The organism is Mesorhizobium sp. WSM2240 (assembly GCF_040438645.1).
In the GTDB taxonomy this organism is placed as follows: Bacteria; Pseudomonadota; Alphaproteobacteria; order Rhizobiales; family Rhizobiaceae; genus Allomesorhizobium.
Window position 1 is genome coordinate 3724214 of the sequence record NZ_CP159253.1, and the last position, 56720, is coordinate 3780933.

Below are 56720 nucleotides of genomic sequence, written 5' to 3' on the forward strand. Positions count from 1 at the left end.
AGCGCTTCAACGCGGCATGCGACGCCCACCCGGACATGAAGCGCCCGGAGATCATGCTTCTGATGCACACTTTCGTGGCGGAAGATGCGGCCGAAACCGAACAGCTGACAAATGAGCTGTCGCAATTCTACTGCCAGTTCGGAGCGTGGTTCCAGAACAAGAAGCCCGTGCGCCAGGGCATCCTCGAAACGCTTACAGACGACGAGATCGCGGCCATGCCGCAATATGCGCCGGACAAGATCAGACAGAACCTGGTGATCGGCGAGCCTGACGAGGTGATTACCCGGCTAAAGGCTTACGAGACGCTCGGCTACGACCAGTATTCGATCTGGATCGACAGCGGGCTTTCGCACGAGCGTAAGAAGAAGTCGCTGAAGCTCTTCATCGACAAGGTGATGCCGGCCTTTCAGGGGTCGCAAGCGAGACCATGATGAGTATCGCCTTCAAGAATTACATAGATGGTCAGTTCGCCGAGCCGTCATCGACGTTCGACAGTGTCGATCCCTCGACCGGCGCGCCATGGGCGACAATGCCGGCGGCGACTGAAGCGGATGTCGACCGAGCCGTCGAAGCGGCTAACCGAAGCCTGCGGTCAGGTCCGTGGGCAGCGACGACGGCGACGGCGCGCGGCAAGCTGCTCGTGCGTCTCGGCGACCTCATCGTTGCCAATGCCGACCGCCTAGCCGAGTTGGAAACACGCGACACCGGCAAGATCATTCGTGAGACGCGGGCGCAGATCGCCTATGTCGGCGACTACTACCGCTACTATGGCGGACTGGCCGACAAGCACGAAGGGGTGCATGTTCCAATCGACAAGGCGGACATGGACGTCACCATTCGCCGCGAACCGATCGGTGTGGTCGCAGCGGTCGTCCCCTGGAATTCCCAACTCTTTCTGTCGGCCGTAAAGCTGGGCCCGGCGCTCGCGGCCGGCTGCACGGTCGTCCTGAAAGCTTCGGAAGAAGGGCCGGCGCCGCTTTTAGCCTTTGCCGAACTTGTTCACGAAGCGGGATTTCCCGCCGGAACCGTCAACATCCTGACCGGGTTCGGGCACGATTGCGGCCGGCGCCTGACAGGCCATCCGCTCGTCTCGCGCGTGGCCTTCACAGGCGGCCCGGCCACGGCCCGCGCCATTGTGAAGAACACGGCGGAGAACCTTGCCTACACGACCCTGGAACTCGGTGGCAAGAGCCCGGTCGTGGTGTTTGCCGACGCCGATCTGGACAGCGCCGCCAATGCAGTTGTGGCCGGCATATTCGCCGCGACCGGCCAGAGCTGCGTCGCCGGTTCGCGGCTCCTGGTCGAGCACTCGGTGAAAGATGAGTTTCTCCGGCGGCTGAAGCAGAAAGCCGAGGCCATCAAGATCGGCGATCCGCAGGATACAGCCTCTGAAATGGGACCGCTGGCAACATTGAAGCAGCGCGAATGGATCGAAAAGATCGTCGCCGAGAGCCTCGCACGAGGCGGCCGGCTGGTCACCGGTGGAGCGAGACCAGATAGTCTCGCAAGCGGCTACTACTATGCGCCGACGATCATTGAGACCGCTGACGCCGACCTGCCTTGCGTGCGCGAAGAGCTTTTCGGCCCGGTCCTGAGCGTTCTCGCGTTCGACAGAGAGGCGGAAGCGCTGGCGCTCGCCAATGACACGCCGTTCGGCCTCGCGTCCGGCGTCTTCACCACCAATCTCACCAAGGCGCACCGGATGGCGCGCGGCATCCGTGCCGGCGTCGTCTGGGTCAATACCTATCGCGCCGTGTCGCCGCTGGTTCCGTTCGGCGGCTACGGATTGTCGGGACTGGGCCGCGAGGGCGGACTGGACGCGATCCGCGACTACACGCGGTCAAAATCGGTCTGGATACGGACATCGGACGAGCCGATCCCCGATCCGTTCGTGATGCGGTGAACCGGAATACCGCCCGCACGGAGCACGGGCGGAACAAAGCAACAAGAGAACCAAACAAACCCGGAGGAGAATGACATGAAACTGATATTGGCTGGCATCGTGGCCGGGCTCTTGGCCGCCACCGCCGCGCAGGCGGATGAAATGGTGTTTACGAGTTGGGGCGGGACCACACAGGAAGCGCAGACGAAATCCTGGGCGGAGCCGTTCACGACCGAAACTGGAATCCAGGTCCTTCAGGACGGTCCGACCGACTACGGCAAGCTCAAGGCCATGGTCGACAGCGGCAGCGTCAGTTGGGATGTCGTCGATGTCGAGATGGATTTTGCGATCAAGGCGGCAAAGGACGGCCTTCTCGAACCGATCGACTTCAACGTGGTGCCGAAAGCCGATCTCGATCCGCGTTTCACCACAGATCATGCGGTCGGCAGCTTTTATTATTCCTTCGTCCTTGCCTGGAACAAGGGCGCCGTGTCGGGTGAACCGGCCGGCTGGGCCGACATGTTCGATCTGGCCAAATTCCCGGGCAAGCGGACCTTCTACAAGTGGTCGGCCCCTGGCGTCATCGAGATCGCACTGCTGGCCGACGGCGTGCCTGCCGACAAACTCTATCCGCTCGACCTCGACCGCGCCTTCAAGAAGCTCGATACGATCAAATCCGAAATCGTCTGGTGGAGCGGCGGCGCGCAGTCGCAGCAGCTGATCGCTTCCGGCGAAGCCGCATTCGGCCAGCTCTGGAACGGCCGCGTCTTCGCGCTTCAGGAAGAGGGTGCCGATGTCGGCGTGTCGTGGAACCAGAACATGACCGCCGCCGACGTGCTGGTCATCCCCAAGGGCGCCAAGAACAAGGATGCGGCAATGAAGTTCCTTGCCGCCGCCACGAGCCCGAAGGGCCAGGCATCGTTTGCCGAGGCGAGCGGCTATGCCCCCATCAACACTGCGGCCAAGGCCGAAATGCCGGCAGAAGTCGTCAAATCTCTGCCGGACGCCTATGTCGACGGACAGATCAACCTCGACATGAACTACTGGGCCGAAAACCGCGATGCTATCGCCGAGCGCTGGTATGCTTGGCAGGCGCAATAGCGTGGCCAACCTCAACCTCGACCTGCGGGAGGCCGCGCGGCGTCCCGCAGGTCATGCCGGGGCCGCCGCCATGCCGGCCAAAGTGCTGCAAAGAGCTCCGGTGTTGCGGGCACTGGCGGGACTGGGCGGCGCCTGGCCGGCCACGATTCTGGTCACGTTGTTTTTCGTCGTCCCGGTCGTCGTATTGCTGCTGCGCAGCGTGACCGAGCCCGAGCCAGGCCTTCAGAACTACGCGGCTCTGTTCGGCGACGGCACCTATGCCCGGGTATTCTTCAATACCTTTCTCGTGGCTTCGATTGTCACCGCAGTCACCATCGTCCTGGCCTTTCCCGTCGCCTGGATGCTGGCGATCATGCCTCCCGCGTTAGCCTCGATCGTATTCGGCGTCATCATCCTATCGATGTGGACAAATCTTCTCACCCGCACCTATGCCTGGATGGTCCTGCTCCAGCGCACCGGCGTCATCAACAGGACCCTCATCGACCTCGGCGTCATCGACGAACCGCTGCCCCTCATCAACAATCTGACCGGTGTCACTATCGGCATGGTCTACATCATGCTGCCCTTCATGATCCTGCCGCTAGTCGGCACCTTGCGCGCGATCGATCCGATGACGCTGCGCGCGGCGGCCCTTTGCGGCGCCGCCCCCTTTGCCGTGTTTCGCCGCATTCTCCTGCCGCTCTCGCTACCAGGCATTGCAGCCGGCGGACTGATGATCTTCGTCATGTCGCTTGGGTATTTCGTCACCCCTGCGCTCCTTGGCGGCACTGCGAACATGATGCTCGCCGAAATGATCGCCCAGATGATCCAATCGCTACTCAACTGGGGCCTCGGCAGTGCTGCAGCCTTCATCCTGCTTGCCGTCACCATGGCGCTCTATGCGCTGCAGCTGCGCCTTGTCGGCGCCAAACGCCTGGCGGGAGGTGTATGAGGTGCTGCTCGATTACGATCGCATGGGCTGGCTGCGCCTGGTCCTTCTCGGGTGGACCGGGCTGGTTGCCGCCTTCCTGCTGTTGCCGGTGGTCTTCATCGTACTCCTGTCCTTCGGTTCGTCCCGATGGCTTGCGTTTCCGCCGCCCGGCTGGACTCTCAAATGGTACGAGGATCTCCTGGCAGACCCGGCCTGGCTCGATGCAGCGCTGACCAGCATGCGCATCGCCGCCATGGCGGCAGTGCTCGCAGTCGTAATCGGTCTGTTCGCTTCCTTCGCGCTGGTGAGGGGAAGGTTTCGCGGGCGCGACGCGCTGCGCGGCCTGCTTTTGACGCCGATGGTCCTGCCGGTTGTGGTCTTCGCCGTCGCCATCTACGCCTTCTTCCTCAGGCTCGGGCTGGGCGGCACGACGATCGGCTTCGTCATCGCTCACACCGTGTTGGCACTGCCTTTCGCCATCATCCCGATCGCCACGGCGCTCGAAGGCTTCGACAAAACCATCGAAGACGCGGCGATCGTCTGTGGCGCCAGCCCGATCGAGGCGAGGCTGCGCGTCACCCTACCGTCGATCAAGATCGGAATTTTCTCGGCGGCGATCTTTGCCTTTCTCGCCTCCTGGGATGAAGTTGTCGTCGCCATCTTCATGGCGAGCCCGACCCTGCAAACCTTGCCGATCAAGATCTGGGGCAGCCTGAGGCAGGATCTAAGCCCGGTGATCGCCGCCGCTTCCAGTCTTCTCGTCCTTCTGACCTTGCTCCTGATGCTCGCAACGGCGCTTATACGCCGGAGGTTCTCGAAATGACCCAGCCGTTCCTCTCCATCCGCAACATAAGAAAATCGTTTGGCTCCGTCGTCGCCGTTCACGACGTCACCATTGATATTCCGCAAGGGGAGTTCCTGACATTTCTCGGCCCATCCGGGTCCGGTAAGTCGACCACGCTTTACGCCATTGCAGGCTTCCAGGATCCGAGCTCGGGCGATGTCCTTCTGCAGGGGAACTCCCTTCTGTCGGTGCCGCCGCACAAGCGCAATATCGGCATGGTGTTCCAGCGCTACACGCTGTTTCCCCACCTCACGGTGGCTGAGAATATCGCCTTTCCGCTGCGCGTGCGCCGCCGGTCGGAAAGGGAGGTGACGCGAAAAGTCGACGCGATGCTGGCGCTGGTGCGGCTCGAAAGTTTTGCCGACAGGCGTCCCGGCGCATTGTCGGGCGGTCAGCAGCAGCGTGTGGCGCTTGCGAGGGCGCTCGCCTACGACCCGCCGATCCTTTTGATGGACGAGCCGCTTTCGGCCCTCGACAAGAAGCTTCGGGAGGATATCCAAGCCGAGATCCGGCGCATCCACCGCGAAACCGGCGTGACCATCCTTTATGTCACGCACGATCAGGAGGAAGCGCTGCACCTTTCGGACCGCATCGCCCTATTCAAGGACGGGCGCATTGAGCAGATCGGCAGCGGCGAGGACCTTTATCTAAGGCCTGCAACCGATTTCGTCGCAGGGTTCATCGGCAATTCGAATTTCCTGCCGGCCGAATGCCTCGATACCGTCAACGGCTCAGCAACGATCCGCCTGGCGGATGGTTCGGTCGTGTCCGGAGTGAAGGCCAATCACAGTCTGAGCCGGGGTCAAAAGGCAAAGCTGATGGTGCGGCCGGAGGCTTTTCGCCTCACCTCGAGCCGAGGATGTGCTGAACTCGCGGTCGAGTTCGTCGACACCGCCTTCTTCGGCGAGCGGCGGCGGGTCGTCGCGCGAACGTCTGCCGGCCAGGAGATAGACATCAGGCCGACATCTGACATGGCCGATGCGCACGGAGGTAACGCTTCGAGGGGCCGGCAGGTTTTCTTCGACCCCGCTGCCGCGTTTCTGTTTCCGGCCTGATCGAACCAGCAGAAAGTCTTCGCCGATGAATCCTTTGCCGCTGGCCGACATGGCCTTGCTTCGACACCTGTGCCTCGTCGACGGAAAGTTTGTCGGTACGCCGTCCGATGCCGTGAAAAATCCGGCCGACGGGACGCCGATCGCCCATGTGCCTCGGTTCGGGGCGGAAGAGGCAACCGCATCGGTCGAGGCGGCCAGGCGTGCCTTTTCCGCCTGGGCGACGTGCACCGCGAAGGAGCGGAGCCGAATCCTGCGGCGCTGGTTCGACCTGATGACCGAGCATCGCAAGGACTTGGGGTGTATCCTGACCGCCGAGCAGGGCAAGCCGCTTGCCGAAGCCGTTGGCGAAATCGACTATGCTGCGGCCTACGTTGAATTTTACGCCGAGGAGGCCAAACGGATCGCCGGTGAAGTTCTCCCGAGCCACCGCAGTGACGCCAGGATTCTGGTCATGCGGCAGCCGGTCGGTGTCGTTGCAGCAATTACGCCGTGGAATTTTCCCGCGGCGATGATCACCCGTAAAATCGCGCCGGCACTCGCCGCCGGTTGCACGGTGGTGGTGAAACCGGCGCCGGAGACGCCGCTTACCGCGCTGGCTCTGGCGGAACTCGCTCTACGAGCAGGCTTTCCGGCCGGCGTCGTCAATGTCATCACCGGCGACGCGGTGGCGATCGGCTCGGTGCTGACCTCGCATCCTGCAATACGTGTGGTCAGCTTCACCGGCTCGACCGACGTCGGGAAGCTCTTGATGCGGCAATGCGCCGGAACGGTGAAAAAGGTCGCCCTCGAACTCGGCGGCAATGCCCCTTTCATCGTCTTTGCCGATGCTGATCTGGATGCGGCCGTCGAAGGCGCAATGGTTTCGAAGTTCCGTAACACGGGACAGACATGCGTCTGCACCAATCGGTTCTATATCCATGCCGACATCCATGATGCCTTCGTCGAAAAGTTCTCTAGCGCTGTGGCGGCCCTGAACGTCGGGCCGGGAACCGAAGCAGGCATCAATCAGGGGCCCCTGATCAACGAAGCGGCGGTGAAGAAGGTCGAGCGCCATGTTGCCGACGCTGTCGAGAAAGGTGGCCGCATTGTCACGGGCGGGCGCCGACATGCATTGGGCGGCACTTTTTTCGAACCTACAATCGTGGCCGATGCGAACCACCGGATGATTGTGGCACAGGAGGAAACGTTTGGTCCGCTAGCGCCGGTTTTCCGCTTCGACAGCGAGGACGAGGTGATCGACAGGGCCAACGACAGCGCTTTCGGCCTGGCCGCGTATTTCTATACCCGAGACGCCGCGCGAGTGTTTCGCGTCGCCGAACGCCTCGAATATGGCATGGTCGGCATCAATTCTGGCGCGATCTCGACCGAACTGGCGCCGTTTGGCGGCGTCAAGGAAAGCGGCAATTCGCGCGAGGGCTCGCACCATGGGATCGACGAATACGTCGAGAAAAAATACGCGCTGGTCGGCGGTTTGAACTGAGCGCCTCGGAATGGCCGATTGGGGACCGCGCCAGTCGATAGGCGCGTAAAGCAAACCGGATCAACCGTTGGCGCCTCTGTTTGAGCGTCGCCCGATGCAGCAGTGGTAGGTTGAGCTCAATTGCGGCTAAGGTCTGGTTTGAGCACGAAGCGCGGCACTTCGCCGGCGCAACGGCATGGCGCTTCTTTCTCGTTCCGATCGGGAGAAGCTACGGAAGAAAAACCATCCATTGCACCCCAGGGTTGCTCACTACGGCGCAAAGTTGACCCCGTTGAAGTCATCCCTCCGGATCGGCAGAAAAGCAACCGTGGGAGCCTAGACCGCGGCGGAACCTGCGGCCGGCGCTGTCTGCGTCAGACGACTTCCACGACTTCGAGTTCGAACACCAGATCTTGCCCGGCCAGCGGGTGGTTGGCGTCGATCGTCGCGTTGTGGTCGTCGATCTCGACTAGCGTCAGCGGAACCTGCTTGCCGTCCGGCGTGCTTGCTTGGAGCCGGTCACCGATTTTGACGTCATCGGGAAGCGCCGAGCGTGGCACGGTCTGAATGGCGGCTTCGCTGCGGTCGCCATAGGCCTCGGCGGCGGGCACAGTTACGGTGCTCTTCTCGCCAACAGCCATGCCTTCGACTTTGCGATCTAGCCCGGGAATGATCTGGCCCGCCCCGACCTGAAACTGGAGCGGCTCTCGCCCTGCCGACGACTCGAACTCCGTTCCATCGGGCAATTTGAGGGTGTAATGAACGCGTACGGTATCGCCGCTATGGACATGGGTCATCTCTGAATTCCTTAGCTGGAGGACAATTGCCGTCACGCCTCGCCGGGCGCGCGGCCGGTCAGGCCGGCTAAAGCCGACAAGGGTGCAGATAAGACTCCGCTCAGACATGTAAACAGCAATCAGAGATGTGCGACAGGTCGCGGTCTAGTAGCCGATCGCGCAGCCGTCCTTGCGTGGGTCGGAGCCGCCGATCAAGCTACCCTTCTCCCAGTCGATGACGATGCCTTGCCCGCCGCCATGCGGCAGGGCACGGAGGACGACGTTGTGTCCGCGCGACTTCAGTCCCGCGACCGAGGCTTCCGGCACGCCGCGCTCCACCTCGGTGACCTCGTCCGCATAGAATACACGCGGCGCGTCGATCGCCTGTTGAATGTCCATCCCGTAGTCCACCATGTTGGTGACGATGTGCGCGTGGCCCATCGGCTGGAAGTCCGCACCCATCACGCCGAACGACATCGTACAGCGCCCATGGCTCATCGCGAGCGCCGGAATGATGGTGTGCATCGGCCGCTTGCCCGGCGCGATGGTGTTCGGGTGATCCGGCTCGACCACGAATCCCGTTCCGCGATTGTGCAGCATGACGCCGGTCTTTTCGGTGCAGATGCCGGTGCCAAAGCCCGAGTAGAGCGATTGATCAGCGATACTGCCGTGCGGTCGCGGTCCACGACTGTGAGGTAGATCGTATCACTCGACGGCGCGGGCGACTTCGGTAGCGGCACGCGCGTGCCGGGATCAAGCAACTTCGCGAGCTTATTCGCAAAGCCCTTGTCGAGCAGCCCCGCGACCGATTCACGCATGTAGGCAGGATCCGCGGTGTGCATGTCGCGTACCCCGAACGCAAGCCGCGCGGCTTCGAGCGCGAGATGCAGCCGCTCCGCGCCCATCGGATCGAAACTCTTCAGATCGAACTGCTCGAGGATGTTCAGCAGCACCAGCGCGGTCAGCCCCTGCCCGTTCGGCGGCAACTCGATGACGTCGAGTCCGCGATAATTTGTCGAGATCGGCTCAACGACGTCGCCCTTGTGGCGCGCGAGATCTTCCGTCGCGAGCAGCCCGCCTGCAGCCTGAACGGTCGCGGCGATGTCGGCTGCAATAGCACCCTCGTAGAATGCCCTCGCGCCGCCCGCCGCGATCGACTTCAGAGTAGAGGCGAGCGCCGGCAGGCGCATCACATGTCCGACCTCGGGCGATTTCCCGTTGACCAGAAAGTGCTTCACCGAGCCGGCATGCGGCGTGAGCTTGTCGGTCATCGTAGCCCAGTCGGCGGCAACGCGCGGTGCGATCGGGAAGCCCTCCTCGGCGTGGCGGATCGCATGCTGAAGCACCTCATCGAGACCGAAACGGCCGTGCGCCCTGAGGATCGCCTCCCACGCATCGATCGCGCCCGGCACCGTAACGGCATGCGGCGATGTTGCCGGAATCTTGTGCGGCAGACCCGCCGCGAGCATCCGCTCCGTCGTGGCGGCATAAGCCGCGCGGCCCGAACCGTTGTAGCCCCAAACCGGCGCATTCGGCTTCGCCACGAGACAGAAGCAGTCGCCGCCGATGCCGGTCATTGCCGGCTCGACTACGCACAGCGTCGCAACAGCCGCAACGGCAGCATCGGCCGCCGTGCCGCCAGCCTTGAGAACGTCGACCGCCGCGATGCTCGCGAGCGGATGGGAGGTCGCGGCCATTCCTTCGCGCGCGTAAACGGGCGAGCGGCCGGGCAGATGGAAGTCGCGTTGAGTCATCTTGGCCTGGGTGTCGTGGGCGGGGGCCGACCCTAACTCGATCAGGCGGGAAAGACTACTCGACCTTTTGCGACGGTATTGGCAGCGCCGAATGGCGGGTTGGAGAAACGCGATGAATCTCGGCAATTGATGCTGTGGACGCCTTCAAGTCCGGCCGGAACCTGGCTGCTCGGGCTCGTTCCGCGGCAGAACTCCAGCGGAGGAAAGGAGCGGCTTGGTGGTATCACTACGCAAGGAGATCGATACCTACGGCAAATTACTTGTAGCCGGCGCTCTTGCCGTAATCCGCTATGCCCAGCGGCATGGAACAAGGCGGCCTTGGTTGGTTCAACCACGAAGGTCGCTGCGGTCGCGCTCGCCAACAAGATGGCGCGGATGATCTGGGCCATCATGACAAGCGGCGAACGCTACTCACATAGACGCCGACATTGACAACGCGGGGCGGCGTTTCGCGCTCGATTTGTGCAAAGGCGGCCTGCGTCATGAACATGCAGACAATGATGCCTGCCGATCCCGCGGCTCGTTTGGACGCCAAAAGCAGTTGGGCTGAACGCCTCAGGATTTCACATGCCGAGTTTTGCAACAACAATATAGCAGTGCAGCATTCCCTCCCTATCGAATTGGTTGCCTGTGGGACCAAAATAGCCGCAGGCTTCCTCTTCTTTTCCGGCCGTCGACCCGCTGATGGCGACGATTCCTTCTTCCGCAAAGCGAGCTTGGCAGCAGCCATTTCCGCATTTTGGGCTTGGTTCTGGGCGGAAAAGCGGTCCACTCGCGGACCTGCCTCAATTATTAGTCGTTGATGCCGATGATCCGGATCGTCGCGTCGTTGCATATACCGCTGATCCATTCATTCGGTAACGATCTCGGCGAAACACTTTGCCAGACCGGATGGTGCTCCGAGCTTCTTTGCCCAGGCCACTAGCTCAGGCTTTTCCGAGGGATCGGCCCAGCCGCCCCACACTTCGCGAAAGCGCTTCTTTCCGTTGACTGTCTGGAAGAACATCACACCGTCATCGCTTACAGGCGTGGAAACGTAGGCGGCGCTCCAGTCGCCGTTCTCCATGATCGCGCTGAACTTCACCTGAGCCGGCTTGATCTTGTTGTCCATCGCCGAGGCGACGAGAGGGGCATATTCCTGCTTGCGCGCCTTCGTCATTTCGACCTTTACGCCGTCGCAGTCGTTCTTTGCAGCGAAGGCAGGCGTCAGAGCAATTCCCAGCCCCGCGAGGCTCATGACGATCTTGGCACGTCGGCGGATCTGACCGTTGAGTTCAGACATGAATGGCTATCCTTTCGTTCTTTGCTGCAGAGTCCATTAATCGGAACTGTCATCGTCCGATGAACTGTCGTCGTCCGGCGCATTGACCTCGCAGCCGATGCCATGACATCCTTGGTAGTTCCCTTGCGTATCGAAATTGGGATTGCCTTCGCGATCGTATTGCGGTCTGTTGTCGACTGTTCGGTCCTCTTCATCCGGATCGTCGACGTCACAACCCACTCCATGGCAACCGATATAGTTCCCGCGCGTATCGAAGTTGGGATTGCCGTTTCTGTCGAACTGCGACCTGTTATCGATGGCCCTCCTCCCTTTATCGGGATTGTCCACCAGGCACCCTGTTCCATGACAGCCGTCGTAGTCGTCGGTCGTACAACCGGCGACTGTCAGCAAAACAGTCATCAGAGTCGCGGATAGTGCGAGTTTCATTATGGCGCCTCCTCCGTAATTTTTGGTGGTTTCTAGCCGAGCCTCAGAACCGAACCGCAAGTCTGGCGTTAAAGCCGTGCTCTTGCGCGTCTGAGGCGATTCGCACGCATGCCTGGTCCTTGATTTCGATGCTGCTTTCCTTCGTTCCCCGCTCAACGGACGACACGAGTACGGCGCAGGGCGCTTGGCGTCGTGAATTTGTGCCGGCGCATGGATGCGGTCATGTGACTGTGACTGGCAAATCCAGTGAGGCTGGCGATCCTCGCCAGGGGCATGTCGGTCGCCATGACAAGCTGCTCGGCCAGTTCGATCCGGGTTCCGAGGAGATACCGATGAGGCGATTGGCCGACCGTCTGCCTGAAGGCGCGCAGGAAATGGCTTGGCGAGAGACTCGCGATCAATGCCAGCCGCTCTACCGACAACTGCTCGCCTATATTGGCCCTGATGTAATCCTGAACGTCACGCCAGGCCTTGGGCGACAATCCACCCCTGCTTAGGGGCACGGGACGATCTTGAAGCGTCGAATAGTTGCGTAAGAGATAGGTGGAAAAAACCGTAAGCAGGGAATCCAGGTAGAGATGGTTTAACGGTTCGCCCCCTTGGAATTCGTCCCGGACCAGGTTGGCCAGCAAAAGCGCCTTCTCGTCAACATGTCCTGGTGCCAGAGGTCGGAACTCAAAATCCTCCGTCTCGAATTCCAGGCCCGCCAGCCTGGAGAGTTGTTCGGGTGCGAGCGCCAGCAACAGGTTTTCTTTCGCCGTCTTCCAGCGCGCAAAAAGCTCGGCATTGGAAGGAATGATCTCGACAGCGCCAACCGGAGCCAGGAACTCGGATCTCCGGTCTGAATTGAGTGAGACCTCCCGACCGGGTTGAGGCGTCAACATCACCAGCACCATATGGGAGGGCGCGTTGAACCTGATCGAATTCGGACCTGTCAGCGTGTGCGTGACCGCTCCGCTGGACGTCTCGAACTTGGGGCCCCATGCATCGGGAACGCTGCTTAAGAGCTTGCTGGGGGATCCGGACAACTTCGGGCCCTCTGTGTCAGGAGCGCTCTCAGCGAGCAGACACCTTCAAAGCGGATTACAACCCCTCGTTGCCCTGGAGCGATAATTTAACAAGCGCTGTCAAAATTCAAGAACCCATATCCTGTTTCTGCCATCATATTGCCCAAAAACTAATATTATCGAGAGGTAAATTAGGAATTGCTTACAACTTGGTGGGCGCATTTAGTGCTATGTTCGGCACTTCACTCCCACAATTGTCAAAAAATGATCATTTATCGAGGAATCACCATTTTTTGGATTTCGGCGGCATTACCGCCCGTGAAACTTATCCGTTTCTGTGCTTTTCCTGAATGCGGCTTGATCTGCTAAGTCCCCGTCGAGAAACGGAGATTTTCGGACATGCGACAAGCCGTGCGGGGCATGCCCAAGCATGAACCGACAAGGAGAAGAATATGATCAAACGAAAATTCATCAGTTTCGCTGCCGCTGGATTGCTGCTGACAGGTTGTCAGGCCAGCTCCAATCCGGACGTGCAGGCGCGCAATCACGAGTTCGGCTGCATCGCCGGCACGGTTGGCGGCGCGATCGTCGGCGGCCTGATCGGCAGCACGATCGGTGGCGGCACCGGTCGCGTCATAGGCGAAGCGATCGGTATCGGCGGCGGCGGATTCCTCGGCAATCGTTTAGCCTGTCGCTAGGAGAAGGAGGATTTCCGATGCACAAGACAATTCTTGCGACCGCAGCTACCCTCCTGGTGGGATCGAGCCAGGCATTTGCGCAACAGGCGCAGCCCATGCATGAAGGTCATCTCAACCAGATCGACACCAACGATGACGGGGGTGTCAGCCGGGCTGAATACCAGACGTTCATGACCACCAGCTTCGCCAGACTCGACGGCAACAGGGATGGTGTTCTGGTGGAAAGTGAAGTCGCAGACGTGCTTACGCCGGAGCAGCTCTCATCCCTCGATTCCAACCGTGACGGTCGCGTGAGCCGCAACGAATTCATGAACCAGGTTATGAGGGATTTTGCTTCGGCCGACCGTCGCCGCGATGGTTATCTGAAGTGAAATACGGGCGGGGCTAGTCCACTTACCACTTAAGAGATTGACTGAACCGGAAAGTACAATCGATGAAAACCGCGATACTGACTGCTGCCATAGTTCTGGCCATGCCGGCTTTCGCCTTTGCCCAGGACAAGTGCGCCAATGCCGAGGATCAGGCCACCATGAACGAATGTGCCCATGCTTCGTTCAAAAAATCCGACAAGAAACTCAACGAGCTTTACAAGCAGATCGAAGCCCGCCTGAAGGACGATGCGGATACCAAGAAGCTTCTTGTTCAAGCACAGCGTGATTGGGACAAATTTCGCGACGCGGAGTGTAGTTTCCAGACTGCAGGAGCGACCGGAGGAAGCGTGATGCCAATGCCCGTCGCGATGTGCATGGACGGCCTGACGCAATCCCGTGTCAAAGACTTCGAAGGTTACCTGAATTGCGAGGAAGGTGATCTGAGCTGCCCCGTTCCGGCCGCGAACTGACACATCTCGCAAAAAAGGTGATCCGCTTGGATTACCGCGCATGACCGTCGGCCGATCCGATATGTTGCTGCATTTTATCAGGACGGGCTTTACGCAAATTCATTGCCAGGAATGTTGTTCAACGGGTCGAACATGAAAAGAAAAAGGTCCAGCCTCTCCGCAATCGCAGCCATCCTTGCTCCGATCCTCATGACGCCCGCTCCGGTGCATGCCAACGACACCAGTGCTGTCTTGGGTGCCGGCGGCCTGGAACTCACGACCTCCGAGGACATCGTGATGGCCAGCGAGGATCTTTACCTGTCGCCAAGCGAAGTGCGGGTGCGCTATGCGTTCGTCAACGAGAGCGATGACGACATAACGACAACGGTCGCTTTTCCGCTCCCGGACATCGACCAGAACTTTTTTGGCGAAATGGTATCGCTGCCGGCGCCGGACGAAGACAATTTCGTCGATTTCCGGGTCACCGTCGACGGGAAGACGGTTCAGCCGAAGCTCGAGCAGAAAGCGTTCACCGATGACGGTGCCGATGTCAGCGCAACGCTCGTGGAGCTCGGCCTCCCACTCAACGCCCAGCGTGAGGGATGGGAGGAGAAGGTGCGTGAATTGCCCGGTGCTGCATGGCAGAAGCTCGTCGCACAGGGACTTCTCGATGTCGAAACGGATGATCGCAATGACCGGTCTGCCGATTTCAGCCCCACCTGGGTGCTGAGAGCCACCTTCCACTGGCAACAGACCTTTCCAGCCGGTGAAACCGTGAACGTCCATCACCGCTACAAACCCATTGTCGGCGGCGTGTCTGTGTTTGAAGACGAACAGCAGCTTAATGACTACCAGGCCTACTGCCTCGATGCGCACGGCAAAGCGGGTCTTCGCCGTCTGATGAAGCAAACGCGGATCTCGCCTCTGGAGGTGAGCTATGTTCCGACGACCGGCTCGAACTGGAAGGGGCCGATCCGGGACTTCCACCTGACGATCGACAAGGAACAGCCGCATGCGATCCTGTCATTGTGTGAAAGAGGTCTCAAAAAGATGGGGCCGACGACTTTCGAGTTGAGCCGGACGAATTTTACGCCCAAGGACGATATACGTTTTGTGGTCTTCAAAGGCGAGTAGATCTTATGTTCCGACGCGCCATGTCCGTATCCGGCAGCAGGAAGATGCGCTTCCGGCGGAGGATTCACAGCCAGATTGCGATTGGACGCGAGCCGAAGCCAAGCACCTCTACCTGGGAGGCGTCGTCGAGATAAACCCCGCGTCCGTCGCGGCGTTACTGCCCGCAGAAAAGTATGAGGTTTTGCCGTCGCCAGCTGGGTTCATGCGTCTGATCGAGGAACGCAAAATCGTCGACACTTCGGACGGACAAGGCGTGCGGTTCAGAATTGTGGCACCGATTGCTCGTTTCCCGCCATTCATCCCGCCCGCGCGACCGATGGTGTTGAACTCGGTAAGGGCGTTCCGGTGCCGGCCGGGGCAGACAGGCGCTTTTGTATTTTTGACGCAGACGGAATCTTGCTTGCCGGCAGAGCGGACGCGTGCCGCCGTCAGCATTAGCTACAGGACCAATTGAAGGACGCCCCACCGCCAGGAGCGCGCTATTACTTTGTGAGAATCCGGGGGGATTTATACATATGGCAAGACCGGATACTCCGTTCGCGCTGATGCTGGAGATGGGTGTTGTGCTCTTCGGCGGCCCAATGCTTATTCTGCTGGCAGCAACGGGACTCGTAGTGTCGATGCGACCATGGCGCTTTCCATCAGGGAGGGAAGCGGCTTTTAAACTGGCGATGGGAGGCATCGTGGTCATGCTGGCGCTTTTGCTGAGCTGGCGCGCATTCCTTCTCGGATTTGGAACGCTTTTGGAGCATCCACGCTATCGTACCCATGTCGTCTGCGACCCCTGTTTTTAGTCTGGAATGGGTGGAGGAGACGGTCATCCGATCAATTCAGGGATTGCCTCTCTGTCCAGTAAGCTGCCGGCAGACGATTAGCGGATCATTATCCGGACTAAGCGCAGGGCACCCTGCTGATCCCATCGCGACGAGCCCGGCTGAAATGACGTATGTGGGGCCGGTTGCGGTCTGTCAGCTTCCAGCCGCAATCTTTGAATTGCCGACATTCGTGTAGGCGTGGCGGTCGGTGCCCCGGTGGCGCGCTTCGAGCGGGCCCGGACCGATCGCCATGCCCGCTCGTATGGAATGGTAGGGTCGGGTTGCAGGGAAACCGCGCATGATCGAGCAGGTGACAAGGGCAACCCGCCATTGGCATCTCGCCGATACTTGACGCGTCGCTCAATAGGCGATCTTGGCGATGGCGCGCAACTCGTCCGGCGTCGCATGGCAGAAGCCGAAGAACTCGAGATACGCCGGGATTTGTTCGAACAGCATGTCGGTTCCAACCTGGAACTGGCAGCCGCGTTCGCCCGCCGCGGCGAGGAACGGGGTGATCTCGGTCTTCATCACCACCTCGCCGACAAAGGTCGACGGGTCGATGCGAGACACATTCATCGGCAGCGGATCGCCCTCTTTCATACCGAGCGGCGTCGCGTTGACCACGAGGTCATATCCGGCCGGATCGTTCGAGCCGGTGTTGACGATAAGGTCGGGATAGGCTTGTCGCAGTCGCACGGCCAGCCCCTGCATCGACGGCTCGTCGCCGTCGAACAGCGACAGTTCTGCGACCCCCGCCTTGGCCAGCGAGGCCGCGATGGCCGATCCGGCGCCGCCCGAACCGACAACCAGCGCCTTCTTGCCCGACAACTCCTGGCCCTTGCGCAGCACGCCTCTGACAAACCCCTCGCCGTCGAACATATCTCCAACCAGCCGTCCCTCCGGATCAAGACGGATGGCATTGCAGGATCCGGCGACCTGTGCCGTTGTCGACGCCTCGTCGAGAAGCGTCATCGTCGTGACCTTGTGCGGCATGGTCACCAGAGCGCCGTGAATGTTCGACAGGCGGAAGACGAGCTTCAGGAACTTGGCGTAATCCTCAGACTTGGAGCCCATCGGGACCACGACCGCATCGATGCCATGCTTTTCGAAATAGGGGTTGTAGATCATGGGCGCTCGAAAAGACTCGGTCGGGTACCCAAGATGGGCGATCAGTTTGGTCTTGCCAGAAATCACGTGTCACCTGCGTCTTTTGCCTCGCCCTAGCCCTCGTAACCCAGCAGGCGTGGAAGGAAGAGAACGATGTCGGGGATCAGTATCATCGCCAGGAGAGCGGCCACGAGAACCACGAGGAACGGCACCACGTCGCGGATGATGTCGCGCAGCGGAATGCCGGTGACCGCGTTGATGACGAACAGAAGGATGCCGTAGGGCGGTGTGATCAGGCCGATCATGCAGTTCACGACGATGACCACGCCGAAATGCACCAGATCGATCCCCAGAAGGTTGCAGGTCGGAATGAACAGGGGAACGATGACCAGGATAATCGTCGTCGCGTCGAGGAGACAGCCCAGAACCAGAACCAGCACGTTCACCGCCAGCAGGAACGTCAGTGGTGCGACGTCGACGTTCACGAGGTAGGCCGCCAGAGCCGCCGGAATGTTCTCCGATGCGACGATGTAGTTCAGGATCAGCGCGCCGCCGATGACGATGCCGACGGCCGCCGACGACCGCGAACTTTCCACCAGGATCGAATACAACGTCTTCAGGCTCAGTGAGCGATAAAAGACCGTCGACAGCAGCAGGGCATAGGCTGCGGCGACGGCAGCGGCCTCGGTCGGTGTCGTGACGCCGCCGTAGATGCCGTAAAGGAGGATCGCAGGCATCAGCAGCGCGGGAAAAGCCTGGCTGGTCACCCTCGGCAGATCGCGGAATGGCACCGGTTCCTCGGTGGCGAAGCCGCGGCGGTGCGAGATCCAGAAATTCATGGCCATCAGCACGGCGCCCATAAGCAATCCGGGAAGGATGCCGCCAAGGAACAGCGCCCCGATGGATGCATTCGAGATGAGCGCGTAGAGCACCATCGGGATCGAGGGCGGAATGATCGGGCCGATCGTGGCAGAGGCGGCGGTGATCGCTGCGGCGTAGCCTGCGGGAAAGCGGCCGTCCTTGCGCATCATGTCGATGATGATTTTTCCGATCCCTGCCGCATCGGCCACGGCCGATCCGGACATTCCGGAGAATATGAGGGAGGCCATGACGTTGACGTGGCCTAAACCGCCCTTGAATCGGCCGACAGTGGCGATGCAGAAGTTCAGCAGCCGATCCGAGACCGACCCCTCGTTCATGATGTTCGCCGCGACGATGAAGAGCGGCACAGCGAGCAGGAGGAAGCTCTGGTAGATGCCGTCCGTCAGGGTCTTACCGACGATCCCGATCGAGGTTCCCGACGCCAGCATGTAGGTCATGGCGGCCACGATGATCGCATAGGCGATCGGGACGCCGATCCCGGCCAGGAGGAAGAGTGAACCCACCATGATCGCGAGTTCGAGACTCATTTCACTATCTCCGCGTGAATCGGCTCTTCATATGGAAGCACGTGGAGTTCACGATCGGCGCCGTGACGGACGCAGTCCCAGGCGCGCAAGAGATAGCGGAGGCCGACGGCCGCGAGGAACACGAAGTAGATCGAGTAGATCGGCAGCATCTTCACCGGCAGGGTCGCCGAGGATTTCAGCCGCAGCAGCTTCATCCTGTCATAGGTTGGCCCGATCGAGGACCAGAGGGCCGCGGCGATGATCAGCGCACCAATGATGGCCAGAGCAGTGCGGGTGTTCCGGCCGACCACGTTGTAGATGATGTCGAAAGTGACGTGGTCATGATCCCGAACGACGAACGCGTTTCCCCAGAAGATCGTCCACAGCCAGAGGACGAGGATGAGCTCGACGGTCCAGCCGAAGTAGGATGCACCGATGGCATTGCCGAAGGTCAAAACGAACCATTGAGAGCCGACAGCGTAGCGCACGGCAATTTGCAGAATGAACGTGCAGAAGATGGCGGCCATCATCAGCGCAGAGACTCCTTCGGCCATGTTTCGGAGTGTGCTGATCACGGTCTTCATAGCGGGGCCCTTCCAAGTCAGACTTTGCACTTCTGGACAGGCTTCACGCGCTGATCGACGCAACGCGCGCGACCCGTTCGAGGCTCGTATCTGTCGGTTCAGCGCAGGAATGCGCTGCACCGGTCTTCAGCTGCTCAGTCTCCGAGCGCGTTCACGGTGTCCAGAACACCTTCCGGCCAGCTGCTGGCAAATTCGCTGCTCAGATAGGCCGACTGCACCGCGCTGCGGAATGCGGCGACATCGGGTTCGTAGATCTCAATCCCCTTGCCTTCGAGGAAGGCTATCAGCTCTTCTTCCTTGGCAAGCTGCGCAGCCCGGCCACTGTCGGCGGCGGCAACGGCGGCCGCGGTGACCGCCGCTTGCTGTTCGGCGGTCATCCCGTTGTAAACCCCTGCCGAGATGGCGATGAAGTTCCAATCCACCAGATGCGACGTCAGAGCGATCTGCTTGGTGACTTCGTAGAACTTGGCGTCCACCACGGTCGGCAGCGGGTTGTCCTGGCCATCGACGGCGCCGGTCTGCAGTGCGGTGTAGACCTCGGTGAAGGCCATGGGAGTCGGGTTCGCACCAAGTGCACGACCAAGGAATTGCCACGCATCCGAGCCCGGCATCCGCAGGTTGACACCAGCCAGATCGGCGGGGGTCTTCACGTCAATCTCCGAACGGGCCTGGCGCAGGTTCACCTGGCGACGCCCTAGATACATCGGCGCCAGCAACCGAACGCCGAGCTCGGCCTCGACCTTCTGCTTGAAGGGGTCCATCAGCGGATCGTTGAAGACCCGGACCTGGTGCTCGGCGCTCTGCAGCACATACCCGGCCGCGAAGACCGACCACTCGGGAACGAAGGTGGCCAGTTCCTGCGCCGACGTGATCGACATTTCGAGGTCGCCGGCGGCGATGGCCTCCAGCTCGGTTCCTTGCCCGAACAGGGTGCCGTTCCAGTGCGGCTCGAAGGTCGCAAACTCGGCCACGGCCGGACCGAAGACATTGATCATCGCGATGGCGCGCTGGTCGGTTTCCGAGTTCACGGCGGAAAGCCGAAGCCGGATTTTGTCCTGGGCGAAGGCACCGGTGGCGCTGAAAACGAGTGCGGCGGTAGCCGCAAGAAGAGCGCGGCGAGAGATGGCAAAAGACATTCTGTCCTCCCTTGGGTTTACGGACCCGCCCTCGTCTCCCACACGGACGAACCCATGAAGGGTCTCATATCACCTCGTATCGATGCGATCAATAAAAATCGATTTTTCTTTTTATTATGGGTTTTTCCACTTTACATCGCTTTGCAGCCGAGGCATTATCGCCCTCGTAAGGACGCACCAATGTTAGCCTTGGATTTTAACGCAAAATCAGCGGGCAAGCCCACCATTGCGGGGCAGATCGAGGCGCAACTGCGCCACGACATCCTGCACGGCATCCTTGCGCCGGGCGGCAAACTCAACCTCGACAAGCTTCGGATTTCGATGGACGTGGGATTGTCTCCCCTCCGCGAGGCCGTCACCAGACTTGTCACCGAAGGGTTGATCGAAGCGGAGGCGCAACGCGGCTACACCGTTGCGCCGATTTCGGTTGCCAATCTCGATGAGGTCTGCGCCTTGCGGCTTGAGCTCGAGCCCTACGCACTGCGGAAATCCATCGAAAATGGTGGTCTCGAATGGGAGGCAGCGGTCATGGGAGCCCTCCATCGTCTGAACAAGACCGACCGGGTCCCTGGTGACCCCGTCAGTCTTGCCAATTGGGAGGCTGCGAACAACGCCTTCCACCTGACCCTGATCGAACGCTGCGACATGCCTCTGCTGATCAAGATGTACAAGTCGCTTGTCAGCATGAACGACCGCTACCGGCACATTTACCTGAGGGCGGTTGCGGTGCAGCGCGACGTGATCGATGAACACACCGCTATTGCGCAGGCGGCGGTCGAACGGCGCGCAGACGACGCCGCCGCCTTGCTGGCCAGGCATATCGAGCGCTCCACGAGCAACCTGCGGCTTCTGATCTCCGATGACCTTCCGGCGGCCCCGCTGTGACGCGCGCACTCGGTCTGGGACATTTCACCTTTCTAGACCTGCCCCCAGCCGAGCTGGTCCGGCTGGCGGGTCGGTCCGGCTTCGATTTCGTCGGCCTGCGATTCCACCCGGTTTCTCCTGGGGCGCTGAACTGGCTGCCCGATGCGGCCGGTCTGCGCGAGCTTGCGCGCGTCATGCAAGGCGAGGGGATCGGGCTATACGACATCGAAACGGTCGTCATCGACGAGGCGCTGGAGCCGGAAACCTTGGTCCCGGCGATGGAGGCCGCTAGCGCGTTGGGGGGCAAGCGGGTCAACGTCTGTGCGGATGTCTTTCCGGCGCTTGCCGAGACCTTCGCCAGGATAAGCGACCTGGCCGCAACGCGCGGCCTCGGTCTTGATCTCGAATGCATGGCGTGGCGCGGGATCAATACGCCGCGCGCCTGTCTCGATCTGATCGCGTCCTCAGGCGCCTCAGGCGCAGCCTACCTGGTTGATGCGCTACACCATTCGCGCTGCGGCGGAACGCCCTCGGACATCGCCGGGATGCCGGCCGGACAGGTCGTTTCCGCGCAGCTCTGCGACGCGCCTGCCACAGCCCCGCCGGACGACGACGCCCTTTTAGCCGAGGCACGCGGCGGGCGCATTCTTCCGGGTGAAGGAAGGCTGGACCTTGCAGGGATCATACGGGCGCTGCCGGCGGAGACGGTCATCTCCGTCGAATTGCCCTCTGCCAGCGATACCCGCCCGCCGTCCGAGCGCGCCCGCGCAATCTTCTCGGCGACCGCCGCTCTATTCGCACCGGAATCAGCGTGAAAACCATCATTGTCCTCAACGGCCCCAACCTGAACCTTCTCGGCAAACGTCAACCCGCGATCTACGGGCACGAAACGCTCGACGGTGTCGAACGTCTGTGCACCGCCGCCTGTGCGGAAGGGTTCGGCGTGCGTCTGCTTCAGTCCAATCACGAGGGCCAGCTCATCGACTGGATTCACGAGGCACGCGAGACGACCTGCGGGATCGTCTTTAACCCGGGTGCCTTCACGCATACCTCGATCGCGATCTTGGATGCGCTCAACACCTACGATCCCCCGGTGATCGAGGTCCACATCAGTCAGGTGCACAAGCGCGAGGCCTTTCGGCACCATTCCTATGTGTCGCTTCGCGCCGATGGCGTAATCGCCGGACTGGGCCTTGAAGGCTACGCCGCCGGTGTGCGCCGCATTTGCCAACTCGCCTCGCGCCAGCCGCAATGACAAGAACCGAAAGCGCCGATCCTGCGGCACGGCGATCAAGAAGGAGGATTTCGGATGACCGTCATCCACAACCAGCAGGAAGTAACGCCCGCCGTCCTGAAGGTCATGGAACAAACCAACGGTCCGCGCCTGCGCGAGATCATGGTGAGCCTGATCAAGCATCTGCACGGCTTCATCCGCGACGTTCGGCTGACCGAAACCGAGTTCCAACAGGCGACCAAGATCCTCAAAACCATGGGTCAGCAGAGCAACGACAAGCACAATGAATTCGTGCTCATGGCCGGATCGCTCGGCGTGTCGTCTCTGGTCTGCCTGCTCAACAACGGGGACAACGGCACGACCGAAACCACGCAGTCCCTCCTGGGACCGTTCTGGCGCATGAACCAGCCGATGACCGAGAATGGCGGATCGATCCTGCGATCCGACACTCCCGGTCCCCGGCTCTATGGCACTTTCACCTTCCTCGATCAGGCCGACCTCCCGATCGAGGGCCTGGAGGTGGACATCTGGCACGCGTCGCCCGTGGGCCTCTATGAGAACCAGGATGAGAGCCAGGCTGACTTCAACCTGCGTGGGAAGTTCATCACCGGGGCGGACGGGATCGTACGGTTCAAGTCGGTCAAGCCCGTCGGCTACCCGATTCCGACGACGACGACGGTTGGCACGCTCTTGGCCGCACAGAACCGCCACCCATACCGTCCGGCGCATGTGCACGTCCTGGCCCACAAACAAGGGTTCAAGACGCTGATCAATCAGACCTATGTCGACGAGACCGACTACCTGACCTCGGACGTCCAGTTCGGGGTGACGGAAGCGCTGATTGGAAAACTCGAGAAGCACACCGGCCCGCATCCCGAGGATGGCGACGTCGGCGAATGGTACACGCTCGAACACACGCTGAAGCTCGAGCCGGGCATTTCAAAACTTCCAATCCCCCCGATCAAGTGAGCAGACGATGTTGACAGAACAGCAGCGCCAGGATGCAACTGACGCGATCCTGAAGGCCGAGCAGACCCGCAGGGTCTGTCCCCAGCCGTCGAAGACATGGCCCGACATGACGCTCGAGGATGCCTACGACGTACAGCGTCGCTGGGCGGATGCTCGCATCGCGGGCGGCGCGAAAATCGTCGGGCGCAAAATCGGTCTGACCAGTCGCGCCATGCAGCAAGCCTCGAGGATGACCGAGCCGGACTACGGCGTGATTCTGGACGACGCGCTGTTTTATGACGGCGCGCGCATTGAGGCCGGCACGTTCATCAAGCCACGGCTCGAGGTCGAACTGGCCTTCGTCATGGGCGAGGACCTGTCCGGCGCCGGATGCCAGGTGCATGACGTGCTGCGGGCGACGGAATTCGTTCAACCTGCTCTGGAGATCATCGATTACCGTACCGAGGTGCCGCGCAAGATCGTGGACACCATCGCCGACAACGCCGCCTTCGGCGCGATCGTTCTCGGTGGGCGAACGATTCGTCCGTTCGACGTCGATCTTCGTTGGGTCGGCGCAACGTTGTCGCAAAATGGCGTGATCGAGGAGACGGGGGTCTCGGCAGCGGTCATGGGACACCCCGCGGCAGGGCTGGCGTGGTTGGTGAACAAGCTGGCGCCGCTCGGCGGAGGATTGAAGAAGGGCGATATCGTGCTGGGAGGATCATTTACCCGCCCGGTCGATATTTCCTCCGGCGACGTGATCTTCGCGGATTTTGGTCCTTTGGGATCGCTGGGCGTCCGGTTCGAGTGAGAGAGGCTGCCTTCGTCCCATTCTCTCAATTCAACCATCTGGGATATGGTCATGAATTTGCCTGCCAACGATTTCAAGGCCGCGCTGCGCTCCGGACAGACTCAGATCGGCATCTGGAGTTCGCTCTCGGATCCGACAGTGGCGGAGCTTCTGGCCGGTTGCGGCTATGACTGGATGATGTTCGACACGGAACATTCGACAGTGGGCCCGAACGAAGTCATCAGCTTTCTGCGCACGGTGGCGCCGTATCCAGTCAGTCCGATCGTGCGTCCCGGTTGGAACAACCCGGTGGAGATCAAGAAGCTTCTCGACGCTGGGGCGCAGACCCTGCTGATCCCCTATGTGCAATCCGCGGAAGAGGCCCGGTCGGCGGTGGCCGCGGTGACCTATCCGCCCAAGGGCGTGCGGGGCGTCTCCGGAATCACCCGCGCCACCCGCTACGGCGTCGTTACCAACTATGCCACCCGCGCCAATGAGGAAATCTGCCTGCTGGTCCAGGTCGAAACCCGCGAGGCACTGTCGCAACTCAGGGAGATCGCGCAGGTGCCGGGCGTGGACGGCGTGTTCTTCGGCCCCGCCGACTTGGCGGCCAGTTTCGGCTATCCGGGGCAGCCGTCGCACGACGAGATTAGGAAGGCGATTCTTGATGGAATCGCCCTGGTTCAGGACCTTGGCGTGCCAGCCGGGATTCTGTCTCTGGATCAGGAGTTTCTGCGCGAGGCCAAGATGGCCGGCGCTTTGTTCATGGCAGTTGACGTTGACAGTGGGCTGTTGCGCCGGTCCGCGGTCGCGCGGCGCGCCGAATGGTCCTGACTGCGATGAAGGAAAGAGCGCATTCCGCCCTGCGCGCTGCTCTGAACATGAACAACACCGCGCTCGTGCAACGGGCCGGCGATGGTTACACAGGGCTGGCGGTCCGCATTGCGGAACGCATCAGCGCCGAGATGGGCGCGCCCCTGACCTTCGTCGAACACCCTAACGCGCAATCCGTCTTGCAGGCCGAGCCGGACGGGTGGGACATCGCCTTTCTCGCAATTGACCCCTCGCGCACCGACCGAATCGCGTTCAGCGATCCCTATCACAGTGTCGAGGCGACATTTCTGGTGCGAGATGTCCTAGCGCATCGGTCATGCGCCGAAATCCTGCAGGGGGATCACATGATCATGAGCGCGAAGGGCGCCGCCTATCAGGCACGCCTGTCCGCACTCACGCCCAAGGGGCTGCTTGTCGTCGCAACTTCCCCGGACGAGGCGCGACAGCGCTTTCTGCGCGGCGAGGGCCATGCGCTCGCCGGTATTCGTGAGACCCTTGAATCAGTCAAGATTCCCGGAGCCCGCATCCTCCCGGATAACTTCGCGCACATCGAACAAGCAGTTGCCGTGCCCGTTCTTGCCAATGCCCAAATCGCGCTGATCAATCGAACGCTCAGAAAAAATGCTTTGAGGCAGAACACATTCTAGCAACTGTATCTGTCAGGGTGCCGAAGGTTGCTCACTTCTGACGGTTCCTGCGCAGGGCATTCGCGACGGTGACGAACTTCTGAGCTACGGCGTGATGATGACGTTGTGCGGTTTTCCGGCTTTGCGCAGACGATCAGCGAAGGGTTTGATGATCGGGTTGTGATGCGCGGCGACCAATGCCGCCTGAAACATCAGGTGTCGCAGGGAACGACGGCCGCCCGCGATGGCCCGTTTCCGCGAAGTGTTCCGCTATCATGCGCCACCGGAGCCAAGCCCGCGAGAGCTCTGCCGCTCGGCGTGGCGGTCGTCGTGACAGAGCCCAACGCGGACCTTCACGAACCAATTTTCAGCAGGGTAACGGACTTTAAAGGTGAACCAGCTCCGCCACCCCTTGCGAACGACGCTATGCTGAAGGGTTTCGGATGCCGTCAGGCGTACGAAAACCTCTCACGCAGGAACCCGCGGGCAGCAGGCGGTGAGCTATGGGGATTTGTGTCTCGGGGTGTGCCAGCGTCTGTCGCGGACGTCCGCATGGGGCGCTGGTGGCTGGTCCAGCATGCGACTTCTGGGCCAGGTCGGAGACCTTCTTGCGGTGATGCCGACGGGCTTCACGTGCCTGACGACCGGCGCGATAGCGATGCGCGCATACCTTCCCATTGACCCGCGCCGGCGTGGCGCGGTCGTGCGAGGAAGCGGGCCACGCCGGGTCATGGAGCGTTCTCCCGGTTTGTTGCTGTTTGGCTAGGCGGTCCGCGCGGTTGCCTGCACCGTTCGAACCCGCGATGACGATCATACGCCCGCCGCAGGATGGGCAAGGCGGGCGGAAGTCGTCCGGTTCTGTCGGAGGATTGTTCGTGACGGGAGGCGCGGCCGCGAGCAGTTGGCGGGCGTGTGCGAGGCGGTCCTTGCGAGGGCCGCCTGCGAGCAGGCCGTAGTGTCGGATGCGATGGAAACCGCGCGGCAGAATGTGGAGCGGGAACCGACGAATGAACTTGTCGGTAGCGAGCATCATGACACGCTGTCGGTCGGCGCCGTTGCGGCGATAGTCCTGGTAGCGGAAGGTGACGCCAGCCTCTTCGAAGGCGATCAGACGGCGGTTCGAGATCGCGACCCAGTGGGTATAGCGCGACAGATAGGCGAGCACCGCCTCAGGACCGGCGAAGGGCGGCTTGGCGTAGACTACCCAGCGCTTCTTCCTGACGGCATCCAGGTGGCGTAGGAAGGCCCGTCGCTCGGCGAGGTGCGCCATCGATCCGAAGAAGGCGAGCCGCCCAGCGTCGTGCAGCGCGAGCAGTCGGGTGACCGCGTAGCCATGCCGCCGGGCTCGGCGAGGGCATTGACGCTGTAGGTCCAGTCGATCCGCTGGTGCTAAGCGCACCCTAGACCGACGAGCTGCTACGCAGGTTCGACGCGAGCGTCTGCTTCGATGAACGAAGATGATCGCGCGCGGCGGCTGTCGCCGCCGCTTCGTCGCGCGCCATGAGCGCATCGATCAGGCGAAGATGCTCGCCGATTGCCCTGAGGTTGCGCTCACACTCGTCGGTTTTGTCCCACTGGAAGTGGTAGTGGAAGATCAATGTGATGACCTTCTGGAACTCGGCTACGAAGCGGTTGTGCACGACGCTGCCGATCGTCGCGTGGAATCGCTCATCGAGAAGCGAGAAATCGTGATAGCGCGCATCGATCTCCTCGGCGAGCCGGCGATGCTCGTCGGCGAGTTCCTCGAGCCTCTGCCATATCGCGTGGTCGCCCGGGAGGGCGACCAGATGCGAAACCGCGTTCAACTCGAGCATGAGGCGGAAATCCGACAGCTCCAGGGCATACTCGCGTGTGAAGCCCACCAGCTCCCAGCCACCCCGTGGGCGCCTGCTGACAAGACCAAACCGGCTGAGCGAAGCGAGGAACTCCTGCAAGCCGTAGGCTGGTACACGGAACTTGCGGGCAAGCTCGGTCACGTTGAGGCTCGTGCCCGGCGGAACGTCGGATCGCAATATCCAGTCCAGGAACTGCCGTTCCAGTTCCTCCTGCGAGATCTGATCGGATTGAACGACGAGGCGATCACCTGCCTTCGGAGCGCGAAGCAGTGATTTGCTTCGGCCTACCCACGCGATGATCCCCTCGCCTTGAAGGCGATCCAACGCCGACCGCACCACGGTTCGGCTGACGTCTAGATGACACGCGAGCGCCAGTTCAGGAGGGAGCTGGTCGCCCCGCTTCAACGTGCCGCAATAGTCCAGCAGTCCGTTGAAGGCCCTCCTGAACCGCTCATCCGTTCGCGCCAAGCTCTCGTTCTCCCGATGGCTGCGCAGCCTATCACGCAAGCTCGATTGACGACAATAATTAAAAACAATTGACTTGATGCTTCCGGCCACGCACCGTGCTTTTAATAATATTGAACCGTGACGGGAGGAACGTCATGTCGGCCGCCGCTAGGAGCGGGCATGCCGTCGGAGGCATGGTGCAATTCAATGCCGAGACACTTCACAAGCTGTCGGCGCTCGCCACGCTCGGCATCCTGATAGGCATTTTCGCCTTCGGGAACGCCGCCTTCCTGTCTGTGAACAACGGGCTGACCATCCTGTTGCAGACCTCGGTCATCGGCCTCCTCGGTATCGGGATGACGATGGTCATCATCACCGGCGGCATCGATCTCAGTGTCGGGTCGGTGCTCGCCTTGTCTGGCACGGCCACCGGCCTCATGGTCAAGGCGGGCGTGCCCGTGCCGCTCGCCATGACAGGCGGGGTCGGCGTCGGCGCGCTCTGCGGACTGGCCAACGGCCTCGTCGTCACCAAGCTGCGTATCACTCCGTTCGTCGCCACGCTCGGCATGATGATGATCGCGCGTGGGGCCGCGCTTCAGCTCACCGGTGCCGCCCCGATTTCGCGGCTGGGCGACGTGTTCGGCAGGCTGGGCAACGGCGCACTGTTCCGCGTTGTCGAGCAGCAGCCGAACGGCCTGTCGAAGGTCGTCTTTCCGGGAATCCCCTATCCTGCGATCCTGTTGCTGGTCGTCGCGCTCATGGCGGCGTTCCTGCTTAAGCGCCGACCGCTCGGACGCCACATCTACGCAACGGGCTCGAATGAGGAGGCGGCGCGGCTTTCGGGCGTCAATGTCGACCGCACAAAAATCGCCGCATACCTGATGTCGGGCGCGCTCGCCGGCCTTGCCGGCAACGTGCTCATGTCGCGCCTCGTCACCGCGCAGCCCAACGAGGGCCTCATGTACGAACTCGACGCGATCGCGTCGGCGGTGATCGGCGGAGCGTCGCTGATGGGCGGCGTAGGCACGATCTCGGGCACCATGATCGGTGCTTTCATAATAGGCGTGCTGCGCAACGGCCTGAATATGGCCGGCGTATCCGCCTTCATCCAGCAGATCATCATCGGCTTCGTCGTCATAGCAGCGGTCTTTGTCGACCAGCTTCGAAGCCGCCGATGAGTGCGACCAACAAGTAACAAGTGGAGGAACACAATGAAGACTTCTCTAAAGACCCTGCTCGCGCTCGGCGTCGTCATGGCCTTGCCGGCGATGGCATCGGCCGGCGAGATCGCCGTGATCGTCAAAACTACAAACTCGAACTTCTGGCAGAACGTCAACAAGGGCGCCAGCGCGGCAATCGCCGGTCAGTCCGAGCACACGATAACTTTCGACGGCCCGGCCGCCGAGTCGGCGATCGCAGACCAGGTCAACCTTGTCGACAACGCGGTCAACCGCGGCGTGGCCGGCATCGTGCTGGCCCCGTCCGATCCTGAATCGCTCATTCCCGCAGTCAAGAGGGCCAACGAGGCCGGCATCCCGGTCACGATCATCGATTCCGCACTCGGCGAAGGAGGCAAGGGCACATTTCAAGCCTTCCTGGCCACCGACAACTGCGCGGCCGGCAAGCTCGCGGCCGACAAGATGATCGAACTCGCCGGCAGCGAGGGCAAGATCGCCGTCATGTCGTATGTCGCGGGTGTTGGCTCGGAGATCGGCCGCGTCGGCTGCTTCGTCGAGCAGATCAAGGCAAATTCCAAGCTCGAGATCGTGGGCCCCTACTATTCGCAGTCGCAGATGGCCACAGCGCTGAACCAGACCACCGACGTTCTTGCCGCCAACCCGGACCTCAAGGGCATCTTCGGCGCCAACGAGCCGACCGCCGTGGGCATGGGCCGCGCCATCCAGCAGGCCGGCAAGGCCGGCCAGATTGCCGCCATCGGTTTCGACGGGAACGAAGACCTGCAAGCCTTCGTCCGCGACGGCACGCTCAACGCGACGTTGGTTCAGGGCTCGTTCCAGATGGGTGAGCTCGGCGTCAAGGCGGTTCTCGACCTGATCGCCGGCAAGTCCGTCGAAGCCCAGATCGATACTGGCGTCGTCCTCGTCACCAAGGACAACATCGACGCCGACGAAGCGAAGAACGTTCTCTATTAGCCAGCCTTGCCGGCGCGGCCGCCTTCGTGCGCCGCGCCGGACTCCTGTATCGACGAAGGGCCCTCCATGTCTCCCCTTGTGGAAATGATCGACATCGAAAAGCATTTTGGTGGCATAAAGGCGGTTAACGAGGTCTCGCTCGACCTTCATGAAGGCGAGGTCGTGGGTGTCCTCGGCCACAACGGCGCGGGCAAGTCCTGCCTCATGCGCATTCTGTCGGGAGCAATGACGGCAAACGCCGGCACCATCCGCGTCGGTGGCGCGGAAGCCATCATCGATTCTCCGCAAGCCGCCCGCCACCTTGGGATCGAGACCATCTACCAGACGCTGGCACTTGCCGACCACCTTGATGCACCCGCCAACCTGTTTCTCGGCCGCGAACTGCGCACGCGTTGGGGCAATCTCGACGACCGGCGGATGCTGGAGGAAGCTCGCAACGTGCTTGCCCGGCTCAATCCCAATTTCCGCAATCTGGGCGATCCGGTGTCGCGGCTGTCTGGCGGGCAGCGCCAGGTCATCGCGATCGCGCGGGCGATCTACTTCGACGTCAAGATAATCATCATGGACGAGCCCACGGCAGCGCTAGGCCCGGCGGAGACAGCCATGGTCGGCGAACTGATAAAGCAACTGAAGCAGGAAGGTATCGGCATCTTTCTGATCAGCCACGATATGCATGACGTTTTCGAGCTTTGCGACCGCGTCATGGTTATGAACCGCGGGCGCAGCGTCGGCTCCCACCGCGTTAGCGAGGTGTCGAAGGACGACGTGCTCAGCCTGATCATCAAGGGCGAACTGCCGGCCGGCTGGGCACCGCGTGACGCGGAGAAATTGCAGTGAATATTACCGGGTTGTTCGAGGCCGATGCCGCGACCATGCTGACTGGTACCTGCGTCGAGCCGGGTCGTTTCGAGCTGCGCGAAGCTGCGGTGCCGATGGAGGCTCCGGAGGGGTGGGCGCTGGTCGACATCAGCGCGGTGGGACTGTGCGGCACGGACTATCACATCTTCGAGGGCAAGCACCCCTATCTGCAATATCCCCGCGTCATCGGCCATGAGCTGAGCGGCCGACTGGTCGCGTCCGCAGGTGGCATGGCGGCCGGCACGCTGGTCGTGGTCAATCCATATCTTTCGTGTGGCTCGTGCCGCGCCTGTCTGCGTGGCAAACCGAATTGCTGCATGCACATCGAGGTTCTCGGTGTGCACCGGGACGGCGGGTTGTGCAGCCGCATCGCGGTTCCCGCCTCCAACCTCTATCCGGCCGACGGGCTCGATGAGTTGCAAGCGGCGATGGTGGAGTTCCTTGCCATCGGCGCACATGCCGTCTCGCGCTCGGGCATCCAGCCGGGCGATCGCGTGCTGGTGACCGGCGCGGGTCCGATCGGCCTCGGGACAGCGCTTTTCGCCACGCTGGAAGGCGCGGATGTCCACCTGCTCGACCTCAGCGCCAAGCGAACGGCGCTGGCGGGCCACAATTTCGGATTCGACCTTCTCTACAATGATCCGGCGCGTATTCTGAAAGGCGATCTGGCGGACGGCTTCGACATCGTCTTCGACGCCACCGGCAACGCCAAGGCCATTGAGGCGGGCTTTCCGCTGCTGGCGCACGGATCGACCTATGTCCTGGTCAGCGTCGTCAAGGACGACATCAGCTTCAGCGACGCGGAGTTCCACAAGCGCGAGGCGCGCGTCGTCGGTAGCCGCAACGCGTTGAGGTCCGACTTCGAGCGGGTGATGGAGGCAATCCGGCAAGGTAGGATCGACACCGGCGCGCTTCTGTCCGCTGAGATCGCGCTCGCCGACCTGCCGTCGCGGTTCGCCGCGCTCGCCGACGACCGCGAGGGATTGATCAAGGCAGTGGTCCGCCCCTGACGGCTTGACATATCAGGCGCCGCGCCTGCTGGATGTCCCCACTACATGGCATAGCAAAGCCTAGTTTGCCTGGGAGCGGATGACACTGCTCTGGGAAACAACGGCAAGCACCGACACTGGATCAGGTGAAACAACATCAGCGGCAGCACGATGAGCGCGATTTGAGCTGCGTCGAACAAGATGCCGGCCATCGGCAACCCCGTCGCAAGGCACTTGGTCGAACCGCAAAAAAGAAGCGCCAGACGATCGCCCCTCGGGATGCTCGCAAATCGGCTCACGATGAAGACGACTGCCATCACGGCACCGAGCAGCAGAACGCAAAGAACGACCAGAAAGGTTATGTCGAACCAGGAAAGACGATGCCAGATCCCAGCGACAACGCCTGCGGAGAAGGCCGAATAGACAATCAGCAGGATCGATCCGCGATCGACAATCACGGTCGCCTGCTTGTTCCGATTCACAAAGGCCACCAACAGCGGCCGCATCAATTGCCCCAACAAGAATGGAAAAAGAATCTGCTGCGCGATCTTCCAGACGGCGCCGAACGGGTCGCCCTCGTTCGTGCTGGGATGGAGCACTATTGCGAGCAGAATCGGGCAAAGCACCACGCCTATCAAATTCGATAGCGAAGCGCGCACAAGGCGCCGGCAACATTGCCGCCGGCAACCGAGATAGATGAGGCGGACGCTCGCTGCGCTGCTCGGCGCGCCGTTCTTTATAGGGCTCATGCGGGCGCCTCGACGTTGACCACGAGCCTTCCAGAAAGAAAGCGAGCCCGCCGATGAGGGCACGGCGATGACAAGATGAGCACGATATGTCCAGATATAGGCGCGAGATCTTTGGCCGGACAGATTTCGAAGCGGAAGGCGTAAGGCCTCCGCCAAGTCGCGCTAGCAATGTCCGCTTTTGGCAAATGAAAAGAGCGGTTGGCATGGCCGACATGAGGGCGCTTTGCCGTCCGTCAGGACCGGGGCCGGAAGCTGTCGGTCCGTTTTCGAAACACAATTGACCGAAGCGGATATTCCGCTGAGGATCCAGCCGTAACGGGGATCACTGCTCCTTCCCGGAACAAAGCGCTTTAACGCGGCGTCGCCCTTCGGAAGCAGGCTTACCTCGACGGTTTCTGGAATGGTTCAATCTCCTGCTGCTCGACCGATGGGTGTTGCGCGGCGGAATCCGGATTCCTAGCGCCGGCATCCCGCCCACCTGCGGATTGAGAGCCAGCCCGAGGATAGTATCTCCGCGCCGGCCAGCAGCGCCGCCAGCGCATAGCCGCCGGCGAACGCCGCGCGCCGATGCGGCGCCGGAAGGCTAAACCAGGGCAAGGTAGCCTCTCATCCACGCGATCGTGGTGAAGTAGCAGGCCGGGCGGCAGGAGCACCAAAGCCGCTTAGATAAGTCGCCCTGTATGCCGCCAAAAGCCTCATGGACAGCAAGATTAGCGGAGCGAGCCCGACGACATATCTGACCATGGACGCCAGGTTTGTCAGTATGGTCTTTCGACTCCAGGCACTGCAACGCTGGAGTTCGGCGTCTTCGCTGCGGGATGTGAAGGCACGGATGCGGCCGCTGTTCACGCAAGAACGGGTGGCGGTTTCGGCGGAACGGTTTGTGGACAGTCTGCTGAGTGATGAGCCGTGCAAGACAGGCTGGATGCGGGCCGACGCCGCCGGAGATCCTGGTCCGTGACATCAGCAGGCCATCCTGGGCCACGGCCGGTGGGATGCCGATGCGCTACGCAACATCGTGCACGACTATGCGCTCGAGACACTGGCCGATCCCGACGCCGGCGATTATGACGATGCGTTCGCCGGCGTGTGGACACGCGGCCTCCTGATCCGTCGCAACATCACTGACGGCGATCTCGCCTGCTTCTCGACATGGTGCCCGAAGGACACCCACATCGAAACGCTGGTGAGGGTGGAACGCCGCTGGGCGATCGAGGACAGCTTCGAGACCGCCAAGAACGAACTTGGTTTCGACCACAACGAGACCCGTTCCTGGCACGGCTGGCACCGTCACGTCTCGCTGGTCATGCTCGTCTTCGCCATGATGGCTGCGATCCGGCATCGCGCCAACGCCGCGCCGCCCCCAAAACAATGCGCCGGACAAGCCCCAGAACCCGCCCCTGATCCGCTGGTCGACCCAGGGAATCCGCCGTGTCGCAACACGCCTCTCCCGACGGCGCATCCACCCCGCACACGTCATTGCATGGTCGCTGTGGCGGCGAGCGCATCAGGCCGAAGCACGACGGGCATACCTCAAATCAAACGCGCAACTGTAATACTAGGAGCACCATTGCACAACAGCGAGGCTCGCCCTGTTGATTTGCGGAGCGACCGCAATCAACAGCCGAAAATCTAGCCGAGACTACGTATTAACTAATGCGGGACGTATTGGCTCGTCAATCGACTTGGCAAATCATCTTTTTTGTAGATCGAGCCGGTGCGGTTAAGCGACCGAAGCATGTCGAGCGCCTTTCGGTCATCCAGCGTATTGCCCCAGGTTCGCTCAATACATAACAACGTGAAGTCTCGCGGCCCGAATTTTGTCCTGGCAATAGCTATCTGACCGCGAATTTCGCTCTTGATGGCGTCGTCGAGCGGAACGATCTCGGCGCCGCGCTTCATTTCTTGAGCTTTCTTGCCTCGCGCTCCAGCATGCCGGGATCGTTGCCGTGGCGCTCGATCAGACGTTTTGCCTGAGCCGGCGAGATATCGAATTTGTCGGCGAGGTCCCGGACTTCATAGTCTTGGTTGGCCGCCACGCGTCTCCGGTCCTGTCCGCCAATTTTGGTCTTGTCGCCTGCCATGGTGCTCTCCTGCGCTACCTCTTCGCCTCGTCGCGATCGGCTTCCGCCCGGGCCAGGAACATTGCAGTTGTCGGGTCCAGGTTTTGGCGCAGCCATTCCGCCATCGCCTCTTCCTCTCGCAAATTTTGCTCGCAGACCCTCACCACCTCGGTTTCCCCGGCGGCATTGGCTGCCGCGATAAGGATGGTGTAGGAGGCGATTTCCATGTGCTCGAAGGTGTAGCTCGCCAGCGATCCCTTCATGACCTCATCGCCCGCGAACACGCCGCTGACTGATTGTGCCGTAGCCATCAGCTTGCCGCTGGCAGCTTTCAACGTCGAGGTGCCTTCGCCGATCCTGTCCAGGCATTCTTTCAGCCTGGAAGCCTGCTCCTTCGTTTCGTCGAGATGGAGCTGGATGCGTTGACGCAGCTCAGGGTAATTCTCAAGCCGGCTTAACTGGCCCGACAACATGGTTTCGGCCTGCTCCTCCATGGCATGAGCATCCCGCAGCCATTGGATCAGCCATTCACGCGCTTCTGACATTCAACTCTCCCATTACATTGGTGGCCAGAAACCTGGCGGCGGGGTGAATGTTCCGAAAAAAATTGGTGGCTTGATATTGATTCCAACTCGCGGTCCTGGAGCCTGCAGCGGGCAGACCTATTCGCAAGGCCGGCTTTCGGGCGGCGGGGCAAAATTGGTACAACGAGAATGGTCTGCGCAGCCTACAGGCACGTCACGTGGGCTGTGGTTCTGACATGTCGCATTGAGCACCTTTGGCGACCGCCGCCTTGATGCTCTCATGGGCGTCGGAGATGACGAGCTTGCGCAGGAATTCCGTCCAGATCGGCTCACCGTGAGCGCCTTCTCGGCCATGCGCCGCGGCTCCAGTAACGAAGAAAAGTAGGAACCCTTCCTCAGCTTCGGGATGCGCAGTTCGACCGTGCCGGCGCGTATCGCCCAGTTCCCTTCTCGATAACTGTTGCGCTGGGGCCGTCCGTAGCAGGTTCTTCTCGCTATAGGCGGCGCCGGTGCGCCAACCACCTCCATCTCCATCGGGGGTTGACGTGTCGGCATTCGTGGTCGAGGCAATCGCGGCAATCAGGAAGATCGCTGCGGGCGCGCATCTTGCTCGGCTTGCAGCACCTCATGGCCACAGCTGGAGGTCCGTGATGAAGAGAGCCGCTTAGTCCTCGATTTCCCGTTCATAACGGCCCTCTGGTGACATTGGCTGATATGCCGGTCGGCTGTTGTTCATTGGCCGAGATCACGATCCGGGGGCTTAAATTTCAGTATGGAAAGAGCGAGCCGAGCCCTAACAGGCAGAGCCGAGTTCATTGGCGAGATCTGGTTCTGAGCCAGCGCGGCCGCTTGAACAATATGCATCCCAAAACATTGATAGGTGGGACTACATATTTGGATCCGCCATGGACCTTCCGCTCAAGAACAACCGCAACTTCCTGACGATCAACGCCACGGATGGACTGGAGGTTCTGAAGGGGCTTTCGTCCCCTGTACGCATAAATATTCTCAAGCTTCTCCATTCGCGCGGACCGCTCAACGTCAACGAGATCAGCGACGCGCTGTCACTACCGCAGTCGACGGTCGCGACGAACGTCCAGGTGCTGGAAAGCTGCGACCTCATCCGCACGGAAACGGTGAAGGCGACCAAGGGCCAGCAAAAGATCTGCGCGGCGCGCTTCGACGAGATCGTGCTGCGCTTCGACGACTACGACCTCAAGACCCGGTCGAATGTGATCGAGCTCTCGATGCCGCTCGGCCTCTACACCAATTGCAGCGTGTCGCCGCCCTGCGGCCTGTGCTCGAGCGAGGCCGTTATCGGTCTCCTCGACGTGCCCGACTTCTTTCTCGACCCGGACCGGATGAAGGCGGGGCTGATCTGGTTCGAACGCGGCCATGTCGAATACAAGTTTCCGAACAACGCAAAAATCCTGCAGGCCGAGATCGAGGCGCTCGAGTTCAGCATGGAACTGTCGTCGGACGTGCCCGGCACGAACGCCAACTGGCCTTCCAACGTCAGCGTCTGGGTGAACGACGTTCTGGTCGGCACCTGGACCTCGCCTGGCGATTTCGGCGACAAGCGCGGCATCTACACGCCGCGCTGGTGGAAGCTCGAAGGCTCGCAATATGGTCACCTGAAGACCTGGAAGATCACGGCCGATGGGAGCTATCTCGACGGCGAGACAACCTCGGATGTGACGCTCGACCAGCTTCACCTCGCCGAGCACCACTCGATACGCTTGCGGGTCGGCATCGACGAGCACGCCGAGCATCCGGGGGGCGTGAACATCTTCGGCAAGGGTTTCGGCAATCACGATCAGGATATCATCCTGCGCCTGCATATTCGGCGGGACTCCGAACGCGCCAACGCCCCCGCGAGTTGACCGAACGGCACACAGACCTGTCCGCTGGCCATCCACCGCCACCTCAAAATCGGCACGATGATGGGGATATTGCGACCCTGTGACAATCAGTCTCCTGCCAAGCTACGAATTCTGACGGCTGCATGCCGACTGTCGCACGTCCGGGATCGATTCGCATCGTAGCGAGTTTCAGCCGATCCAGCGGGAGTATTGGGTTATGGCTGAGAACAAACCAACGGCGAAAGACGACTTGAGGTTAGCGTCGTCCAGTGAAGAGTCATATGAAGTCACGGCGTTCGCCAAGAAATACGGTTTGCTGGAAAGTGAGGCGGCACTGATAATTAAGAGAAAGGGCTCATCCAAAAAGAAGCTCGATGCGTACATGGCATCTCGAAAGACATAGCTGAGCCCGCGCATCAGTTGTGCGATGCAAACCCAAGTTTCCCGGTACCAAGTCGCCCACCAAACGCAGTGATGCGAACTACATCACTGCCGAAACCAGCGGCAGCCGCTGTCCGCCGCAACAAATCAATACAGCACCAGCGAAAGCACGCGGCCATGGCCTTTCGCAGAGTTTCCGCGAAGCTGGCGAAAAGCGGCGGCGCCGCGCGGATCAAGCCCGGGCCGATAAATCGCGTTGGAACTTGTCGGCGCACAGGCCGCCATCCGGCAAAGCCGAAATCGGCAATCGTGCCCATCGACAAACCCAAAAACTCGCCCGTGGGCGCCGGTAATTCACCGCGGGACAATTATCCAGCCGGCGCAGGTCTGCTCTACAATGAGGACGTGGCAGCGGTTTAGCATACAGCCTCTCTAGAACAAAATATTTTACTGGAACAAAGCTAACCCCAGCAAGTTTTTCAGCCCTTAACGTCTCCGGACCCCATTGGACTAGAGCCACGGATACGGCCTGGAATGACTTGAGTTCGTACCACCTACATGCCTCCTCGGCATCCAAAACATGGACATCCACATGCACGACCGTCTTGCTTCAAAAATATTCACAAGTTCAGGGCCTGACGCAGTTCTAATATGTTTTTCGCACCTTAGATGGGATTTTGTGTTCCAGAGACCTCAACACCTTCTTACAAGAGCTTCCGATACCCACAATGTACTCTATTTCGAGGAACCTATATTCGATGAAGTTGGACTTCCCGCCATGTATATTAGTGCGCCGACCCCGCGCATTCGTGTTGTGACGCCCGTACTGCCGAATGGGACGGCAAGTGCGGCAGCGGTTTCGATGCAGAAGAGCTTGGTCGATGAACTGCTTGCGGCCTTTCCGTCCTATAAGCGTCTGGTTGCCTGGTACTATACACCGATAGCGCTGCCCTTCAGCGCGCACCTTCAGGCTGACATCCGCGTCTATGATTGCATGGATGAGTTATCGAGCTTCAAGGATGCACCGGCGGAGCTTGCGAGGCGGGAGACGGCGCTGTTTGCGACAGCCGACCTGGTGTTTGCCGGCGGACAGAGCCTCTATGCGGCAAAGCGCGGTCTTCACCCTCGCGTCTATGCATTTCCCAGCAGCATCGATGCTTCCCACTTCAACAAAGCGCGCGACAGCTTTGACGAACCAGCGGATCAGGCCGGAATAGGCTATCCGCGCATCGGCTTTTTCGGCGTCATCGATGAACGCATGGATCTCGACCTGGTTGCGGCAACCGCGAGCCAGATGCCTGAGTACCAATTCGTCATGCTGGGGCCGGTGGTCAAGATCGACCCCGCATCGCTACCACAAGCCCCGAATCTTCATTGGTTGGGCAGCAAATCCTACGACGAACTCCCCGCATATCTCGCCCATTGGACCGCTGGCTGGATGCCTTTCGCTCTGAACGAATCGACGCGCTACATCAGTCCGACCAAGACGCCGGAATTCCTGGCCGCCGGATTGCCCGTCGTGTCGACGGCGATCGCCGACGTGGTTCGGCCTTATGGTGCGATGGGTCTCGTCCAGATCGCCGGGCTCCGGGACATGGCGGCGAAACTGGCCGCTGCCACCAAGTCAGCCGGAGATCATGAATGGCTGAAAAACGTGGACGCCTACATTGCGGGGATATCGTGGGACCGGACTTGGGAAGCCATGGCCGCGCATCTCGATCGCATCCATTCCCTGAACGGCGCCGCTCTCATGCGCAAGGGGGCCTGACCGTGTTCGACTGGCTGATTGTTGGAGCCGGCTTCGCGGGCAGCGTGCTGGCGGAGCGCATTGCGTCCCAGCGGGGCGAAACCGTGCTGATCATCGACCGGCGCAGCCATATCGGCGGTAACGCTTATGACTGCTATGACGACGCCGGCATCCTGGTCCATCGCTACGGCCCGCACATCTTTCACACCAATGCGCAGTCGATCGTCGATTACCTGTCGCGTTTCACCGAGTGGCGGCCCTACGAGCACCGCGTGCTTGCAGCCGTCGATGGCAAGTTGCTGCCAATCCCGATCAATCTCGATACCGTGAACCGGCTCTACAATCTCGAACTCACCTCGGAGCAGTTGGAGGACTTCTTCGCTTCGCGGCGCGAGATCGTCGAAGAAGTCCGGACCTCCGAGGATGTGGTGGTGAGCACCATTGGCAGGGAGCTCTATGAAAAGTTCTTTCGCGGCTACACCAGGAAGCAGTGGGGCGTCGATCCCTCGGAACTCAGCAAATCGGTGACCGCACGGGTACCCACGCGCACCAATCGCGACGACCGCTATTTCGGCGACAGCTTCCAGTGCATGCCGGCGCATGGCTATACCCGCATGTTCGAGCGCATGCTGGATCACCCGAAGATAACGATCATGCTGCAGACGGATTATCGCGAAATCCGCGACCAAATCCCGTTTAAGCGCCTTATCTTCACCGGTCCTGTCGACGAGTTCTTCGACTGGAAACTTGGAAGGCTGCCCTATCGCTCGCTGCGTTTCGAGCACGTAACCGTGGATCAGGAGCAGTTTCAGCCGGTCGCGGTGGTCAACTATCCGCAGGCGGAGAATTACACCCGCATCACCGAGTACAAGCACCTGACGGGGCAGCAGCACCCCCGGACCAGCCTGACCTATGAGCACCCGACTGCGATCGGCGATCCGTATTATCCGGTGCCCCGGGCCGAGAACGAGGCGCTTTACAAGCAGTATAGGATGTTGGCGCAGCAGAGGCCGGACGTTTGGTTTGTCGGCCGGCTGGCGACCTATCGCTACTACAACATGGACCAGGTTGTGGGGCAGGCCCTGGCGACGTTCGCCAGGATCCAGAAGGAGGACTCGGAGCCGGCCACGCCGGCGGCCGGTTACATGGCCGCGGCCGTGCAATGAGCCTTGCGCATGGTCTGGAACTCTGGGGCGGGCTGGAGTGCAGCGTCGTACGCATCGGCGGCGACGTGCGCAATCAGCTCGTCGAAACTGACCATCATGAGCGAGCCGGCGATCTCGGTCTGGTCGCTGAGTTGGGCATCCGGACGCTACGCTATCCCGTCCTCTGGGAAACGGTTTCGCGGTCGCCGGATGATGATGACTGGCGCTGGCACGATGCCCAGCTGAAACAACTCCGCACACTCGGCATGTCCCCGATCGCCGGACTGATGCATCACGGCTCCGGCCCCTTTTGGTGCGATGTCCTTCATCCGGATTTTCCCGCGGCCCTGGCGCGACACGCCGCTAATGTCGCCCGCCGCTATCCCTGGATAACGATGTTCACGCCGGTCAACGAGCCTATGACGACGGCGCGGCTTTGCGGGCTCTACGGCCACTGGTATCCGCATGGGCGCGACGAGGTGACCTGTTTCGCTGTCGTCGTCGCCGAGTGCCTGGCGACCGCCGCGGCGATGCGAGAGATCAGGCGGATCACCCCTTCGGCGAAGCTCGTCCAGACGGAAGATATCGGGCGGGTCTTCGCCACCCCCCTGCTTCAATACCAAGCCGATCATGAAAACGAGCGGCGGTGGCTGGCGCTGGACCTGCTCGCCGGGCGTGTCGACCGCCATCACCCGTTCCATCGGCGGCTTCTGGACCACGGCATCGACGAGCGGCATCTCGACTGGCTCGCTCAAAACCCCTGTCCGCCGGACCTAATCGGCATAGACCAGTACCTGACCAGCGATCGCTTTCTCGACGAAAAGACCGAAAACCATCTGGGCGAGGCGCCGGGCGGCAATCAGTGGCATTCCTACGTGGACGTCGCCGCGGTGAACGCCGGCGTGCCCGCCGCGGAAAGCGGTTTCCTGCCCCGGATTGAGGAAGCCTGGAACCGTTACGGCATTCCGCTGGCGCTGACCGAAGTGCACAATGGCTGCACGCGCGAGGAACAACTGCGATGGCTTAAGGAAGCATGGGGCGCGGCCAACGCCGCGCGGGCCGGCGGCATCAATCTTCGCGCCGTATCCGTTTGGTCACTGTTCGGAGCCGCCGACTGGAATTCACTCCTGACCCGGCGCAAGGGCTTCTATGAATCGGGAGCGTTCGACGTCCGCTTTTCGCCGCCGAGACCGACCGGAATCGCGACGTTCGCTCGTGAGGTGATCCGCGCGGGTTCGTTCGATCATCCCGTGCTGGACCGGCCGGGGTGGTGGAGGGCCGACGAGCATCGAACCGCTTCGCCTCTCCGTCCGATCCTGTTGGCGCAGTCGGACGGGTTGGCGCGGACCGTCATCAGCTGCTGCGACACGAGGCGGCTCGACACCACGACTCCGGAGAGCCAGGCTTCTGACGCAGGCAAGCCCTGGGCGGCTGTAGAGGCAGAAAGTGGATTCGGCGGCGGCCGCGCCCGAAAATTTGGCTCGTCGCTTCGCCTTACATGCCGCTACGCGCCATTTGAGGATAGCGCTCCGTCGTTGGTGGTCGAGGCGGCCCACACATTCGATCCGGTCCACGTCGTCAACGCCTTCCTTGATCTAATGGTCGACGGCGCGACCGGGCGATTGCGCATGACGCGAGCCGAAGCTTGGGGTCAGTATACGTTCGAGGCCGCCAACCGGAGCATTCCGGCGAATGCCACGGCCGTGCGACGGGCGGTCTGAATGCGGCTTGAGGCCGCATGCCGCTGATCGCCTTGCCACCTTCGCTCATTTGTTGAGCAATCCCTACTCCTGCAAATAGTTGAGGATATTGCCCGGATCGCACCGATTGGATGTGCTCGCGATGGTATTCTGCTTGGGTGAGCGATTCGACAGGCTTGCGCGAGGCACTTCAAGTAAGTGCCGATAGGTGGGGTTGTAACGCTCGGTACGTTACCGTACATGCCGGCCGACCGCGCGTGGAGAACGGGGCATTCTTGGCGCGTCTATAGCAGTCCCTCGATAAATGTGAGCGCCCTGGGCAAGGCAATCGCGATGAGAATAAGCTTCGAAAGCAACGTATTTCTTCTGTTCAATCCCGCATCGCTGGACGATCTGAAAGATCCATGTCCGGTTTTCGATAGCAAGCTCTGGCATGTATTCGGCTCGGGCGGCACGGTGACGACAGAGACCTGGGGCATTTTCCACGCCACATCGCCCAACCTCTACGGTCCTTGGACCGAACACGACATCATCTCGCTGGTAATCAGCGGATCTGGCGTCGCGGCGCCCGGTGTCACGTTCGACGACGGCGTCTTCCACATGTTCATTCAGACGGAGTTCATGAAATCCGGCGGCCGGTGCGAGCACGCGGTATCCAATGACGGCTTTAACTGGGTGGTGCTTAAACCCGCGATCATTTCGTTGCCAGATACGGACGAAGACGGCATCTACGATCCGCACCCCGCCTTTATCGGGGGCGTCAGGTACATCGTCTACTCCGGTATGCCGAAATTTACGAAAGTGCCGCAGCCCGACATCTATCTCGCCCGTAGTACGTCCAACACCTGGTTCGGTCCATGGTATCGAATTGGGAAGATACTCGACCACAACGACCTCCCCCATCACAATCCCCGCGAGCATCCGGATTACGAATGGGGGATTGAGGGCGCGCAACTGGTCGAGCTGCCGGACGGCCGCGTGCTGCTCAACGCAACCTGCTTCCTGCCGAGCGGGGCGCGCGGAAGCCGCCAGCGCGTCTTCTTTGCTACTTCCGACAATGTTGAGGGGCCATACCGGACGCTGGGACCGGTGCTCGATTTAAAAGAGCCTGGAGAAAACGGCCATTCGACGGTGATGATCAACGACAACGAACTGACGCTCTTCTATCAGAGCCGGGTTCGGGCCACCAACAACCGTTGGCGCTTCGGCATCGCCAAATGCAGTCTGGGCGAGCCAGCCGTTGCACAGGTGGCCTAGCTTCGGCGCACTAACGAGGCGGTCCGAGGCTCAGCGAGACAAAATCATGCTCTGGGAGTAGTCCACGCTCGTTGCGGACCTGCCCTGGGCTGATGATGAAGGCGAAGCCGGCGGACGCATCAACGAGCATGAACAGGTTGGCCGGCCAGTCGAGGCGCCGAGTTCGGCGACTTGATCCTGACTGTAGAAGGCTTGAGGTCCGGCCGATCGCCAGAGCGAGATCGGCGGAGAAGGCGGCGCCGCAACTCGAGCCGGCCATCGGCACAGGATGCGGCATATGATTTTCAGATCAGGGTTTACCGGCTCCAGCGCATTCGGCGCTTGCCCGGCGGCAACCGTTCGTCTCTGAGCGGCTGGCGGGACACAGGAGCCTCGGGCTTAAGCAGCCGGACAATGTCATCGACAGGACCCGGTGCAACTGGGGTTTCCCGCACCAGACCGAGGTTTCTCAATGCATTCCATATGTGAGACAGTGCGGGCATTGGCGTTTCTCCGTATGTCCGCCCAACAGCTTTTCCAACTTCCTTGTTCCGGAAATTTAGCTGTGGAATGCCGCAGTTAGTTTCGGAACAAGCCTGCGAATGGCAGGTTGGGGCGCCTCAACGGAGGTCACGTCATGTACTACACCGACAAAAAGCTGCAGTTCCCGGTTCGCGTTGACAAACCCAATCCGATCTTTGCCCGCGCCCTTCAGCAGGCCATCGGGGGCGTCGAAGGCGAAATTCGCGTAGCGTTGCAATATTTCTTTCAAGCTTGGGGCGCCCGTGGCCCGACGAAGTATCGCGATATGCTTCTGAACACGGCCACGGAAGAGCTCGCTCACATCGAGATGCTCTCGACCGCTGTTGCGCTGAATCTGGAAAATGCGCCGCTGTCCCTTCAGGAAGAGGTTTCGGCGGATGCGGTGGGTGGATCGGTGCTGAATGGAATGAACTTTCGGCACATATTGTCGACCGGACTTGCTGCGCTTCCCGAGAATTCGAACGGGGTACCGTTCAACGCATCACATGTTTATGCCAGCGGAAATCTCGCGGCGGACATGATGGCCAATGTCACCGCCGAGAGCAGTGGCCGGATCCTTGCAGTTCGCCTTTACAATATGACAGACGACCCGGGCATGAAGGACATGCTTTCGTTTCTGATCGCCAGGGATACGATGCACCAGCAGCAATGGTTGGCGGCCATTGAGGATATGGGTGGGCTGGAAGCTTCGCTGCCGATCCCCAACTCATTCCCGCAGGAACAGGAGCAGCAAGATGTAAGCTACGCCTTCGTCAATTGCTTCGTCGAGGGTATCGATCCACCCGAAGGCCGGTGGTCGAGCGGCCCCTCGCTGGACGGCAAGGGCGAGTTCTCGATAGTCGCTGGCGAACCGATGGGCGGGGAGCCCATGCTGTCGCCACCACGCCCCGACAGCGGCTCGCAGAACGAACAGTTAAAAAAGTAGAACTGCTTCGGACAGGACGTCTAATATACAAAAGCTGAAGTGTTCAGGGAAGCGTTGCTTCCAGAGCCTACCGGGCGTCTCGAGCCGCGCTGGCGCGCTCATACCACAAGCAGCGGAGGATGCGGCCCGTTTCGCAGCAGCCTAAAATTACGTTGTCCTATACCGGCAACCACCCACAGCGAGAGTGTCCATGTTCGCAACATGGGCACTCTCGGCTTGGACACCGGTGCTGGATACACCGGCAGCGTTCGTATCCGCATAAGACGCGGAATGTTCATGGAATAGATAGATTTCGGAGCGCAGAGGCAAGCAGATGGCAGCGGCGGATCGGGCATTTCCCACGTCAGCCGGGATCTTCTTCGGACTCGGACTAGGCGGATTTTTCGACGGTATCGTGATGCACCAGATCCTTCAATGGCATCACATGGCGACAAGCGCCGGGTATCCTGCCGACAATGTCGAGAATCTAAAACTAAACACGCTGCTCGACGGGCTCTTTCACGCCGTCACGTATATCTTCGTCGTGGTAGGCCTCCTGCTTCTTTGGCGGAAGGCACATCGCACCCACCTGTGGTGGTCGGGCAAGATGCTCACCGGTACGATTCTGATGGGATTCGGCCTGTTCAACCTGGTCGAAGGTATCCTGAACCACCACGTCCTGGTGTTCCATCACGTTAACGAAACAGTACCCCGTTCACAATGGATGTGGTGGGACCTGGGGTTCCTCGCTTGGGGCGTGATCATGCTGGTGCTTGGATGGGCGCTCTATCGGGCGGGAAAGCGAAGCACTCTCTCGGCCGATCATACTGGCTAAGCTGGCTGCAACAGCCGCTCGGGACGTCGCCATCTCATCCGCTTTGAGAGGCGACCGCAGCCCGCAGGCAGTGGCGGCGAAGCCGCGCTCCATTGTCGGTGGCCAAGCGGTTGATCTTGTTGTGCGGCCGGCGCCCCAGCCAACTTTGTTCAGCAAAGTCGTGTGAGCGTCATCACCGGCCGTCGTGTAAGCCAAGTTTTGTCGCGGCGGAGTTGGGAAATGCGTCGCTCATCACTTTGTTCTTAATTATTGCGGCGAGTTACCGGGGGACCAGCGCTTCAATGAACCTGCATCGAAAGGATCACTCCTAAACGCGCGCCCCGTCGAATTGGAGGGCGGCGGCGGAAATGGCCGAGGTAGTTACGGCATCGTCCGAACACGTTTCGCCAAGCGTTTCGAGGAGCCGGTAGCGCGCGCGGCTCAGGCGGCTCTTGATTGTTCCGATGGCGCAGCCGCATATGCTTGCCGCATCGTCGTAGCTGGTCCCGAGAACGCCTATCAAAACAATAACTTCGCGCTGGTCGTGGGGCAGAGCTTCGATGGCCCGCGCCATCTCTTGGCTGCGTAGCGACCATTCCTGGCCCGCCGCGATCGCGGGCCGGCTTGAAGCGCAATCGAGCAGACCGGGTGCCTCGCGATTCGCCATTTTGATGCGCGTATAGAAAGTGTTGCGCATTATGGTGAAAAGCCAGGATTTCATATTGGTCCCGGGCTGGAAGCGGTTGATGTTTGCGATACCTTTCATCAGCGTCTCCTGGACTAGGTCATCGGCATCGCTGGCATCCTTGGCGAGCGTTCGGGCGAAGGCCCGCAAGGCAGGGATGAGGGTCACAAACTCGCTCCGCTCTGTTAGCATGTCTATCTCCGAGATCGATAAGCCTGGTCAGTTTGATAGGCCCACGCTAACCTGTCGAAAGGAGGTCGGTTCCACATTGGCGTCGCAGTTTTGGAATTACTTACCTGCAGACTAACAAATGCTAATTTCCGGCATCTTGCGGCTCGGGACGACAGTTTGGAAATCTTATTGCGGTCCGTCCTCGCGACCGAAGCGGCACACCCTCATCAAGCATTTGAGCTGTCCGTTGAGGGTCGCGTCCGTTCCACATTCGGACCTGATGCGCGCGGCGAAAGGGAGTCCTTCACGCACAAAGGGATTGGCCAGCAAACCGCAATCGCTTAGAAAAGGCTCAGTCTGATCATCGGTGTTTCCTCGCCCCGGTGGGCGATCATAAGCACCAGAAGGAGAAGGCTGTGGCACAACGCAACGAACCACCTTACTGGGGCGTCGGTGCCCCCGGCATATCGTGACGGGCACTTTCACAGCGCTGATCCTGGCTCTTGAGCGCCGAGACCACGTCAGCGAGGAAGAGAAGAGGTTATTGGAGCAGCTGCCGTTCCGAATCCGGACGTTTGCTGCTGGTGAGAGACTTGTGGCGGAGAGCTCCCGTCCAACCGAAAGCTGTCTTGTCCTGAGCGGCTTTGCAGCCCGCCAGCAATACGTCGCCGACGGCAAGCGCCAACTTACTGCAATTCATATAGCGGGCGACTTCGTTGACCTGCACTCGATGCTGTTAAAGGTCATGGACCATAGCGTCGTGTCGCTTGGGGGCTGCCTCGCCGCGTTCGTGCCCCATACCAGTCTCCAGGCCATGATCGCTGCGTCGCCCCATCTCGGTCGTCTGCTGTGGCTTTCTACTGTGATAGATGGCGCCATAGAGCGGAACTGGGTCACCTGCCTCGGCCGGCGGCCGTCCAATACTCACCTTGCTCACCTGATATGCGAGCTCTACGCACGCCTGGAAGCTGTAGGGCTGGTCCGTGGCCAAAGCTTCGACCTACCCGTTACGCAGTCCGACATTGCCGATATCGTTGGCTTATCAGTCGTACACGTTAATCGGATGATCCAGGAGTTGCGCGTGTCTGGGCTGATCAAATGGGGTCGCAAAAGGGTGACCGTTCTTAATATCGATCGCCTTCGCGAGTTGGCGGATTTTGACCCGACTTACTTGAACCTGATACGAGAGCCTCGGTAATGTGAATGCAGTTTTCGCTATGAGGCGACGGGATTGCTCGTCCCGACGATGACCACCACTGCGAGGACCGGCTAGTGGGCCGACTTTGATCTCTCCGGCTGGTTTATGAGTTTTCACCATCCAAAAGCGATGCTTCCACGAAGGCCATTGGCGCCTTAAGGGTCCAAACTACGCCGCTGGGGTTGTATTGAAGGTCGGCGGTCCCGCTCACCGCCTGAGGAGCCACTCGCTTCAGCACAACTGTTCCAAAGCCGCCAGAAGCGATCGACTTTACTTCGGGACCGTCGGTCTCGGTCCATGTAAGTGCAACCGACCTTCCGCTATCGGAATCGACAACGTCCCAATCAACCGAGATCCGGCCGCTGCTGCCGGACAAAACGCCGTATTTGGCCGAATTGGTAGCCAGTTCGTGAAATGCCATGCCAAGGTACTGGACGGCGTTGGGGCTAAGTGTGATCGAAGGGCCCGACATGGAGATCCTTTCCTCGGTGCCAAAGGGCTTCGCCTGCGCCAGCACCAATTCAAAGATCGTGGCTCCTCTCCAGTCGGCCGAGACAAGCAGATCGTGGGAGCGCGCCAGAGCCATTATCCGCTCCCGCACCTGGCGCTCGAAAACTTCCGGGGATTCCGAGCGCTTGTTGGTCTCGCGGATCATTGAGAGGATCACCGAATACTGGTTCTTAACCCGGTGGTTGACCTCTCGCATCAGCATGCGAATTCGATGTTCGCTTTCTTTACCCGCTGATATGTCGCGGGCAATCTTCGAAGCGCCGACGATACGTCCTGAAGCATCGCGCACCGGCGAAACTGTGAGCGAGACGGGCACAAGACTCCCGTCCTTGCGCTGACGGATGGTCTCATGGCTTTCGACTGGTTCACCGTTTCGGATGCGGGCGAGGATCTGAGGCTCTTCGTCCTGATGGTCGGCTGGAATGAGCGTGGTCACCGGCTTTCCGATGATTTCTTCGGCGGTGTACCCGAAGAGCCGTTCGGCAGCTCGGTTCCAACTTTTGATCACTCCATTCAGATCTTTGCTGACAATCGCGTCAAAGGACGATTCCACGATAGCCGCTAGATGATTTCCGGCCTCTTCTGCCTTTTTCAGATCAGTGAGGTCGACCAGCATGTTCACAGCGCCAGTAAGCTCGCCCTTCTCATCCAGTATGGGTGTCGGAAACGGGAGAAACGGGAACAGCGTGCCGTCTGGGCGCTGGGCGAGCGCCTCCACATTGCGGACGGGTCGCTTTTCCTTGAGCGCGATTGCCATCGGGCACTCGGCATGGGGGAGTTCTTTTCCGTCGGGAGTGAAAAGGCGGAAAGTTACACACCACTCGTCTTTGCCGATTTCCGGCTCACGTCCGGCGAATTCCACCGCAGCCTGGTTGTAGTAGGTGATCGTCCCAGCCTTGTCTGTGGTGTAGACCGCTATAGGAAGAGCGTCGAGGATTTGATGGAACCGGTCGTCCTGCCGTTTGAGCTCCTGGCGAGCAAGAGTCAGTTCCGTGACATCCACCGTGAAGCAACGGGTGTTGACCAGTTCTCCATCGCTGAACCGGCCGCTGGATGTGATTTCCACATGCTTGACGGAGCCGTCGCGGGCCCGCATTTGGGCTGGGTATTTATTGATCTCGTCCCCGGCGCTCAGGCGCGCCAGAACATCGTTGGCGACCTCTCTTTCGACATAGAAATCGGCGATATGGCGGCCGATATACTCGTCCGCATCATAGCCCAGCAGTTCGAGCTCGGCCCTGTTTGCATGCAGTATGGTGCCGTCCGTTCCGACAAGATGGAGCGGAAGGCTGCCGTTCTCGAAGAAGTCTCTCAAATCGGCCTCGTCGGGGCCGCTTCTCTTGAATGGTGTCCCCTGGATGCTGACGATCATGCCGGAGCCATTACCGACCCGCGAAGTCCCACCTTGATCCATGAATCCCCCGGCAATCTACCAATAATATCGGCGGTTGGCCTAACCTCCCCAAACTCGAACAGTCGGAGTTGGTTCCAACAATATTCAGGACTTTTATTCAGCCGACGCTCGTCGCTCGTCAGAACATAGCCGGCATCGCGCCCTATTTGGTGAATGAATGGCAGGCGGACACGGTGAATCCGAGTTGCTGCCAGAATTGGGCGAAAAGCACCGGCTCCGGTGGCTTCAAGCGCGCTCCGAGCCTGATTTAACCCTAATGATAGTCGGGAGATTTGACGGCCAGTAGGCCTGCTATGCCGCCCGCTGATCCTTGCCAGCCACGATCGCCAGCAAGCCAGCCTTGTCTTGGACGCCGTTTTCGAAAGCCGCCATAAGCGCTTTCGCCAGATGACTTGCGGCAGGGGAGTTTGGAGCGGTCTCGTTCCTGGCGCACGTCTCCTCGAAAACCTCCTTCAGGAGCGCAAGGTCAATGGAAGTGAGATAGCCGCCGTCAGACATCGCCTGTTCCTTCCTTCGAAAGAGAAGCCCGAAAGCCCGCGCTCTCGAAAATTTAATCCGGCTTTCCCTCCCGTCAATGTGAAGATTGAGGTACGATTCGTACAATTGCTGGCAACCCGTCGGGGTGCAAACCTCCAATGGGCCAGCAGGTCACGGAGGCGGGCACCTCGGATACCGTGCTTGGTAGCCGACATTCGACGACCGACGCTCGCAGCCCGCAACAGTCAAGAATGGTGGCGCCGTCCGGTCAGGGTGAACGCTTCGTCCTTGTCGCCCCGGAGCTTGCGCTAGGTGTCCAGCACCATTCTTACCTTCGCCGCGAGCTGCTCGACCGAAGCGGGCTTCTGCAGGAGGTTCACTCCTGGATCAAGCACGCCGTTGTGCACCACCGCATTGCGTGTGTAGCCGGTCGTGAAAAGCACTTTCAGATCCGGCCGGCGTTTCTGCGCCTCCTCGGCAAGCCGCCGGCCGTTCATGTCCGGCATCACCACGTCCGTGAAGAGAAGACCGATTTCGGGGTGCTCAGAAAGGGCGGCAAGCGCCTCCGTGCCGCCGCGTGCCTCGACGACGCCGTAGCCCAGCTCGCGCAGCATCTGCGCGGTGAGCGCCAGCACTTGCTCGTCATCCTCCACGACCAGCACCACCTCTGAGCTGGCGCCGCGGGCGAGCTTTTTGGCATGCGCGCGCTTCGGCGCATCGGCCGCGCCATAGAGCCGGGGCAGATAGATCTTGATGGACGTGCCCTGGCCGGGCTCGGAATAGATCTTTATGTGGCCGCCGGACTGTTTCACGAAGCCGAAGACCTGGCTGAGGCCAAGCCCCGTGCCCTTGCCCGGCCCCTTGGTGGTGAAGAACGGATCGAAAGCCTTGGCCATGACCTCAGGCGTCATGCCTGTGCCCGTGTCGGTGACAGCGACCATCACATACTGGCCGGGCTGCGTGGTGTGCTCGGCCGCATAGGTGTCGTCAAGATGGCAGTTGGCGGTCTCGATGGTGAGCCGTCCGCCCTCGGGCATCGCGTCGCGCGCATTGATGGCAAGGTTAAGGATTGCGTTTTCGAGCAGGTTCTTGTCGGCGTGGACGTTCCAGAGGCCGCCGGCGAGCACCGTTTCGAGCCGCACCGTCTCGCCGAGGGTGCGGCGGAGAAGCTCCGACATCTCAGCCACCATCTTGTTGGCATTGAGCGGCTCGGGCGAGAGTGCCTGCTGGCGCGAGAAGGCGAGAAGGCGCTGAGTAAGGGAGGCGGCCCTGCCCGCGCCATCCTTGGCGGCGTCGATAAAGTGCGAGACGTCCTCCCCTTTGGCGAGGCGGCGCTCGATCAGGTTGAGCGCGGAAAGGATGACGGCAAGCATATTGTTGAAATCGTGGGCAATGCCGCCCGTGAGCTGGCCGACAGCTTCCATCTTCTGGGCCTGGCGCAGCGCGGCTTCCGACGTCATGCGCGCCTCGACCGCCTCGGCGATGCGTTTCTCCAGGGTACGGTTGAGTTCGACGAGCTCGGCATTGGCCCCTTCGGCGACGCGTCGGGCTTCGAGCAGTTCGCGCTCGTAGCGGCGGCGGTCGGAGGCATTGAAGATGGTGATGCGGACGAAGCGGAGATCGCCGGTATCGTCACGCCGCTCCACCGCGTTGACAAGCACGGGGAGAGTGGTGCCGTCGGCGCGCACGAGATCGAGCGCCACCTCGTTGAAGAAGCCCTGCATACGCATCAAGGGCGCGAAATGGGTCTCGTAATAGATCTTTCCCGCGATGTTCAGGAAATCCTGAAATCGGCGGCCGACGAACTCGCTGCGGTCGCGGCCGAGCCAGGTGGCGAAGGTGAGGTTCGCCTTGGTGATGCGGCCGTCCGGCCCCGCGGAGACATAGCCGCAGGGGGCGTTCTCGAACAGGTCCTCAAGATCGTCGAACTGTTGGCTCATCGCTTCCAGCGCGCTCAACCGGCATTGCCTTCAAGAAAAGCCTTCATGGCGGCGACGGTCTCTTCCGGGGCACTGAGATTTGGGCAATGTCCGGTGGCCTGCAACAGGACGAATGCGCTGTTGGGCAGGTTGCGGTGCACATAGTCGCCCACGGTTCGCGGCGCGATCACATCCTCCGAACACTGCAGCACAAGCGAGCGGGCGGTGACACGGGAGAGATCAGCGCGGTTGTCGGAGAGGAAGGTGACGCGGGCGAAGCGCTTGGCGATCTCCGGGTCCGTCATGCAGAAGGAATTGGTGAGCTCCTCGCTCAATTCAGGCCGGTCGGAATTTCCCATAATGACGGGAGCCATGGCTTGCGACCAGCCCATGTGGTTGGAGTCGAGAAAGTCGAGAAGCTCGTGGATCTGCGCCTCGCTGAAGCCGCCGGTATAGTCGGGATCGTTGATGTAGCGCGGCGACGGGCCTATCATGACGAGGTGGTTGAAGATGTCGGGCGCCTTGACCGACGCGATGGCTCCGATCATGGCGCTCACGGAATGGCCGACGAAGACCCCGTGGGAGATGCCGACCTCGCGGCATATCTGGATGACGTCGTCAGTATAGCCTTCGAGGGAGCCGTATTTTTCGACGTCATAGGCCTGGAGCTCGGAACCACCGCAGCCGACATGGTCGAAGAGGACGATGCGGTACTTCTCGGCGAAGGCCGGCCAGACGAAGCGCCACATGTTCTGGTCGCAGCCGAAGCCATGCGCGAAGACCATGGCCTTCTCGCCCGCGCCCATCACCTTTACATTGTTCCGCTGCAATACGCTCAATCAAACCACTCTCTCTTCGCTGCTTTTCCAGAGGCCTGGCTGCTCGCGCTTAAGCCACCCAATCTTCCGAAGCATAGAAATGGGTTCGCGGACCGAATTGTCCAGCTTATGTCCTCATCCTGACGGTGGCTTTGACGCGCACGCAAAGGGGTCTGGAGGAGTGCTGGCAGTGACCGAATGGGCGCGCCCTGCTGGTTCAAACGTCTCGCTCGCAGAATGCCTGACTCGGGGGTGGGAGTTCACACTCTGTCATCGAGCCGAATGGCAAAGAAGCCCGCGTTTTCCGGACATTGGCTGAACCGTTGAGTGGTCGAGACGGCCAGAACTGTTGAAGCCGCTGAGTTGAGTGGTAACTGATCAACATTCATAAGATCGGCTGGTTGCAGCGGCACTGCCGCGCCATGCGGCGGGCGAAACGCCCACAGCCTTCTTGAACGCCCGGCTGAAGGCCGCCTCGGATTCGTAGCCGATCTCGCGGCCTACCGCGGCCACCTTCATGGAACTGTCGGTAAGGAGGCGCGCGGCAATCTGCATGCGCCAGAGCGTCAGATACTGCATCGGGGCATGACCAACGAGATGGGTGAAACGCGCCGCAAGGGCTGCTCGCGACATGCAGGCGCGGCTCGCCAACGCGTTTAGCGTCCACGGATACGCAGGCTGTTCGTGGAGCATGACCAGGATTTTGCCGATTGCAGGGTCGCGTAGGCCCGACAGCCAGCCGGTCTCGTGGGCAGGCAGAGCCTCCAGATATCGACGCATCACCTCGACGAAAACCAGCTCACTCAGTCTCAGCCGGATCGCCTCGCCCCCGACCCGCGGCTGGCGCGCCTCGGCAAGCGTGAGGTCGATGAGGCGGCTCAAAAGGCCCTCACCCTCCTTGTTGGACCGCTTGATCCGTAGTAGCTGCGGCAAGGTGGAGAGCACGGGATTGAAGGGCTGCATATCGCAGCCGAGAAAGCCGCAGACGAATTCGCTTCGCGGTTCGCCGCCGCCGCCTTCCTTCGACACGAAGGGCAGCCTGCCCGCGGCCATTTCCCGGAAATAATCCATCGTCGCTTCAGTATCGAACTCCGGCGGCTGGCCGGGCCCGCTGAGCATCGAATATGGATCGCCATGCGGGAACACCAGCACGTCGCCCGCCTCGAACCAGGTTGACGCGACACCGGGTACCTTTGCCCAGCCCGCGCCCTTCAGGATGATATGGTAGGAAACCACATGCTGCGCACGCGGCAGGATGATTGACGAAAACGTACTGGCGCGCGGCACCTCCACGCCCCACGGGAAGGACGCGTCCACCAGAAAAAACAACGCACCTGTCAGCTTGACCGTTTGCAGGACGTCGGAAAGCGGATCGGCGCCCTGGGACCTGTGCTGGGCACTTGGCTTCGCCGCCGAAGTGCGGGCCGACCGCGTTGCATCGAGCGTCATGGACGATGCGGCAAGCGACAAAGACGTTTGGTCATGGGCCGGGACCATCCTTCAAGCATACCCTGAATGGGCTCTCACATCCATTGGATGTGCCCGGTTCAGAAGATGAATGTGGAGGAAAGACCATGGCAATGCTCGAGAAGATGCACGGCCCGGCGGAGATTTACGACACCCACTTCGTGCCAGCCCTGTTTGCCCGATGGGGGCCGGTCGTAGCTGCGGAAGCCGGGGTGCAGAAAGGCGACCGTGTGCTGGACGTGGCTTGCGGCACGGGCGCTCTGACGCTCGCCGCGGCCGAGATCGCCGGCCCTTCAGGCTCCATTGTCGGGCTGGATGCCAATCCTGAAATGCTGGCGGTTGCACGCAGCAAGCCCGTGCAGATCGAATGGCTGGAAGGAACGGCCGAAGCATTGCCTCTGCCGGACGACAGCTTCGACGCCGTCGTCAGCCAGTTCGGCTTCATGTTCTTCGGGGACAAGCCGCAGGCGCTTCGCGAGATGATGCGGGTGCTGAAGCCGGGCGGTCGCTTGTCGGTCGCGGTGTGCGATGCGGTCGAGAACTCGCCGGGCTACGGCGCCTTCGCCCGGCTGCTCGACCGGCTGTTCGGAAAAGAGGTTGGGGATGCCTTCCGAGCGCCATTCAGCCTCGGCGATGCCGCGCGGCTGCATGAAATCTGCAACGAAGCAGGCATTCCGGACGCCGAGATCGTCCAGCGCAACGGAAAAGTCCACTTCAAGTCCATCGACGCGCTGGTGTCCACCGAACGCGCCTGCGTGTGGACGCTTGGCGGCGTGCTCAACGACGAGCAGTTCGAGCGGCTTCTCAAGGAGGCGGAGACGGCGCTCAGGCCATTCGTGATCGACGGCGGCACGATCGAATTCGACATGCCATCGCTCATCATAAAGGGTCGGAAATCCTAGGCTCTGCCGCAGCGCCAAGTCGGGGCATCGAAGAAATGGCCACCCCAATTCCTGGAGTGGCCACGAAGTGCACGCAAGAGCGTCTTGCTATCGATCTGGTTGCGCGATCACTTGGTCCCGACGCCGATGTTGACCGGGCTGGTGAGGACGGCTGTGCCGCCGGTCCCCGCGCGCGCCGCGACCAGCCGGTCCAGCGCCTGCCGGATCGTCGCAGTTTCCGCCTCGCTTAGCTCAAGCTCGGCCAGAATGGCGCCGGGAATCGGGTTGCTCTGCGTCAGCCATTGCCACAATTGCTCGCCCGTCGTGAATTCGAGGTTTTCGGTAGTCCGCTCCACATGAACCTCGCGCAGCCCCGCCGCTTCAAGCTCGTGGCGGAGCTTCTCTGGGTCGCGAAGCTGGAAGGGCAGCGGGGGCGGGTCCTTCGGCAGTCCCGGAAAAGCCGGCCGGGCCGCCCTGATCGCTTCGACGAAGAAGGAGAGGAAATCTACCTCGCGCGGATCACCGTAGGCAGTGACGAGCACGCGTCCGCCGGGCCTGACCACCCGGACCATCTCCCGGATGCCCCTTGGCATGTCAGGGAACAGCATGACGCCGAACTGCGACCCGGCCATATCGAAACTCTCGTCCGCCAGCGTGAGCGCGTGACCGTCCATGGCGCGGGTTTCGATCGCCAGGCCCTCTCCCGCAGCGCGGGCCCGCAGCCTCTCGAGCATGACGGGGGAGATGTCCGTCGCCAGAACGCCCGCGCCGAGGCGCGCGGCTGGTATGGACAGGGCGCCGGTGCCTGCTGCCACATCCAGGAATCGCATGCCGGGGCGCAGCGCGGCGCGCTGCAGGCCCTCCTCCCCGATCAAAAAATGGGTCGGCGTCACAAAACGGTCGTATCCGGGCGCGATCCGGCTCCAGGCTTGTCGCGTGTCCGGGGCCACTGGCTCCGCTTCCGCGAGCGCGGTGCGCAATACCTGGATGAATGCGGCTGGCTGCTCGATGGGTGGATCGTCTGCAGCACCATCGATGACATGGAGCGGCCAGCCGAAGCGGGCGCTTGCTGCCTCCGCGATCGGCAGTGGACTGGCGAGGTCGTGCCGTCCCCAGATAAGGACGGTGGGCACCGCAATGCGTGCGAGCTCCTCCGGTGGGATCGCAGAAAGCCCGAACTGCTCGAACAGGCCGTGCTGGGTTGGCTTGAGTTCCGGCGCTTGAGCGCGGTCGAGATTATAGGCCCGCAGATGGTGCCAGCTCTCGCCCATTTGATCGCGTAGCGCGTCGAGGTCGAAGGCGCACCGCTCCCAGAGCCGATCATGATTTTCCGGGCTTGGCTCCGTGATGAAGGCGGTGAGGGCCGCACCGAACTCTGGCACCGGCTGAAACGGCGCTAGGCCGAGCGCGTCCGACAACACCAGGCACCGGAGCCGGTCACTGTGCCTGGCGGCAAAGCGAGCGGCAATTGCAGCGCCAAGAATTTGGCCAACAAGAATGGGCGGTGTCGGGCAGGTGCGTTCGATGAGTTCGCCCAGCCATGCGAGAATACGATCGGAATGGACCGGCCCCTCGATAGACCCCGAATTGCCATGGCCCGGCAGATCAGGTGCGATGACGTGATGTGTTCTCACGAGGTTCGGGAGAAGGCGCAGCCACTTCGCCGCATATTCTCCTGGGCCGTGCAACAGCACGATGGGCGTTCCGGCGCCGCCTTCCAGCAGCGTGGTCGAGATACCGGCTAGTTCGATCCGCC

At 61.0% G+C, this 56720-nt stretch carries 55 protein-coding genes and 4 pseudogenes (2 of these 59 running past the window's edge); 35 read left to right on the top strand and 24 right to left on the bottom strand.

The features are described from left to right. The 7 genes from ABVK50_RS18395 to ABVK50_RS18425 all read left to right on the top strand — a co-directional run. Positions 1-431, top strand: the end of a protein-coding gene (locus ABVK50_RS18395; RefSeq protein ID WP_353645203.1) for an LLM class flavin-dependent oxidoreductase. 625 nt of this gene lie to the left of the window's left edge; 431 of the gene's 1056 nt are visible here — the last part of the coding sequence; its start codon lies off the left edge, out of view; it ends in the stop codon at positions 429-431. Continuing rightward, entirely contained in the window at positions 428-1903 is a 1476-nt protein-coding gene (locus ABVK50_RS18400; RefSeq protein ID WP_353645202.1) for an aldehyde dehydrogenase, read from the top strand. The genes ABVK50_RS18395 and ABVK50_RS18400 overlap by 4 nt, the downstream gene beginning before the upstream one ends. Positions 1904-1978: 75 nt before the next feature. Next, complete coding sequence (locus tag ABVK50_RS18405; RefSeq protein ID WP_353645201.1) at positions 1979-2983, top strand: ABC transporter substrate-binding protein; 1005 nt, start codon at positions 1979-1981, stop codon at positions 2981-2983. A 70-nt stretch (positions 2984-3053) separates the two neighbouring features. After that, positions 3054-3914, top strand: a complete 861-nt coding sequence (locus tag ABVK50_RS18410) for an ABC transporter permease (RefSeq protein ID WP_353645892.1) — start codon at positions 3054-3056, stop codon at positions 3912-3914. A gap of 1 nt (position 3915) precedes the next feature. After that, complete coding sequence (locus tag ABVK50_RS18415) at positions 3916-4716, top strand: ABC transporter permease (RefSeq protein ID WP_353645891.1); 801 nt, start codon at positions 3916-3918, stop codon at positions 4714-4716. After that, entirely contained in the window at positions 4713-5792 is a 1080-nt protein-coding gene (locus tag ABVK50_RS18420) for an ABC transporter ATP-binding protein (protein ID WP_353645200.1), read from the top strand. Before ABVK50_RS18415 ends, ABVK50_RS18420 begins: the two co-directional genes overlap by 4 nt. A 25-nt stretch (positions 5793-5817) precedes the next feature. After that, positions 5818-7272 (top strand): NAD-dependent succinate-semialdehyde dehydrogenase, encoded by a 1455-nt coding sequence (locus tag ABVK50_RS18425; RefSeq protein ID WP_353645199.1) that lies wholly within the window; start codon positions 5818-5820, stop codon positions 7270-7272. Between the two features lie 353 nt (positions 7273-7625). Here the strand turns inward: ABVK50_RS18425 and ABVK50_RS18430 are convergent, their stop codons facing one another. Together ABVK50_RS18430 and ggt are read right to left on the bottom strand one after the other, a co-directional pair. Further along, complete coding sequence (locus ABVK50_RS18430; RefSeq protein WP_353645198.1) at positions 7626-8048, bottom strand: peptidylprolyl isomerase; 423 nt, start codon at positions 8046-8048, stop codon at positions 7626-7628. Positions 8049-8192: 144 nt separating this feature from the next. Further along, a pseudogene (gene ggt, locus ABVK50_RS18435) lies at positions 8193-9781 on the bottom strand (gamma-glutamyltransferase). A 129-nt stretch (positions 9782-9910) separates the two neighbouring features. Between ggt and ABVK50_RS18440 the strand changes: the two are divergent. Both ABVK50_RS18440 and ABVK50_RS18445 read left to right on the top strand, forming a co-directional pair. Beyond that, the gene (locus tag ABVK50_RS18440) at positions 9911-10213 is read left to right on the top strand and encodes a transposase (RefSeq protein WP_353645890.1); all 303 of its coding nucleotides are present in this window, start codon (positions 9911-9913) and stop codon (positions 10211-10213) included. Positions 10214-10263: 50 nt separating this feature from the next. Further along, positions 10264-10584: a hypothetical protein gene (locus ABVK50_RS18445; protein ID WP_353645197.1), complete on the top strand. Its 321-nt coding sequence runs from the start codon at positions 10264-10266 to the stop codon at positions 10582-10584. 47 nt (positions 10585-10631) lie between these two features. Here ABVK50_RS18445 and ABVK50_RS18450 read toward each other — a convergent pair whose 3' ends face one another. The 3 genes from ABVK50_RS18450 to ABVK50_RS18460 form a co-directional block, all read right to left on the bottom strand. Next, the gene (locus ABVK50_RS18450) at positions 10632-11063 is read right to left on the bottom strand and encodes a hypothetical protein (RefSeq protein ID WP_353645196.1); all 432 of its coding nucleotides are present in this window, start codon (positions 11061-11063) and stop codon (positions 10632-10634) included. Positions 11064-11099: 36 nt separating this feature from the next. Next, on the bottom strand, positions 11100-11489 hold the full coding sequence (locus tag ABVK50_RS18455; protein WP_353645195.1) for a hypothetical protein: 390 nt from the start codon (positions 11487-11489) through the stop codon (positions 11100-11102). Between the two features lie 152 nt (positions 11490-11641). After that, the gene (locus ABVK50_RS18460) at positions 11642-12385 is read right to left on the bottom strand and encodes a helix-turn-helix domain-containing protein (protein WP_353645194.1); all 744 of its coding nucleotides are present in this window, start codon (positions 12383-12385) and stop codon (positions 11642-11644) included. Positions 12386-12948: 563 nt separating this feature from the next. Here ABVK50_RS18460 and ABVK50_RS18465 point away from each other — a divergent pair. The 5 genes from ABVK50_RS18465 to ABVK50_RS18485 all read left to right on the top strand — a co-directional run bounded on the left by ABVK50_RS18465 (position 12949) and on the right by ABVK50_RS18485 (position 15942). After that, on the top strand, positions 12949-13194 hold the full coding sequence (locus tag ABVK50_RS18465; protein WP_353645193.1) for a hypothetical protein: 246 nt from the start codon (positions 12949-12951) through the stop codon (positions 13192-13194). A gap of 17 nt (positions 13195-13211) precedes the next feature. After that, the gene (locus ABVK50_RS18470) at positions 13212-13565 is read left to right on the top strand and encodes an EF-hand domain-containing protein (RefSeq protein WP_353645192.1); all 354 of its coding nucleotides are present in this window, start codon (positions 13212-13214) and stop codon (positions 13563-13565) included. 62 nt (positions 13566-13627) lie between these two features. Further along, complete coding sequence (locus ABVK50_RS18475) at positions 13628-14035, top strand: lysozyme inhibitor LprI family protein (protein WP_353645191.1); 408 nt, start codon at positions 13628-13630, stop codon at positions 14033-14035. A gap of 132 nt (positions 14036-14167) precedes the next feature. After that, on the top strand, positions 14168-15148 hold the full coding sequence (locus ABVK50_RS18480; RefSeq protein ID WP_353646956.1) for a DUF4424 domain-containing protein: 981 nt from the start codon (positions 14168-14170) through the stop codon (positions 15146-15148). Between the two features lie 515 nt (positions 15149-15663). Then, positions 15664-15942: a hypothetical protein gene (locus tag ABVK50_RS18485; protein ID WP_353645189.1), complete on the top strand. Its 279-nt coding sequence runs from the start codon at positions 15664-15666 to the stop codon at positions 15940-15942. 381 nt (positions 15943-16323) lie between these two features. Here the strand turns inward: ABVK50_RS18485 and ABVK50_RS18490 are convergent, their stop codons facing one another. The 4 genes from ABVK50_RS18490 to dctP all read right to left on the bottom strand — a co-directional run bounded on the left by ABVK50_RS18490 (position 16324) and on the right by dctP (position 20178). Continuing rightward, positions 16324-17157 (bottom strand): shikimate dehydrogenase, encoded by an 834-nt coding sequence (locus ABVK50_RS18490; RefSeq protein ID WP_353645188.1) that lies wholly within the window; start codon positions 17155-17157, stop codon positions 16324-16326. Positions 17158-17183: 26 nt separating this feature from the next. Beyond that, positions 17184-18479 carry a TRAP transporter large permease gene (locus tag ABVK50_RS18495; protein ID WP_353645187.1) on the bottom strand — a complete coding sequence of 432 codons (1296 nt, stop codon included), beginning with the start codon at positions 18477-18479 and terminating at the stop codon, positions 17184-17186. Beyond that, on the bottom strand, positions 18476-18985 hold the full coding sequence (locus ABVK50_RS18500) for a TRAP transporter small permease subunit (RefSeq protein ID WP_353645186.1): 510 nt from the start codon (positions 18983-18985) through the stop codon (positions 18476-18478). Before ABVK50_RS18500 ends, ABVK50_RS18495 begins: the two co-directional genes overlap by 4 nt. 191 nt (positions 18986-19176) lie before the next feature. Next, positions 19177-20178, bottom strand: a complete 1002-nt coding sequence (dctP, locus tag ABVK50_RS18505; protein ID WP_353645185.1) for a TRAP transporter substrate-binding protein DctP — start codon at positions 20176-20178, stop codon at positions 19177-19179. Positions 20179-20232: 54 nt separating this feature from the next. Between dctP and ABVK50_RS18510 the strand changes: the two genes are divergently transcribed. Genes ABVK50_RS18510 through ABVK50_RS18540 form a run of 7 tightly spaced genes read left to right on the top strand, consistent with a single transcriptional unit; the run spans position 20233 to position 25495 of the window. Next, positions 20233-21063, top strand: a complete 831-nt coding sequence (locus ABVK50_RS18510) for a GntR family transcriptional regulator (protein WP_353645184.1) — start codon at positions 20233-20235, stop codon at positions 21061-21063. Then, positions 21060-21857 carry a sugar phosphate isomerase/epimerase gene (locus ABVK50_RS18515; RefSeq protein WP_353645183.1) on the top strand — a complete coding sequence of 266 codons (798 nt, stop codon included), beginning with the start codon at positions 21060-21062 and terminating at the stop codon, positions 21855-21857. The genes ABVK50_RS18510 and ABVK50_RS18515 overlap by 4 nt, the downstream gene beginning before the upstream one ends. After that, positions 21854-22297 (top strand): type II 3-dehydroquinate dehydratase, encoded by a 444-nt coding sequence (gene aroQ / locus ABVK50_RS18520; RefSeq protein WP_353645182.1) that lies wholly within the window; start codon positions 21854-21856, stop codon positions 22295-22297. Before ABVK50_RS18515 ends, aroQ begins: the two co-directional genes overlap by 4 nt. 54 nt (positions 22298-22351) lie before the next feature. Continuing rightward, positions 22352-23245 carry a dioxygenase gene (locus ABVK50_RS18525; RefSeq protein ID WP_353645181.1) on the top strand — a complete coding sequence of 298 codons (894 nt, stop codon included), beginning with the start codon at positions 22352-22354 and terminating at the stop codon, positions 23243-23245. Between the two features lie 7 nt (positions 23246-23252). Then, positions 23253-24035: a 2-oxo-hept-4-ene-1,7-dioate hydratase gene (gene hpaH / locus ABVK50_RS18530; RefSeq protein ID WP_353645180.1), complete on the top strand. Its 783-nt coding sequence runs from the start codon at positions 23253-23255 to the stop codon at positions 24033-24035. Between the two features lie 51 nt (positions 24036-24086). Then, a complete protein-coding gene (locus ABVK50_RS18535; protein ID WP_353645179.1) occupies positions 24087-24848 on the top strand; it encodes an aldolase/citrate lyase family protein in 762 nt (253 codons plus the stop codon). Further along, on the top strand, positions 24839-25495 hold the full coding sequence (locus ABVK50_RS18540) for a transporter substrate-binding domain-containing protein (RefSeq protein ID WP_353645178.1): 657 nt from the start codon (positions 24839-24841) through the stop codon (positions 25493-25495). Before ABVK50_RS18535 ends, ABVK50_RS18540 begins: the two co-directional genes overlap by 10 nt. 84 nt (positions 25496-25579) lie before the next feature. On the opposite strand, the gene ABVK50_RS18545 is transcribed toward ABVK50_RS18540, so the two are convergent. The 3 genes and pseudogenes from ABVK50_RS18545 to ABVK50_RS18555 form a co-directional block, all read right to left on the bottom strand. Continuing rightward, positions 25580-25687, bottom strand: coding sequence for a hypothetical protein (locus tag ABVK50_RS18545; protein WP_353645177.1), 108 nt, complete (start codon positions 25685-25687; stop codon positions 25580-25582). Positions 25688-26402: 715 nt separating this feature from the next. Further along, positions 26403-26798: pseudogene (locus ABVK50_RS18550) on the bottom strand (transposase); the annotation flags it as partial. Positions 26799-26874: 76 nt separating this feature from the next. Then, on the bottom strand, positions 26875-27867 hold the full coding sequence (locus ABVK50_RS18555; protein ID WP_353645176.1) for a GntR family transcriptional regulator: 993 nt from the start codon (positions 27865-27867) through the stop codon (positions 26875-26877). A 44-nt stretch (positions 27868-27911) separates the two neighbouring features. Here ABVK50_RS18555 and ABVK50_RS18560 point away from each other — a divergent pair, with 44 nt between their 5' ends. The 4 genes from ABVK50_RS18560 to ABVK50_RS18575 all read left to right on the top strand — a co-directional run bounded on the left by ABVK50_RS18560 (position 27912) and on the right by ABVK50_RS18575 (position 31777). Next, complete coding sequence (locus ABVK50_RS18560; protein WP_353645175.1) at positions 27912-28934, top strand: ABC transporter permease; 1023 nt, start codon at positions 27912-27914, stop codon at positions 28932-28934. 75 nt (positions 28935-29009) lie between these two features. After that, positions 29010-29909 carry an ABC transporter substrate-binding protein gene (locus ABVK50_RS18565; RefSeq protein WP_353645889.1) on the top strand — a complete coding sequence of 300 codons (900 nt, stop codon included), beginning with the start codon at positions 29010-29012 and terminating at the stop codon, positions 29907-29909. A gap of 66 nt (positions 29910-29975) precedes the next feature. Beyond that, positions 29976-30746 carry an ATP-binding cassette domain-containing protein gene (locus ABVK50_RS18570; RefSeq protein WP_353645174.1) on the top strand — a complete coding sequence of 257 codons (771 nt, stop codon included), beginning with the start codon at positions 29976-29978 and terminating at the stop codon, positions 30744-30746. Then, entirely contained in the window at positions 30743-31777 is a 1035-nt protein-coding gene (locus tag ABVK50_RS18575; RefSeq protein ID WP_353645173.1) for a zinc-binding alcohol dehydrogenase family protein, read from the top strand. Before ABVK50_RS18570 ends, ABVK50_RS18575 begins: the two co-directional genes overlap by 4 nt. Positions 31778-31818: 41 nt before the next feature. Here ABVK50_RS18575 and ABVK50_RS18580 read toward each other — a convergent pair whose 3' ends face one another. Next, a complete protein-coding gene (locus tag ABVK50_RS18580; RefSeq protein WP_353645172.1) occupies positions 31819-32415 on the bottom strand; it encodes a bile acid:sodium symporter in 597 nt (198 codons plus the stop codon). An 853-nt stretch (positions 32416-33268) separates the two neighbouring features. On the opposite strand from ABVK50_RS18580, the pseudogene ABVK50_RS18585 reads away from it, so the two are divergent. Continuing rightward, positions 33269-33868, top strand: a pseudogene (locus ABVK50_RS18585) (hypothetical protein); the annotation flags it as partial. Between the two features lie 290 nt (positions 33869-34158). On the opposite strand, the gene ABVK50_RS18590 reads toward ABVK50_RS18585, so the two are convergent. The 4 genes and pseudogenes from ABVK50_RS18590 to ABVK50_RS18605 all read right to left on the bottom strand — a co-directional run. Then, positions 34159-34407 (bottom strand): hypothetical protein, encoded by a 249-nt coding sequence (locus ABVK50_RS18590; RefSeq protein WP_353645171.1) that lies wholly within the window; start codon positions 34405-34407, stop codon positions 34159-34161. Beyond that, positions 34404-34589: a DUF3606 domain-containing protein gene (locus ABVK50_RS18595; protein ID WP_353645170.1), complete on the bottom strand. Its 186-nt coding sequence runs from the start codon at positions 34587-34589 to the stop codon at positions 34404-34406. The genes ABVK50_RS18590 and ABVK50_RS18595 overlap by 4 nt, the downstream gene beginning before the upstream one ends. 14 nt (positions 34590-34603) lie before the next feature. Further along, positions 34604-35113 carry a DUF892 family protein gene (locus tag ABVK50_RS18600; RefSeq protein ID WP_353645169.1) on the bottom strand — a complete coding sequence of 170 codons (510 nt, stop codon included), beginning with the start codon at positions 35111-35113 and terminating at the stop codon, positions 34604-34606. Positions 35114-35428: 315 nt separating this feature from the next. Continuing rightward, a pseudogene (locus tag ABVK50_RS18605) lies at positions 35429-35560 on the bottom strand (transposase); the annotation flags it as partial. Between the two features lie 437 nt (positions 35561-35997). On the opposite strand from ABVK50_RS18605, the gene ABVK50_RS18610 reads away from it, so the two are divergent. The 7 genes from ABVK50_RS18610 to ABVK50_RS18640 all read left to right on the top strand — a co-directional run bounded on the left by ABVK50_RS18610 (position 35998) and on the right by ABVK50_RS18640 (position 45445). Continuing rightward, a complete protein-coding gene (locus ABVK50_RS18610) occupies positions 35998-36975 on the top strand; it encodes a helix-turn-helix domain-containing protein (RefSeq protein WP_353645168.1) in 978 nt (325 codons plus the stop codon). A 940-nt stretch (positions 36976-37915) separates the two neighbouring features. Then, positions 37916-39103, top strand: a complete 1188-nt coding sequence (locus tag ABVK50_RS18615) for a glycosyltransferase family 1 protein (protein WP_353645167.1) — start codon at positions 37916-37918, stop codon at positions 39101-39103. Between the two features lie 2 nt (positions 39104-39105). Further along, the gene (gene glf, locus ABVK50_RS18620; RefSeq protein WP_353645166.1) at positions 39106-40248 is read left to right on the top strand and encodes a UDP-galactopyranose mutase; all 1143 of its coding nucleotides are present in this window, start codon (positions 39106-39108) and stop codon (positions 40246-40248) included. After that, positions 40245-41948 (top strand): dTDP-4-dehydrorhamnose reductase, encoded by a 1704-nt coding sequence (locus tag ABVK50_RS18625; RefSeq protein WP_353645165.1) that lies wholly within the window; start codon positions 40245-40247, stop codon positions 41946-41948. The genes glf and ABVK50_RS18625 overlap by 4 nt, the downstream gene beginning before the upstream one ends. 285 nt (positions 41949-42233) lie before the next feature. Then, positions 42234-43184 (top strand): hypothetical protein, encoded by a 951-nt coding sequence (locus ABVK50_RS18630; protein WP_353646957.1) that lies wholly within the window; start codon positions 42234-42236, stop codon positions 43182-43184. Between the two features lie 616 nt (positions 43185-43800). Then, positions 43801-44631 (top strand): manganese catalase family protein, encoded by an 831-nt coding sequence (locus tag ABVK50_RS18635; RefSeq protein ID WP_353645163.1) that lies wholly within the window; start codon positions 43801-43803, stop codon positions 44629-44631. A gap of 313 nt (positions 44632-44944) precedes the next feature. Beyond that, positions 44945-45445, top strand: a complete 501-nt coding sequence (locus ABVK50_RS18640; RefSeq protein ID WP_353645162.1) for a DUF2243 domain-containing protein — start codon at positions 44945-44947, stop codon at positions 45443-45445. 307 nt (positions 45446-45752) lie between these two features. Here ABVK50_RS18640 and ABVK50_RS18645 read toward each other — a convergent pair whose 3' ends face one another. After that, a complete protein-coding gene (locus ABVK50_RS18645; RefSeq protein ID WP_353645161.1) occupies positions 45753-46301 on the bottom strand; it encodes a sigma-70 family RNA polymerase sigma factor in 549 nt (182 codons plus the stop codon). Positions 46302-46749: 448 nt separating this feature from the next. Here ABVK50_RS18645 and ABVK50_RS18650 point away from each other — a divergent pair, with 448 nt between their 5' ends. Further along, on the top strand, positions 46750-47478 hold the full coding sequence (locus tag ABVK50_RS18650) for a Crp/Fnr family transcriptional regulator (RefSeq protein WP_353645160.1): 729 nt from the start codon (positions 46750-46752) through the stop codon (positions 47476-47478). 103 nt (positions 47479-47581) lie between these two features. Here ABVK50_RS18650 and ABVK50_RS18655 read toward each other — a convergent pair whose 3' ends face one another. The 5 genes from ABVK50_RS18655 to ABVK50_RS18675 all read right to left on the bottom strand — a co-directional run bounded on the left by ABVK50_RS18655 (position 47582) and on the right by ABVK50_RS18675 (position 54065). After that, positions 47582-49360, bottom strand: coding sequence for a PAS domain S-box protein (locus ABVK50_RS18655; protein ID WP_353645159.1), 1779 nt, complete (start codon positions 49358-49360; stop codon positions 47582-47584). 333 nt (positions 49361-49693) lie between these two features. After that, positions 49694-49900: a hypothetical protein gene (locus ABVK50_RS18660; RefSeq protein WP_353645158.1), complete on the bottom strand. Its 207-nt coding sequence runs from the start codon at positions 49898-49900 to the stop codon at positions 49694-49696. 287 nt (positions 49901-50187) lie between these two features. Then, the gene (locus ABVK50_RS18665; RefSeq protein ID WP_353645888.1) at positions 50188-51819 is read right to left on the bottom strand and encodes an ATP-binding protein; all 1632 of its coding nucleotides are present in this window, start codon (positions 51817-51819) and stop codon (positions 50188-50190) included. Between the two features lie 14 nt (positions 51820-51833). After that, entirely contained in the window at positions 51834-52637 is an 804-nt protein-coding gene (locus ABVK50_RS18670) for an alpha/beta hydrolase (protein WP_353645157.1), read from the bottom strand. 357 nt (positions 52638-52994) lie between these two features. Continuing rightward, positions 52995-54065 carry an AraC family transcriptional regulator gene (locus tag ABVK50_RS18675; RefSeq protein WP_353645156.1) on the bottom strand — a complete coding sequence of 357 codons (1071 nt, stop codon included), beginning with the start codon at positions 54063-54065 and terminating at the stop codon, positions 52995-52997. Positions 54066-54190: 125 nt separating this feature from the next. On the opposite strand from ABVK50_RS18675, the gene ABVK50_RS18680 reads away from it, so the two are divergent. Next, the gene (locus ABVK50_RS18680) at positions 54191-54985 is read left to right on the top strand and encodes a class I SAM-dependent methyltransferase (protein WP_353645155.1); all 795 of its coding nucleotides are present in this window, start codon (positions 54191-54193) and stop codon (positions 54983-54985) included. Between the two features lie 107 nt (positions 54986-55092). Here ABVK50_RS18680 and ABVK50_RS18685 read toward each other — a convergent pair whose 3' ends face one another. After that, positions 55093-56720, bottom strand: partial view of an alpha/beta fold hydrolase gene (locus ABVK50_RS18685; RefSeq protein WP_353645154.1) — the 3' portion only. It continues 100 nt past the right edge of the window; the window shows 1628 of its 1728 coding nt (coding positions 101-1728); the start codon falls outside the window, past its right edge; its stop codon occupies positions 55093-55095.

Excerpts from the sequence above, each read along its gene's own strand:
- ABVK50_RS18400 (WP_353645202.1), top strand. The coding sequence starts at position 428 with ATGATGAGTATCGCCTTCAAGAATTACATAGATGGTCAGTTCGCCGAG.
- ABVK50_RS18405 (WP_353645201.1), top strand. The coding sequence starts at position 1,979 with ATGAAACTGATATTGGCTGGCATCGTGGCCGGGCTCTTGGCCGCCACC.
- ABVK50_RS18410 (WP_353645892.1), top strand. The coding sequence starts at position 3,054 with ATGCCGGCCAAAGTGCTGCAAAGAGCTCCGGTGTTGCGGGCACTGGCG.
- ABVK50_RS18420 (WP_353645200.1), top strand. The coding sequence starts at position 4,713 with ATGACCCAGCCGTTCCTCTCCATCCGCAACATAAGAAAATCGTTTGGC.
- ABVK50_RS18425 (WP_353645199.1), top strand. The coding sequence starts at position 5,818 with ATGAATCCTTTGCCGCTGGCCGACATGGCCTTGCTTCGACACCTGTGC.
- ABVK50_RS18430 (WP_353645198.1), bottom strand. The coding sequence starts at position 8,048 with ATGACCCATGTCCATAGCGGCGATACCGTACGCGTTCATTACACCCTC.
- ABVK50_RS18440 (WP_353645890.1), top strand. The coding sequence starts at position 9,911 with ATGCTGTGGACGCCTTCAAGTCCGGCCGGAACCTGGCTGCTCGGGCTC.
- ABVK50_RS18445 (WP_353645197.1), top strand. The coding sequence starts at position 10,264 with ATGAACATGCAGACAATGATGCCTGCCGATCCCGCGGCTCGTTTGGAC.
- ABVK50_RS18450 (WP_353645196.1), bottom strand. The coding sequence starts at position 11,063 with ATGTCTGAACTCAACGGTCAGATCCGCCGACGTGCCAAGATCGTCATG.
- ABVK50_RS18455 (WP_353645195.1), bottom strand. The coding sequence starts at position 11,489 with ATGAAACTCGCACTATCCGCGACTCTGATGACTGTTTTGCTGACAGTC.
- ABVK50_RS18460 (WP_353645194.1), bottom strand. The coding sequence starts at position 12,385 with ATGGTGCTGGTGATGTTGACGCCTCAACCCGGTCGGGAGGTCTCACTC.
- ABVK50_RS18465 (WP_353645193.1), top strand. The coding sequence starts at position 12,949 with ATGATCAAACGAAAATTCATCAGTTTCGCTGCCGCTGGATTGCTGCTG.
- ABVK50_RS18470 (WP_353645192.1), top strand. The coding sequence starts at position 13,212 with ATGCACAAGACAATTCTTGCGACCGCAGCTACCCTCCTGGTGGGATCG.
- ABVK50_RS18475 (WP_353645191.1), top strand. The coding sequence starts at position 13,628 with ATGAAAACCGCGATACTGACTGCTGCCATAGTTCTGGCCATGCCGGCT.
- ABVK50_RS18480 (WP_353646956.1), top strand. The coding sequence starts at position 14,168 with ATGAAAAGAAAAAGGTCCAGCCTCTCCGCAATCGCAGCCATCCTTGCT.
- ABVK50_RS18485 (WP_353645189.1), top strand. The coding sequence starts at position 15,664 with ATGGCAAGACCGGATACTCCGTTCGCGCTGATGCTGGAGATGGGTGTT.
- ABVK50_RS18495 (WP_353645187.1), bottom strand. The coding sequence starts at position 18,479 with ATGAGTCTCGAACTCGCGATCATGGTGGGTTCACTCTTCCTCCTGGCC.
- ABVK50_RS18500 (WP_353645186.1), bottom strand. The coding sequence starts at position 18,985 with ATGGCCGCCATCTTCTGCACGTTCATTCTGCAAATTGCCGTGCGCTAC.
- dctP (WP_353645185.1), bottom strand. The coding sequence starts at position 20,178 with ATGTCTTTTGCCATCTCTCGCCGCGCTCTTCTTGCGGCTACCGCCGCA.
- ABVK50_RS18510 (WP_353645184.1), top strand. The coding sequence starts at position 20,233 with ATGAAGGGTCTCATATCACCTCGTATCGATGCGATCAATAAAAATCGA.
- ABVK50_RS18525 (WP_353645181.1), top strand. The coding sequence starts at position 22,352 with ATGACCGTCATCCACAACCAGCAGGAAGTAACGCCCGCCGTCCTGAAG.
- hpaH (WP_353645180.1), top strand. The coding sequence starts at position 23,253 with ATGTTGACAGAACAGCAGCGCCAGGATGCAACTGACGCGATCCTGAAG.
- ABVK50_RS18535 (WP_353645179.1), top strand. The coding sequence starts at position 24,087 with ATGAATTTGCCTGCCAACGATTTCAAGGCCGCGCTGCGCTCCGGACAG.
- ABVK50_RS18540 (WP_353645178.1), top strand. The coding sequence starts at position 24,839 with ATGGTCCTGACTGCGATGAAGGAAAGAGCGCATTCCGCCCTGCGCGCT.
- ABVK50_RS18545 (WP_353645177.1), bottom strand. The coding sequence starts at position 25,687 with ATGTTTCAGGCGGCATTGGTCGCCGCGCATCACAACCCGATCATCAAA.
- ABVK50_RS18560 (WP_353645175.1), top strand. The coding sequence starts at position 27,912 with ATGTCGGCCGCCGCTAGGAGCGGGCATGCCGTCGGAGGCATGGTGCAA.
- ABVK50_RS18565 (WP_353645889.1), top strand. The coding sequence starts at position 29,010 with ATGGCCTTGCCGGCGATGGCATCGGCCGGCGAGATCGCCGTGATCGTC.
- ABVK50_RS18570 (WP_353645174.1), top strand. The coding sequence starts at position 29,976 with ATGTCTCCCCTTGTGGAAATGATCGACATCGAAAAGCATTTTGGTGGC.
- ABVK50_RS18590 (WP_353645171.1), bottom strand. The coding sequence starts at position 34,407 with ATGAAGCGCGGCGCCGAGATCGTTCCGCTCGACGACGCCATCAAGAGC.
- ABVK50_RS18595 (WP_353645170.1), bottom strand. The coding sequence starts at position 34,589 with ATGGCAGGCGACAAGACCAAAATTGGCGGACAGGACCGGAGACGCGTG.
- ABVK50_RS18600 (WP_353645169.1), bottom strand. The coding sequence starts at position 35,113 with ATGTCAGAAGCGCGTGAATGGCTGATCCAATGGCTGCGGGATGCTCAT.
- ABVK50_RS18610 (WP_353645168.1), top strand. The coding sequence starts at position 35,998 with ATGGACCTTCCGCTCAAGAACAACCGCAACTTCCTGACGATCAACGCC.
- ABVK50_RS18615 (WP_353645167.1), top strand. The coding sequence starts at position 37,916 with ATGGACATCCACATGCACGACCGTCTTGCTTCAAAAATATTCACAAGT.
- ABVK50_RS18625 (WP_353645165.1), top strand. The coding sequence starts at position 40,245 with ATGAGCCTTGCGCATGGTCTGGAACTCTGGGGCGGGCTGGAGTGCAGC.
- ABVK50_RS18635 (WP_353645163.1), top strand. The coding sequence starts at position 43,801 with ATGTACTACACCGACAAAAAGCTGCAGTTCCCGGTTCGCGTTGACAAA.
- ABVK50_RS18640 (WP_353645162.1), top strand. The coding sequence starts at position 44,945 with ATGGCAGCGGCGGATCGGGCATTTCCCACGTCAGCCGGGATCTTCTTC.
- ABVK50_RS18645 (WP_353645161.1), bottom strand. The coding sequence starts at position 46,301 with ATGCTAACAGAGCGGAGCGAGTTTGTGACCCTCATCCCTGCCTTGCGG.
- ABVK50_RS18655 (WP_353645159.1), bottom strand. The coding sequence starts at position 49,360 with ATGATCGTCAGCATCCAGGGGACACCATTCAAGAGAAGCGGCCCCGAC.
- ABVK50_RS18660 (WP_353645158.1), bottom strand. The coding sequence starts at position 49,900 with ATGTCTGACGGCGGCTATCTCACTTCCATTGACCTTGCGCTCCTGAAG.
- ABVK50_RS18665 (WP_353645888.1), bottom strand. The coding sequence starts at position 51,819 with ATGAGCCAACAGTTCGACGATCTTGAGGACCTGTTCGAGAACGCCCCC.
- ABVK50_RS18675 (WP_353645156.1), bottom strand. The coding sequence starts at position 54,065 with ATGACGCTCGATGCAACGCGGTCGGCCCGCACTTCGGCGGCGAAGCCA.
- ABVK50_RS18680 (WP_353645155.1), top strand. The coding sequence starts at position 54,191 with ATGGCAATGCTCGAGAAGATGCACGGCCCGGCGGAGATTTACGACACC.